The organism is Oscillospiraceae bacterium (genome assembly GCA_015068525.1).
GTDB lineage: Bacteria > Bacillota > Clostridia > UMGS1840 > HGM11507 > SIG450.
In genome coordinates this window covers 57,672-115,342 of record SVKJ01000002.1, presented here as the reverse complement: position 1 = coordinate 115,342, position 57,671 = coordinate 57,672, and the positions used below count along the sequence as shown (strand labels likewise).

41 protein-coding genes and 1 tRNA gene (2 of these 42 cut by a window edge) are annotated in these 57,671 nt (G+C 32.9%); 26 read left to right on the top strand and 16 right to left on the bottom strand.

What is annotated here, in order from left to right; translation table 11 throughout:
- Together E7419_01125 and E7419_01120 are read right to left on the bottom strand one after the other, a co-directional pair.
- On the bottom strand, positions 1-2,750 hold the 5' portion of the coding sequence (locus tag E7419_01125; GenBank protein MBE7013790.1) for a phosphoribosylformylglycinamidine synthase. 970 nt of this gene lie to the left of the window's left edge; the window shows 2,750 of its 3,720 coding nt (coding positions 1-2,750); its start codon is at positions 2,748-2,750; the stop codon falls past the left edge of the window.
- A 75-nt stretch (positions 2,751-2,825) separates the two neighbouring features.
- Entirely contained in the window at positions 2,826-3,485 is a 660-nt protein-coding gene (locus E7419_01120) for a tetratricopeptide repeat protein (GenBank protein MBE7013789.1), read from the bottom strand.
- 254 nt (positions 3,486-3,739) lie between these two features.
- Here E7419_01120 and E7419_01115 point away from each other — a divergent pair, with 254 nt between their 5' ends.
- The 3 genes from E7419_01115 to E7419_01105 are packed head-to-tail and all read left to right on the top strand — an operon-like array spanning position 3,740 to position 6,578.
- Positions 3,740-4,312, top strand: coding sequence for a dephospho-CoA kinase (locus E7419_01115; GenBank protein MBE7013788.1), 573 nt, complete (start codon positions 3,740-3,742; stop codon positions 4,310-4,312).
- Positions 4,300-5,685, top strand: a complete 1,386-nt coding sequence (locus E7419_01110; protein MBE7013787.1) for an aminopeptidase — start codon at positions 4,300-4,302, stop codon at positions 5,683-5,685. The genes E7419_01115 and E7419_01110 overlap by 13 nt, the downstream gene beginning before the upstream one ends.
- Before the next feature lie 14 nt (positions 5,686-5,699).
- A complete protein-coding gene (locus tag E7419_01105) occupies positions 5,700-6,578 on the top strand; it encodes a GTPase Era (GenBank protein MBE7013786.1) in 879 nt (292 codons plus the stop codon).
- 252 nt (positions 6,579-6,830) lie between these two features.
- Here the strand turns inward: E7419_01105 and E7419_01100 are convergent, their stop codons facing one another.
- On the bottom strand, positions 6,831-7,862 hold the full coding sequence (locus E7419_01100) for a DUF4325 domain-containing protein (GenBank protein ID MBE7013785.1): 1,032 nt from the start codon (positions 7,860-7,862) through the stop codon (positions 6,831-6,833).
- A gap of 429 nt (positions 7,863-8,291) precedes the next feature.
- Positions 8,292-10,919 carry a pyruvate, phosphate dikinase gene (locus E7419_01095; GenBank protein ID MBE7013784.1) on the bottom strand — a complete coding sequence of 876 codons (2,628 nt, stop codon included), beginning with the start codon at positions 10,917-10,919 and terminating at the stop codon, positions 8,292-8,294.
- 262 nt (positions 10,920-11,181) lie between these two features.
- On the opposite strand from E7419_01095, the gene trpB reads away from it, so the two are divergent.
- Complete coding sequence (gene trpB / locus E7419_01090) at positions 11,182-12,423, top strand: tryptophan synthase subunit beta (protein MBE7013783.1); 1,242 nt, start codon at positions 11,182-11,184, stop codon at positions 12,421-12,423.
- A 229-nt stretch (positions 12,424-12,652) separates the two neighbouring features.
- The gene (locus E7419_01085; GenBank protein ID MBE7013782.1) at positions 12,653-13,852 is read left to right on the top strand and encodes a F420-0--gamma-glutamyl ligase; all 1,200 of its coding nucleotides are present in this window, start codon (positions 12,653-12,655) and stop codon (positions 13,850-13,852) included.
- A 337-nt stretch (positions 13,853-14,189) separates the two neighbouring features.
- Here E7419_01085 and E7419_01080 read toward each other — a convergent pair whose 3' ends face one another.
- Positions 14,190-15,467, bottom strand: coding sequence for a hypothetical protein (locus tag E7419_01080; protein ID MBE7013781.1), 1,278 nt, complete (start codon positions 15,465-15,467; stop codon positions 14,190-14,192).
- A 164-nt stretch (positions 15,468-15,631) separates the two neighbouring features.
- Here E7419_01080 and E7419_01075 point away from each other — a divergent pair, with 164 nt between their 5' ends.
- Positions 15,632-16,996 (top strand): MATE family efflux transporter, encoded by a 1,365-nt coding sequence (locus E7419_01075; protein MBE7013780.1) that lies wholly within the window; start codon positions 15,632-15,634, stop codon positions 16,994-16,996.
- A gap of 46 nt (positions 16,997-17,042) precedes the next feature.
- Positions 17,043-17,687 (top strand): fructose-6-phosphate aldolase, encoded by a 645-nt coding sequence (gene fsa / locus E7419_01070; protein MBE7013779.1) that lies wholly within the window; start codon positions 17,043-17,045, stop codon positions 17,685-17,687.
- A gap of 149 nt (positions 17,688-17,836) precedes the next feature.
- Here the strand turns inward: fsa and rny are convergent, their stop codons facing one another.
- Positions 17,837-19,393 (bottom strand): ribonuclease Y, encoded by a 1,557-nt coding sequence (gene rny, locus E7419_01065; GenBank protein ID MBE7013778.1) that lies wholly within the window; start codon positions 19,391-19,393, stop codon positions 17,837-17,839.
- Positions 19,394-19,704: 311 nt separating this feature from the next.
- Here rny and E7419_01060 point away from each other — a divergent pair, with 311 nt between their 5' ends.
- On the top strand, positions 19,705-22,269 hold the full coding sequence (locus E7419_01060) for an S-layer homology domain-containing protein (GenBank protein MBE7013777.1): 2,565 nt from the start codon (positions 19,705-19,707) through the stop codon (positions 22,267-22,269).
- 105 nt (positions 22,270-22,374) lie between these two features.
- Here E7419_01060 and E7419_01055 read toward each other — a convergent pair whose 3' ends face one another.
- A complete protein-coding gene (locus E7419_01055; GenBank protein ID MBE7013776.1) occupies positions 22,375-23,427 on the bottom strand; it encodes a hydroxyacid dehydrogenase in 1,053 nt (350 codons plus the stop codon).
- A 496-nt stretch (positions 23,428-23,923) separates the two neighbouring features.
- On the opposite strand from E7419_01055, the gene E7419_01050 reads away from it, so the two are divergent.
- The 5 genes from E7419_01050 to E7419_01030 all read left to right on the top strand — a co-directional run bounded on the left by E7419_01050 (position 23,924) and on the right by E7419_01030 (position 30,957).
- Complete coding sequence (locus tag E7419_01050; GenBank protein ID MBE7013775.1) at positions 23,924-24,364, top strand: hypothetical protein; 441 nt, start codon at positions 23,924-23,926, stop codon at positions 24,362-24,364.
- The gene (locus tag E7419_01045) at positions 24,364-25,779 is read left to right on the top strand and encodes a hypothetical protein (protein ID MBE7013774.1); all 1,416 of its coding nucleotides are present in this window, start codon (positions 24,364-24,366) and stop codon (positions 25,777-25,779) included. The genes E7419_01050 and E7419_01045 overlap by 1 nt, the downstream gene beginning before the upstream one ends.
- On the top strand, positions 25,776-26,639 hold the full coding sequence (locus E7419_01040; GenBank protein MBE7013773.1) for a hypothetical protein: 864 nt from the start codon (positions 25,776-25,778) through the stop codon (positions 26,637-26,639). The genes E7419_01045 and E7419_01040 overlap by 4 nt, the downstream gene beginning before the upstream one ends.
- A 715-nt stretch (positions 26,640-27,354) precedes the next feature.
- Positions 27,355-29,079 (top strand): ABC transporter ATP-binding protein, encoded by a 1,725-nt coding sequence (locus tag E7419_01035; protein ID MBE7013772.1) that lies wholly within the window; start codon positions 27,355-27,357, stop codon positions 29,077-29,079.
- Between the two features lie 60 nt (positions 29,080-29,139).
- Positions 29,140-30,957: an ABC transporter ATP-binding protein gene (locus tag E7419_01030; GenBank protein ID MBE7013771.1), complete on the top strand. Its 1,818-nt coding sequence runs from the start codon at positions 29,140-29,142 to the stop codon at positions 30,955-30,957.
- A 153-nt stretch (positions 30,958-31,110) separates the two neighbouring features.
- Here the strand turns inward: E7419_01030 and E7419_01025 are convergent, their stop codons facing one another.
- From E7419_01025 to E7419_01015, 3 genes are read right to left on the bottom strand one after another with little or no spacing between them, the layout of a single operon-like run.
- Positions 31,111-32,142: a hypothetical protein gene (locus E7419_01025; protein ID MBE7013770.1), complete on the bottom strand. Its 1,032-nt coding sequence runs from the start codon at positions 32,140-32,142 to the stop codon at positions 31,111-31,113.
- Positions 32,105-34,066: a trypsin-like serine protease gene (locus tag E7419_01020; protein ID MBE7013769.1), complete on the bottom strand. Its 1,962-nt coding sequence runs from the start codon at positions 34,064-34,066 to the stop codon at positions 32,105-32,107. The genes E7419_01025 and E7419_01020 overlap by 38 nt, the downstream gene beginning before the upstream one ends.
- Before the next feature lie 24 nt (positions 34,067-34,090).
- Entirely contained in the window at positions 34,091-34,273 is a 183-nt protein-coding gene (locus E7419_01015) for a hypothetical protein (protein ID MBE7013768.1), read from the bottom strand.
- Positions 34,274-34,490: 217 nt separating this feature from the next.
- On the opposite strand from E7419_01015, the gene E7419_01010 reads away from it, so the two are divergent.
- A tRNA-Leu gene (locus E7419_01010) sits at positions 34,491-34,573 on the top strand.
- Positions 34,574-34,761: 188 nt separating this feature from the next.
- Here E7419_01010 and E7419_01005 read toward each other — a convergent pair.
- Entirely contained in the window at positions 34,762-36,027 is a 1,266-nt protein-coding gene (locus E7419_01005; GenBank protein ID MBE7013767.1) for a Gfo/Idh/MocA family oxidoreductase, read from the bottom strand.
- A gap of 205 nt (positions 36,028-36,232) precedes the next feature.
- On the opposite strand from E7419_01005, the gene E7419_01000 reads away from it, so the two are divergent.
- Positions 36,233-37,144 (top strand): helix-turn-helix domain-containing protein, encoded by a 912-nt coding sequence (locus E7419_01000; GenBank protein MBE7013766.1) that lies wholly within the window; start codon positions 36,233-36,235, stop codon positions 37,142-37,144.
- A 176-nt stretch (positions 37,145-37,320) separates the two neighbouring features.
- On the opposite strand, the gene E7419_00995 is transcribed toward E7419_01000, so the two are convergent.
- From E7419_00995 to recJ, 5 genes are all read right to left on the bottom strand, one after another.
- The gene (locus tag E7419_00995) at positions 37,321-37,596 is read right to left on the bottom strand and encodes a type II toxin-antitoxin system YafQ family toxin (GenBank protein ID MBE7013765.1); all 276 of its coding nucleotides are present in this window, start codon (positions 37,594-37,596) and stop codon (positions 37,321-37,323) included.
- Entirely contained in the window at positions 37,593-37,868 is a 276-nt protein-coding gene (locus E7419_00990; GenBank protein ID MBE7013764.1) for a type II toxin-antitoxin system RelB/DinJ family antitoxin, read from the bottom strand. Before E7419_00990 ends, E7419_00995 begins: the two co-directional genes overlap by 4 nt.
- Before the next feature lie 372 nt (positions 37,869-38,240).
- Entirely contained in the window at positions 38,241-38,693 is a 453-nt protein-coding gene (locus tag E7419_00985; GenBank protein ID MBE7013763.1) for a D-tyrosyl-tRNA(Tyr) deacylase, read from the bottom strand.
- Positions 38,690-40,861, bottom strand: a complete 2,172-nt coding sequence (locus E7419_00980; GenBank protein MBE7013762.1) for a bifunctional (p)ppGpp synthetase/guanosine-3',5'-bis(diphosphate) 3'-pyrophosphohydrolase — start codon at positions 40,859-40,861, stop codon at positions 38,690-38,692. Before E7419_00980 ends, E7419_00985 begins: the two co-directional genes overlap by 4 nt.
- 24 nt (positions 40,862-40,885) lie before the next feature.
- Positions 40,886-42,565 carry a single-stranded-DNA-specific exonuclease RecJ gene (recJ, locus tag E7419_00975; GenBank protein ID MBE7013761.1) on the bottom strand — a complete coding sequence of 560 codons (1,680 nt, stop codon included), beginning with the start codon at positions 42,563-42,565 and terminating at the stop codon, positions 40,886-40,888.
- A gap of 779 nt (positions 42,566-43,344) precedes the next feature.
- On the opposite strand from recJ, the gene E7419_00970 reads away from it, so the two are divergent.
- The 11 genes from E7419_00970 to E7419_00920 all read left to right on the top strand — a co-directional run.
- Entirely contained in the window at positions 43,345-44,109 is a 765-nt protein-coding gene (locus E7419_00970; protein MBE7013760.1) for a ParA family protein, read from the top strand.
- A 111-nt stretch (positions 44,110-44,220) separates the two neighbouring features.
- Positions 44,221-45,069, top strand: coding sequence for a ParB/RepB/Spo0J family partition protein (locus E7419_00965; protein MBE7013759.1), 849 nt, complete (start codon positions 44,221-44,223; stop codon positions 45,067-45,069).
- A 142-nt stretch (positions 45,070-45,211) separates the two neighbouring features.
- Positions 45,212-46,489: a serine--tRNA ligase gene (serS, locus tag E7419_00960; protein ID MBE7013758.1), complete on the top strand. Its 1,278-nt coding sequence runs from the start codon at positions 45,212-45,214 to the stop codon at positions 46,487-46,489.
- A gap of 483 nt (positions 46,490-46,972) precedes the next feature.
- The gene (gene dnaA / locus E7419_00955) at positions 46,973-48,325 is read left to right on the top strand and encodes a chromosomal replication initiator protein DnaA (GenBank protein MBE7013757.1); all 1,353 of its coding nucleotides are present in this window, start codon (positions 46,973-46,975) and stop codon (positions 48,323-48,325) included.
- Positions 48,326-48,636: 311 nt separating this feature from the next.
- Positions 48,637-49,764, top strand: coding sequence for a DNA polymerase III subunit beta (dnaN, locus tag E7419_00950; protein MBE7013756.1), 1,128 nt, complete (start codon positions 48,637-48,639; stop codon positions 49,762-49,764).
- On the top strand, positions 49,764-50,873 hold the full coding sequence (gene recF, locus E7419_00945) for a DNA replication/repair protein RecF (protein ID MBE7013755.1): 1,110 nt from the start codon (positions 49,764-49,766) through the stop codon (positions 50,871-50,873). The genes dnaN and recF overlap by 1 nt, the downstream gene beginning before the upstream one ends.
- A gap of 1 nt (position 50,874) precedes the next feature.
- Positions 50,875-51,132: a DUF370 domain-containing protein gene (locus E7419_00940; protein ID MBE7013754.1), complete on the top strand. Its 258-nt coding sequence runs from the start codon at positions 50,875-50,877 to the stop codon at positions 51,130-51,132.
- 4 nt (positions 51,133-51,136) lie between these two features.
- On the top strand, positions 51,137-53,080 hold the full coding sequence (gene gyrB / locus E7419_00935; GenBank protein MBE7013753.1) for a DNA topoisomerase (ATP-hydrolyzing) subunit B: 1,944 nt from the start codon (positions 51,137-51,139) through the stop codon (positions 53,078-53,080).
- 98 nt (positions 53,081-53,178) lie between these two features.
- Positions 53,179-55,692, top strand: coding sequence for a DNA gyrase subunit A (gene gyrA / locus E7419_00930; GenBank protein MBE7013752.1), 2,514 nt, complete (start codon positions 53,179-53,181; stop codon positions 55,690-55,692).
- Positions 55,693-55,898: 206 nt separating this feature from the next.
- Positions 55,899-56,627 (top strand): NAD(+) synthase, encoded by a 729-nt coding sequence (nadE, locus tag E7419_00925; GenBank protein ID MBE7013751.1) that lies wholly within the window; start codon positions 55,899-55,901, stop codon positions 56,625-56,627.
- 10 nt (positions 56,628-56,637) lie between these two features.
- A protein-coding gene (locus E7419_00920; GenBank protein MBE7013750.1) for a glutamine synthetase type III crosses the window boundary here: on the top strand, positions 56,638-57,671 show its start. Its footprint extends 1,054 nt past the window's final position; only the first 1,034 of its 2,088 coding nucleotides appear in the window; its start codon is at positions 56,638-56,640; its stop codon lies off the right edge, out of view.

The window sequence follows — 57,671 nt, the reverse complement described above, 5'->3', positions numbered from 1 at the left end:
GAAGTGGTATAACCAAGTAAAATTCCGCCAACTTCAGTATCTTTGGAAACTTCGATAATATATGAGCCGTAATCTGCTTTGAATAAATCGGTATCATTCTTAAATTCAAAGCCGATTTTATTACCAAAGCACATTTTAAGCACTGCTTCTGCAACACCGCCCATAGGAACAGCATAAGCAGAATATACTTTTTTAGCCTTTATAAGTTTGTAAACTTTTTTACTTATATCTGTAAAGTTTTCAAAATCAGGTAAAAATCCGTCCTTCTTATTTTCAATTAAGATAACTTTTGAGTCGGTTTTCTTAAATTCAGGAGAGATTATTTCATCAGTAGAAGCAGGGGAAATCGCAAAAGATACGAGTGTAGGAACAACATCCATATCGTTAAACGAACCACTCATTGAGTCTTTTCCTCCGATTGCCGCAATCTTCAAACTTTCCTGAGCATAAAAAGCACCAAGAAGCGCCTGCATTGGCTCTCCCCATCTTTCCTTATCATTCCCCAGTTTCTTAAAGTATTCCTGAAGTGTCAGATAAACTTTTGAAATATCACAACCTGTTGCTACAACTCTTGCGATTGAATGGATAATAGCATAGATACCGCTGTAGAACGGACTCTTTTTAGCCATCTTATTATCAAACCCGTAAGACATAACGGTTGCAGTTTTAGTTTCTCCCGAAATAAGTGGAATTTTTGCAGCCATTGATTCTGTAGGTGTTAACTCATATTTTCCGCCAAACGGCATTAAAACTGTTCCTGCGCCGATTGTTGAGTCAAACATTTCTCCTAAACCTTTTTGCATACATACATTAAGGTCGGATAAAAGTGAAACGAATTTTTCTTCGTAGGTTTTTTCGTTTTCAAATTTAAATGAGTCAAATATGTCATTACTTGTGTTTTCTTTAATCAGAACATCTGTTTCACGTCTTCCGCCGTTGGAATTTAAAAATTCTCTTGAAATATCAACGATTTTAACGTCCTGCCAGTAAAGTTTTAATCTCTTTTCTTCGGTAACGGTAGCAACAACTGTTGCTTCGATATTTTCTTTGCCGGCTTCTTCTATCATTTTTTCTTTATCACATTCTCTTACAACAACTGCCATTCTTTCCTGAGATTCGGAAATCGCAAGTTCAGTTCCGTCAAGACCTGCATATTTTTTAGGCACTTTATCAAGATTTATGTGTAAACCGTCAGCAAGTTCTCCGATTGCAACAGATACACCGCCTGCACCAAAGTCATTACATCTTCTTATAAGTCTTGTAACTTCAGGGTTTCTGAACAGTCTTTGAAGTTTTCTTTCTTCAGGCGGATTACCTTTTTGAACTTCTGCTCCGCAGTTTTCTAAAGATTTATCAGTGTGCGCTTTTGATGAGCCTGTTGCACCTCCGCAACCATCTCTTCCTGTTCTTCCGCCAAGTAAAATTACAACATCACCCGGCTCAGGCACTTCTCTTATAACATTGCTCTTTGGCGCTGCACCTACAACTGCACCGATTTCTAATCTTTTTGCTTTATATGATTCATCATAAATTTCCCTTACCAGACCTGTTGCAAGACCAATCTGGTTACCGTATGACGAATAACCTGCTGCTGCAGTTTTTGAAATTTTTCTTTGAGGAAGTTTGCCCGGAAGTGTTTGGCTAATCGGAACTCTCGGGTCACCGCTTCCTGTGACTCTCATTGCCTGATATACATAAGAACGTCCTGACAATGGATCCCTTATTGCTCCGCCCAGACAGGTTGCAGCACCGCCGAATGGCTCAATTTCAGTAGGGTGATTGTGAGTTTCGTTTTTGAACATAACAAGCCACTCTTCGATTTTGCCGTCAACATCAACAGGCACTTCAATTGAACATGCGTTTATTTCTTCCGACTCGTCAAGGTTTTTTAATACTCCTTTTTTCTTTAAGTCTTTAGTTGCAATAGTTGCAATATCCATAAAGCACATATCTTTGGCTTTTTTATCTTTATATACTTCTTCTCTTACGCTTAAGTATTTATCAAAGGCTGATTTAACAACTTTATCATAAATTTCAACATTTTTAAGTTCGGTTGCGAATGTTGTGTGCCTGCAGTGGTCGGACCAGTATGTATCTATCATTTTAAGTTCGGTAACTGTAGGATTTCTCTTTTCTTCATTCTTAAAGTAATTCTGGCAGAATTTAATATCTGACAAGTCAAATGCAAAACCATTTTCATCAAGGAATTTTTTAAGACTTATTTCATCAAGTTCTATAAACCCTTCAACTGTTATAACAGGCTCAGGTTCAGGAAGTTCCATATCAAGAGTTTCAGGAATGTCAAGTGACGCTTCTCTTGATTCGATAGGGTTTATAATATATTTTTTAATTCTTTTGATATCTTCATCTGATACTTCTTTGTTTATAGCATAAACTTTTGCCGCTCTTACCTGTGGCTTTTCACCTGCTGTTAAAATCTGAATACACTGTGCAGCTGAATCGGCTCTCTGGTCAAACTGACCCGGTAAAAGTTCAGTCGCAAAAACATTATAACCTGATAAGTCAACACTGTCATAAACATTGTCAACCTGAGGTTCGGATAAAATAGTAGTCTTTGCCTTTTTTAATGTTTCCGAACTTAAGGATGATATATCATATCTTACCAGTATTCTTAACTCCAAAAGGCTGTCAATTGATAAATTTTCCTTAATGTCTTTAAAAAGTGATGATGCTTCAACATCAAATCCCTTTTTCTTTTCTGAATAAACTCTTGAAATGCTCATGTAAATTCCCCTTTATATTTGGTCTTGTATCCTGTAATATCTTAAACTTTACTCACCAGGCAATGCCGAAAAATCTCTTTTTTAAATATTACAAGATGCCAGTTTAGTTTCTATTTCTTCTTTTGTAACAGTTGTTAAATTGTGAAAAGGCTTTGTAAGTGCTTCTTCAAACATTGTTTTCGCCCTGACCTTGTCCCCTTCTTCTAAAAGCACAAGTCCAAAATTGTAATATGCTTCGGGAAACTTAGGATCTTTTTCCATTACCTCTTCGTAAATTTCTTTCGCTTTTTTGTTTTCTTTAAGTAAATAATAAGCCTGGCCTAAATTGTCTAAAATAACTGCATGGTCCTTATTATATTCATACGCTTCTTTATTAAACTTAACTGCGTTTTCAGGAGTTTCCAAAATGTTGAATAAATAACCGAGTGTGCAGTACATATTGGTATTTTTATAGTTCTCATATACCGAAAGCATTGTTTCTTTCGCGTCTTCAAGTTCTCCCTCTTTAAAAAGAATTATTGCAAATACTGCTTTTGCCTCGTATCTTGTCGCGTTTGGAATTTTTTCTGAAAGTATTCTTAAAATCGTTCTTTTTGCTTTTTTAATATCTCCGAATTTAAGTTCCAAAAATGCGTATCTTATCTTTGTCATATAATCGACTTTATTACTTTCTATACCCTTTTCAAAAAGCAAAAGCCCTTCTTTAACTTTGCCTTCTGAAATAAGGTTTGTCCCCTTCATCACATAAAGATATTTGTACTTGGGAATAATATTGAAAATAATATAAAAAAATATAAAAACCAGTATAAATTTAATAATAATTTTCCACTCCTTAACAATTTACATTATATCATATTGATTATACTACAAAACAAAGTCAATTTCAATATATTTTAATATAAAAAACTGTAAATAATATTTGAAATTATAAGGAATATATTGTATAATATTGTATAATAAATTCAAACTGATAATTTTAATAACCGGAGGTTATTATGATAGTAGGACTTATGGGGTATTCGGGAAGTGGAAAATCTACATTTGCTCTGATGCTTAAAGACTTGGGAGCATATATAATCGATGCAGATGAAATCGGAAAAAATCTTTTGAAAAAAGGAAGCAGTGCACTTAAGAAAGTTGTCAAAGTGTTCGGGGAAGAATATCTTCTTTCTGACGGAAGTCTTAACAGGAAAAAACTCGGAGATACGGTTTTTAAATCTGAAGAAAGTCTTAATCTTTTAAACAGTATAACTTTTTTGGAAATTGAAAAGAAAATTAAAAATGAAATAAAAAAATCAGATAAAAAAGTTACGGTTATTGACTGTGCGCTTTTATGCGATATGGAAATAATAAACCTGTGCGATGAAGTAATATTTTTTGACACACCTTATAAAACACTTCTTAAACGTATACTTAAAAGGGATAATATATCAGAAGATACTGCAAAAGGAAGACTTAAAAGGCAGGAAAAAGATTATAAGAAATACGCAACTTGTATTATAGAATCAAAAGACATTGAGGCTCTTAAAAAAGATGCCGAAAGTCTTATGAAAGGATGGTTAAAATGAACGAAAATCTTCTTTTAAAAAGGGAAAAAGGGTACGATAAACCCATAAAAACCGAAAAGAAAAAAGTATTTGATTTTTGCGAAGGGTACAAAGAATTTATAAAAGGTGCAAAAACTGAAAGAGTTTTTGTAAAAGACGCTGTAAAACTTTTAGAACAAAACGGCTTTAAAAAATTTGAAAGAGGAATGGATTTAAAAGAAAATGACAAAATCTATTTTGAAAACAGGGGAAAAGCCTTAATTGCCGTTAAAATGGGTAAAAAACCTTTAAGTGAGGGCTTAAGTTTAGTGGGTGCGCATATTGACTCTCCAAGACTTGACTTAAAACCAATCCCTCTTTTTGAAAGTGACGGGCAGTTATTTATTAAAACCCATTATTACGGTGGAATTAAAAAATACCAGTGGCCGATTATTCCGTTATCCCTTTTTGGAACAGTCGTTCTAAAAAGTGGAAAATGCGTTGATGTGGTTATAGGGGAGGACGAGAAAGACCCTGTTTTTGTTATATCTGATATACTTCCTCATTTGGGTGCATCTCAGGCTAAGAAAACGGGAAGTGAAATAATTCATCCTGAGCAGTTAAATGCAATTGGTGCGACTATTCCATATGAAGATGAAGAAAAAAAAGAAAGAATTAAACTTAACTTTTTAAATATATTAAATAAAAAGTATGGTATTACCGAAGAAGACTTAATATGTGCAGAACTTACTTTAGTTCCGCAGTTTGCTCCAAAGGACGCGGCTCTTGACGGAAGTCTTGTTGCCGCTTACGGTCAGGACGACAGGGTTTGTGCTTATGCAGGTCTTATTGCTTTATTTGACGCAAAACCTTATGAAAAAACTCAGATGCTTCTTTTATCTGACAAGGAAGAAATCGGCTCAATGGGTAATACGGGTATGCAGTCTAACTTTTTTGAATTTACATTAGAAGAACTTTGCGAATCACAAAATGTAAAACTAAGAGATGCGCTTACAAATACTGCATGTTTGTCTGCCGATGTATGCGCAGCTTACGACCCTAATTTTGCCGAAGTTTTTGAGAAGAATAATTCCGTTTTCTTAAACGGAGGGGTTGCTGTTATGAAATATACAGGGGCAAGAGGTAAATCAGGCTCATCTGATGCAAGCGCCGAATTTTTAGGGAAGATAAGATCAGTTTTTGACAAAGCAAATGTTAAATGGCAAATAGGTGAACTTGGCAAAACAGACGAGGGCGGGGGAGGAACAATCGCTCAGTTTGTTGCAAATTTAGGCTGTGATGTTATTGACTGCGGAGTTCCGCTCCTTTCAATGCATTCGCCTTATGAGGTTGCGGCAAAGTATGACATATATATGGCATATAAAGGCTACAAAGCATTTTTTGAAAAAATATAATTTCGGGGGTTTATATGAAAAGCGGTTTTGTGAGTGTTGTAGGAAGAACTAATGCGGGAAAATCCACTCTTGTTAATTCATTAATCGGAGAAAAAATTGCAATTATATCAAACAAGCCTCAGACAACAAGATACAGAATTATGGGCATAAAAAATGAAGAGGATATTCAGATTGTCTTTACCGATACACCGGGAATTCATAATCCCAAAACAAGACTGGGAGATTTTATGATTAACGAGGCAAAAGATTCTCTTAATGATACCGATGTTGCACTGCTTGTTGTTGAGCCTGTAGACAATGTCGGAAAAAGCGAAGAAAAAATTATTGAAAGTTTAAAAAATTTAAAAATTCCTGCAATTTTAGTTATAAATAAAATTGATACAATTAGAAAAGACAGGCTTTTTTCTATAATTGAAAAGTACAAAGACGCTTATGACTTTAGTGCAATAATTCCTGTAAGTGCAAAAACTAAAGATGGTCTTTCAATTCTTACAGATGAAATCAAAAAATTTTTGCAGGAAGGGCCTATGTTCTTTCCCGAAGATATGATAACCGACTCTCCCATAAAGCAAAGACTTTCAGAAATTGTAAGAGAAAAACTTTTATGGGCGCTTGAAAAAGAGATACCTCACGGAATTGCAATTGAAGTAAGCAATATGGAGGAAATGCAAAATAAGGTAAATCTCGATATTACAATATATTGTGAAAAGCAGTCCCACAAGGGAATTATAATCGGAAAAGGCGGAGAACTTTTAAAAAATATCGGCATCAAATCAAGATACGATATGGAAAAACTATTAGGTAAAAAAGTCTTCTTAAACCTTTGGGTAAAAGTAAAAGAAGGCTGGAGAGATAACTTAGTTTTACTTAAAAACTTCGGGTTTACCGAGTAGTGCAGCGACACTTAAGGTCGTTTTCTACAATGAATAATAAATAATTTTGGTATATAAACCTATCAAAATGGACGCAAAAGGGACAGACCCCATTGCGTCCATTTTTTGGACGTTTTAGGGTCTGTCCCTTTTGCGTCCATTTTGTTTTGTAATTAAAAACGCAAGGCATTTATACCTTAATAAAAAAAGAGGATGCTTTCGCATCCCCACATAATATTTACTTTGCACGTTCCAGACTATTTTTACGCTTTCTTAAGTGTTGCCTGCCTCGGTATTTATAACATGATAGTACATTTTGGTTACATCTTCATTCATATTAACCGGAATAATTTGTATTTGTGGCTGTTGATTTTTAAATACTACAAAAATCTGATGTGCAAATCCCTGACCAATCCATTCAATCATATCAAAATCAAGTACAATTTCTTTAAACTTATCAAGACTGCTTAAAATTCTTCTTGCCTGAGAACGTGATACAGGCGAAGCATCAAAAACATTTTTTAATGGTATGATTGTTTTTGTAAAACCTCCGTCTACATCTGAGTATTTATCAAAAACTTCTTTGCTTTTTTTATGTGAATAATTGGAAAGTTTCATCATAACAACGGTAGCAGCAGAATCTTTTTCATTTGGAAAACTGATTATATTACTGCTGTGAAATTTATCGGTAGTAAAAATTTTATCATCAGAAAATATTGCAAAATTATCCATTAGTTTTGAACTGAAAAAAATTCCTTCGCCCGAATGGTTAGCCTTATCTGTTGTAAGTTTCCCTTTGAAAAGTTCACATATTGCATCATCCAATGTCGGCAATTCGAAATAATTTTTGATTTTTTCAAAAATTCCAATGCCATTGTCGGCTATGAATACACGTGTATTTAAAAAATTCTTTTTTATAATTATAATCATATTTTTTGCTTCCGAATGGTCAATAACATTGTTTACCATTTCACTGAAAGCATATTCCCATATTTCCTGTATGTTGGAAGAAAACTCTTCAATATGCTGTTTAAGAGTTAAGTTATATATGTGAGTTTCGTTTTTTATTTCTTCCTTGCTCCTTGAAAAAGAATATTCATAAGTAGTTTCAATCAATTCATATATACCGCGTTTCACTCTTTTTATAACATTCTCAGAAACCAACTGATTAATATAAGTATGAACAGTATTTCTATTGATATTAAACGCCTCAGATACTATTTGCGAAGGGTTTACTTCTTTTTGTTCAATTTTTTCAAGAAGGTATAAGATAATACTTTTCTTTTTTTCATCATTAAATTTCACATTACCACCCTTTCTTAATTTATATTATATGTATATTTTACATTAAAATTCATTATAAGTCAATAGTTATTCGTTTTAAACAAAAAGTTATTCGTTTTAATTAAATTTAAAACGAATAACTATCATTTTTATAAGTGTACCTTCATTTCTAATTCCTAATTAAAAAAGAATGCTTTCGCATCCTTTTTTACGCTTTCTTTTTGACGGACGATGGGCTTTATGCCCTCGAGCGTCAAACGAAAGCAGGAAAAATTGTTTGGATTGGACGAATTTAATCCGAAGGCGTATTAAGATACGTCGAGAGGTTAAATTTGTTCAAAGTGCAAAGTGTTTAATTCAATAAATTTTGCAAGGAATTTATACCTTATAAAAAAAGGGGATGCTTTCGCATCCCCACATAATATTTACTTTGCACGTTCCAGACTATTTTTACGCTTTCTTAAGTGCTGCCTGTGCTGCTGCAAGTCTTGCTATCGGCACTCTGTATGGTGAGCAGGAAACATAAGTTAACCCAATCTTATGACAATATTCAACTGTTTGAGGGTCACCGCCGTGTTCTCCGCATATACCGATATGAAGTTCAGGACGAACTTCTTTACCCATTTTAATTGCCATTTCCATAAGTCTTCCTACACCTGTCTGGTCAAGTTTAGCAAACGGGTCATTTTCAAATATTTTTGTATCATAGTATGCATCTAAGAATTTACCTGCATCATCTCTTGAGAAACCAAATGTCATCTGAGTTAAGTCGTTTGTACCAAAGCAGAAGAATTCAGCTTCTTTAGCGATTTTGTCAGCAGTTAAACATGCTCTTGGTATTTCAATCATTGTACCAACTTCATATTTAAGGTCTGAACCTTCAGAAGCGATTACTTCATTTGCAACAGAAACAACAACATCTTTAACATATTTTAATTCTTTTTCTTCGCCAACAAGAGGAATCATAATTTCAGGAACGATGTTCCATTCAGGGTGTTTCCTTGAAACACTGATTGCCGCTTTGATAACTGCTTTTGTCTGCATAGCAGCGATTTCAGGATAAGTTACTGCAAGACGGCATCCTCTGTGACCCATCATTGGGTTAAATTCGTGAAGTGAAGAAATAATATCTTTAATATCAGAAACTGATTTGCCCTGTGCTTTTGCAAGTGCTTCAATATCTGCTTCTTCAGTTGGAACAAATTCGTGTAAAGGTGGGTCTAAAAATCTTATTGTAACAGGGTTTCCTTCCAAAGCTTCGTATAATGCTTCAAAGTCTGCCTGCTGGATTGGTAAGATTTTATCAAGAGCCGCTTCTCTTTCTTCTTTTGTATCTGAACAAATCATTTCCCTGAATGCTGCAATTCTGTCAGCTTCAAAGAACATATGCTCTGTACGGCATAAACCGATACCTTCTGCGCCAAGTTCTCTTGCTTTTTTAGCATCAGCAGGTGTATCTGCGTTAGTTCTTACTTTTAATACTCTGTACTTATCAGCCCAAGCCATAATTCTGCCGAACTCGCCTGCTATAACAGCATCAACTGTAGGAATAATACCGTCATAGATATTACCTGTTGAACCATCAATAGAGATAGAGTCGCCTTCGTGATATACTTTTCCTGCAAGTTCGAATTTTTTATTTTCTTCATCCATCTTGATTGCATCGCAACCTGATACACAGCATGTACCCATACCACGTGCAACAACTGCAGCGTGAGATGTCATACCTCCTCTTACTGTTAAGATACCCTGAGCGGCTTTCATACCTGTAATGTCTTCAGGAGATGTTTCAAGACGAACAAGAACAACTTTTTCGCCTTTTTCTTTCCAGATAACTGCATCTTCAGCAGTAAATACTACTTTACCGCAAGCAGCGCCCGGAGATGCACCAAGACCTTTTCCGATTGGAGTTGCAGCCTTTAGGGCTTTAGCATCAAACTGAGGATGTAAAAGTGTGTCTAAGTTTCTCGGATCTATCATTAAAACTGCTTCCTGTTCGGAAATCATACCTTCATCAACAAGGTCGCAGGCAATTTTTAATGCTGCCTGAGCAGTTCTCTTACCGTTTCTTGTCTGAAGCATATAAAGTTTCTTATCTTCGATAGTAAACTCCATATCCTGCATATCACGGTAGTGGTTTTCCAAAGTATTGCAAATTCCAACGAACTGTTCGTAAACTTCAGGCATAACTTCTTTTAACTGGTCAATTTTCTGAGGTGTTCTGACACCTGCAACAACGTCTTCCCCCTGAGCATTCATTAAGAATTCACCCATAAGTTTCTTTTCGCCTGTAGCAGGGTCACGGGTAAATGCAACACCTGTACCTGATGTATCACCCATATTACCAAAAGCCATCATTTGTACGTTAACGGCTGTACCCCATGAATAAGGAATATCATTATCTCTTCTGTAAACGTTTGCACGAGGGTTGTCCCATGAACGGAATACCGCTTTAATTGCGCCCATAAGCTGTTCTTTAGGATCGTCAGGGAAATCTGCACCGATTTTTAATTTATATTCTTCTTTAAACTGAGAAGCAAGTGATTTTAAATCGTCAGCAGTAAGTTCAACGTCCTGAGTAACACCTTTTTCTTCTTTCATTTTGTCGATAAGCTGTTCAAAGTATTTCTTACCAACTTCCATAACAACATCAGAATACATCTGAATAAATCTTCTGTAACAGTCCCAAGCCCAACGAGGATTGCCTGATTTTTTTGCAATTGTATTAACAACTTCTTCATTAAGCCCTAAGTTTAAAATAGTATCCATCATACCAGGCATAGATGCTCTTGCCCCTGAACGAACGGATACTAATAAAGGATTTTCCAAATCCCCGAATTTTTTGCCGACAATTTCTTCCATTTTAGAAATATTTTCAAAAATTTCTTTCTGGATATCGTCGCTAATTACTTTGCCATCTTCATAGTATTTTGTACATGCTTCGGTAGAAACAGTAAAACCTTGTGGAACAGGCATACCAAGTTTGGTCATTTCTGCAAGGTTAGCACCTTTTCCGCCAAGCAGTTCTCTCATTGAGCCATCGCCTTCTGAGAATAGATAAACATACTTTTTAGACATCTTTTATAATCCTCCTAAATAAATTACAATTTAATTTTATAATTCTTGGCATATTTTAACATAAAACTTGCATATTGTAAAGAAAAATAACCAAAAAAAGATTTATTTTACTAAATTTTGTAACATTTGTCCAAATATCTTCAGATATACATTATTTTTCTATATATTTTGTCACAAAAAAATAACATTTATACACTTTACAAAAAAAATTTTTTGTTGTATAGTATATTCGAGGACTTTTATGTGTAAGGAGAAGTACATAATGAATAAGTATAGAGATTTTGACAATTATCTTAAAAACTATCCTGATGAAAACGGATATTTCGGAGAATACGGCGGGGCATACCTTCCAAAAGAATTAGAACCTGCTTTCAAAGAAGCGGACGAAGCGTATGAATCAATTTGTCATTCCGCGCAATTTATAAATGAACTAAGAAGAATAAGAAAAGAATTTCAGGGAAGACCTACCCCTGTTTATCATTGTGAAAGGCTTTCCAAAATCTTTTCAAACTGTCAGATATATTTAAAAAGGGAAGATTTAAATCATACAGGTGCTCATAAACTAAATCACTGTATGGGCGAAGGGCTTCTTGCAAAATTTATGGGCAAGAAAAAACTTATCGCAGAAACAGGCGCAGGTCAGCATGGTGTTGCTATTGCTACCGCAGCGGCATACTTTGGTTTAAAATGCGATGTTTATATGGGCGAAGTGGATATTAAAAAGCAGTATCCTAACGTTATCAGAATGAAAATGCTTGGTGCAAACGTTATTCCTGTTACACATGGTCTTAAAACATTAAAAGAAGCAGTTGACGCTGCTTTTGATGCATATCTAAAAGAATATAAAGATGCTATCTACTGTATCGGCTCGGTTTTAGGTCCTCATCCGTTTCCTAAAATGGTAAGGGATTTTCAGTCGGTAATAGGAATTGAAGCAAGAGAACAGTTTATAGAAATGACAGGAATTATGCCTGATGCAGTTTGTGCATCGGTTGGAGGAGGTTCAAATTCTATCGGTATGTTTGTTCCGTTCCTTTCCGACCCTGTTGAAATATATGGTGTAGAGCCTCTTGGAAAAGGTTCAGGCATCGGTGACCATGCTGCTACAATGCAATTTGGTACAAAGGGAAGACTGCACGGGTTTGACAGTTATCTTCTTCAGGATGAAAACGGTGAACCTTTACCTGTTTATTCAATTGCCAGTGGTCTTGACTATCCAGGTGTAGGTCCTGAACACGCACTTTTACGAGATTTAGGAAGAATACATTACGAAGCAGTATCAGACGAAGAAGCAATGGAAGCATTTTTCTTACTTTCAAGATATGAAGGAATTATTCCTGCTATAGAATCAGCACACGCTGTTGCATTCGCACTTAAATATGCAAAAGAACATAAAACAGGCTCTATCCTTGCTTGTCTTTCAGGAAGAGGGGATAAGGATATTGACTATGTTTATGAAAATTACGGATGCGGGGAAAAATTCAAACTTGACTATGATATATAAAGGCAAAATGCAAAACGACTGTATTTTGTCATTCTGAGGCTTGCCGAAGAATCTCTTAATCCAATCAGGAATGAATGAAGGCGAAATAATGCTATTTCGCCTTTTTTTATTTAAAATAGCATTTTTTTATTGAAATTATATAAAAATAGTGATATAATATTTTAGTTAAAAGAAAGATAAATCATTTTAGTATAATAATTCAAATTTATATAAGAGAGAAGTGATTAAAGTGAAATCATTCGAAAGAAGAGTTGGAACAGTATCAAGAGGTATCAGATGCCCTATAATAAGAGAGGGCGACAATCTGGCAGAAATTGTTGCAACAAGTGTTTTGGAAGCTGCAGAATATGAAGGCTTTTCCATTAATGACAGAGATGTTATCTCCGTTACCGAATCTATAGTTGCACGTTCTCAGGGCAATTATGCAACTATTGACCACATTGCAAAAGATGTTAAAAACAAACTGGGTGGAGAAACTGTGGGAGTTATTTTCCCTATACTTTCAAGAAACCGTTTTGCAATTTGCCTAAGAGGTATTGCAAGAGGTGCTAAAAAAGTAGTATTAATGTTAAGTTATCCGTCAGACGAAGTAGGAAATCAGCTTGTAAGTCTTGATAAAGTTGATGATGCAGGTATAAATCCTTATTCTGATGTTTTATCTTTAGAAAAATACAGAGAATTATTCGGCGAAAACAAGCATGAATTTACCGGTATGGACTATGTTGCTTATTATAAAGGAATAATTGAAGAAGAAGGCGCAGAGGCAGAAATTATTTTTGCAAATCAAGCAAAAACAATTTTAAATTATACAGATTGTATTTTAAATTGTGATATTCATACAAGAAAACGTACAAAGAGAATATTAAAAGAAAATGGTGCAAAAGTTGTATGCGGACTTGACGATATCTTAAATGCTCCTGTTGACGGAAGCGGATATAATGAAAAATACGGTCTTTTAGGTTCAAACAAATCAACTGAGGACAAGATTAAATTATTCCCTAAAGAATGTAAAGATTTAGTTTTAGATATCCAGAAGATAATTTCAGATAAAACAGGCAAACATGTTGAAGTTATGGTTTATGGTGACGGTGCATTCAAAGACCCTCAGGGAAAAATTTGGGAACTTGCAGACCCTGTTGTTTCTCCAGCGTTTACAGACGGGCTTATCGGTACACCTAATGAACTTAAACTTAAATATCTTGCAGATAATGACTTTAAAGATTTATCAGGGGAAGAACTTAAAAAAGCAATTTCTGAAAGTATCCGTAAAAAAGATAACGACCTTGTCGGAAATATGGCATCTCAGGGAACAACTCCCCGTCAGCTTACCGACTTAATCGGCTCTCTTTGTGACTTGACTTCAGGCTCAGGCGATAAAGGTACTCCTGTTGTTTTAGTTCAGGGATATTTTGATAATTATACAAACTGATATAAACTTCGTTTAATGAGGAATTAGAAATTAGGAGTTAGGAATGAAGGAAGGCAAAACATGCCATACGGCGTTTTGCCCTCTTTTTTACATATATGAACTATAGCAGAGAATGGATTTATCCATTCCGATGAAATCGAAGATTTCCCATTAATTCCAAAAATTCCGTAAGGAATTTTTACCACAATTATTCATTATTCATTATTCTTCATTCATTAGCGGAACGACACTCAGGTCGTTCCCTACAATTTCGCATTTCGAATTTTAAAAAGATTCTTCGCTACGCTCAGAATGACATATAAAGGAAATTTTGCCTTTTGCATTTTGAATTTTGCACTTACATCTGCTCTTCGCTCAACATACTGTTAATCATATTATTAATTTCAGTATCGGTTACATACTGCTCCGAACTGTTATTTTTAAGGCATTCTTCATATTTTTCCATGCCTTTATTATAAATCAGACTGTTTTCAATTTGTGTATATACATCTTCTGAAATTTCAGGAAGTTTTTCCCTTTTTATAATATGGTATCCGTATGGGGTTTCAACAATACCGCTTATTTCTCCCTCTTTAAGAGAAAAGGCTGTTTCTTCAAATTCTTTAACCATTTCGCCTTTTGTGAATACATATCCCAAAGGATTGTAACTGACACCGGGATCTTCGTTGTATTTTTCAATAAGAGTATCAAAATCTTCCCCTGATTTTATTTTTGCAATTACGGTATCAGCAACTTTTTTTGCTGTATTTTTTTTAGATGTTAAAAATTCTTCGCCTGTTTTAGAATCTGTAGTCGGAATAAGAATATGTTTTGCACATATATAGGAAGAAGTATATTCTTTTGTAATCTCTTCTTTGGGTATATCAACCATAGTAAAAGTATCTAAATATTCACTTGCCATAACAGAATCTTCAATAAGTTCTATCAAAGGAGCAATAAGCGAAATTGCATACACTTCGTCTTTTATGGAGATAAGTTCCTGATATGTCTGTTTCACAGTATCGTTATTTTTAAACACATAACCGTTTTTTACTGCTTCTTCTTTTATTTTCCCGATTTCAGTAAGCATAAGAGTTATGTACTCTACATTATATCCGTAAAGAGCCATCATACCTATGTAATGCTCTAATGTGTATTCACTACTTCCTGCTTTTAAAAGCGGCTTTTCATCGGTAATTAAAATCTGATTGCTTGAAGCAATCCATTTTACTTTTTTGCCAAGTGTTTCAGATATAAATCTTACGGGAACTAAGGTTCTTCCGTCCTTTTCTATTGCAGGAACATCTAAAGAAACCTCTTCATTGTTGACATACGCAATATTGCTTCCTATAACAAGTTTAATATTAAGAGCATCTCCGGATATGGTAACAGTTTTTGTTAAATTGTCCCAACCGACATTTAGCCCTAAATTTTCAGAAACTATTCTTACGGGAACAAGTGTTCTTCCGTTTTCGGTAAATGGCGCAACTTCAACCGTTTTCTTTTCAATAGTTCCATCATTTACGTAAATATCATTACTTTCTAAAGTTAATTCAATGCTTTTAGCAAAAGATACCGAAGGTGCCAAAAGCAATGAAAAAGCACACACTGCGGCAATAAAATTTTTAAATTTCATTTTTTAGTTCTGCCTTTCTTTTTTATATAATTAATTGATTTTATCAAATTAAACTCAGTATATCATAAAAAGTAAAAAAAGTAAATTAAAATGTGCATATCTATTGACTTTAGGTTAAAAAAAGGTAAAATTAAAATAGATAGAAATTTTTTGGAGATGTTAAAATGAGCGATACAGCCGTCAGAAAAAGTAAGGATATGGATATGACAAGCGGACCGCTATGGAATAAGATTCTGCTATTTGCAATTCCGCTTGCACTGACAACTCTTATGCAGCAGTTGTTTCACTCGATGGATATGGCTGTTATAGGAAGATTTGAAGGGCAGAATGAACTTGCTGCTGTAGGGAGCAATAATGCCATAATAAACTTTTTAGTTAATATGTTTATGGGATTTTCTGCAGGTTCAAATGTTGTAATTGCTCAGCTTTTAGGAGGCTCTAAGATAAAACTTGCCAAAAAAGCAATTTGCACAAGTCTTGGAATAGCCGTGATTTCAGGGGTTTGTGTTATGATTTTAGGAGTTATTTTTTCTCCGTTTTTATTAAAACTTATATCAACACCTTACGAAATTATAAATTTATCTATCTTATATCTTAGAATTTATTTTATAGGTATTCCGTTTTTAATGATATATAACTTTGCAGCAGCAATTCTAAGAAGCAGAGGAGAGACTACAAAACCTTTTTTCTGCCTTGTTGCAGGCGGAATAGTTAATATTATACTTAACCTCGTTTTTGTTGCAGTATTTAAATTAAGTGTTGCAGGGGTTGCTATTGCAACATCTGTCGCAAACCTGATAAGTTGTACTTTAATACTTATGGTTTTAGTTAAGGATAAAGGGCCTTTAGGTATCAGTTTGAAAGAAATCTCCATTGATAAATTTATCTTGTCAAAAATATTTAAAATAGGTCTTCCTATGAGTATTCAGTCCTGCCTGTTTCCTATTTCCAATATGGTGGTTCAGTCTTCCGTAAATTCACTGGGGGCAACAGTTGTTGCGGGAAACGCTGCTGCTTCGACAATAGAATCATATAGTTATTCTATTATGGGCGGATTTTCTCAGGCAACAGTCTCTTTTGTAAGTCAGAATTTTGGAGCAAAAAATATAAAAAGATGCCGTAAATCGTATAGGGAATGTGTGCTTTTAGGCATCCTTGTAATCGGTATTTTTAATCTTTTAATGTATCTTGGTATGGATACAGTTGTGTCACTTTTTACTGACGAACACCTGGTTGCTTCAGTAACAAAAGAAAGGCTTTCCTTTATGTACATTATATTTCTTACCGCATTTATAATGGATACGGCAACTTACGCTTTAAGAGGTATGGGTTATTCTGTTATTCCTACCATCACATCGGTTGTCGGTGTATGTGCTTTCAGGATTTTATGGCTCACTACTGTTTTTAAAATGTTAAAAACATATAAGTCTATCCTTATCGTATATCCGATAAGTTGGTGTCTGGTGGCAATAGTACTTATAATATGTTATATTGTGATAATAAAACGCTTGTCGAAAACATTTTCTTGAAATTCTTAAAATTATGTGGTAGTATAAAGAAAAAGGGGTAAAAATTATGAAACTCTTTATCGACACTGCAAATACCGAAGAAATCAGAATGGCAAATGAACTTGGTGTAATTTCAGGAGTTACCACTAATCCGTCTTTAATCGCAAAAGAGGGGAAAGACTTTAAAAGTGTTATTGACGAGATAACCTCGATTGTTGACGGACCAATTTCAGCAGAAGTAATCAGTCTTACTGCGGATAAAATGGTTGAGGAAGCAATTCCTTTATCTAAAATCAGTAAAAACATTGTTATTAAAATACCAATGTGTGCCGAAGGGTTAAAAGCAGTTAAAAAGTTATCCGAAATGGGTATTAAAACTAATGTTACTCTGATATTTTCAGCAGGTCAGGCACTTCTTGCCGCAAGGGCAGGGGCAACCTATGTAAGCCCGTTTTTAGGAAGGCTTGACGATATTGACTGCGATGGTCTTTCTCTTATTTCGGATATATCCGATATTTTCTCTATTTCAAATATTAAAACTGAAATAATTGCGGCAAGTATAAGAAACCCTCTTCATGTTACCGAATCGGCAAAACTTGGAGCGGATATTGCAACCGTACCTTATAAAATTATTATGCAACTTATAAAACATCCTCTTACCGATATAGGAATTGAAAAATTCTTAAAAGACTGGGAAGGGCAGAGTAAATAATAAATTAGAAATGCAAAATGCAAAATTAAATGTGAAATGAATAATTCATTCACTATAATAAATATAATATAAAAAAAGAGGGCAAAACCGCCGTATGGCATGGTTTTGCCTTCATTCATTTTGCATTTTGCACTTTGCATTCTGCATTTTTATTTCGCGTATTCAACCGCTCTTGTTTCTCTTACCACATTAACTTTAATCTGGCCCGGATATTCAAGTTCGCTTTCGATTTTTTCTGCAATTTCTCTTGCAACAACAATCATAGTCTGGTCGTTAATATCTTCAGGTTTAACCATAATTCTGATTTCTCTGCCTGCCTGGATTGCAAATGTTTTTTCAACGCCTTTAAATGAAGATGAAATTTCTTCAAGTTTTTCAAGACGTTTAACATAAGTTTCAATGTTTTCACGTCTTGCACCAGGTCTTGCTGCTGAAATAGCGTCTGCAGCCTGAACGATACATGCAATAGTTGTTTCGGGTTCAACATCACCATGATGGGATAAAATTGAGTTTAAAACAACCTGATCTTCATTATATTTTTTAGCAATATCAGCACCGTTATTAACATGGGAGCCTTCAACTTCGTGAGTAACTGCTTTTCCGATATCATGAAGAAGTCCGGCTCTTTTAGCAAGGACAACGTCAACTCCAAGTTCGGCAGCAATAATTCCTGAAATATGAGCAACTTCTATAGAATGTTTTAAAACGTTCTGACCGTAACTTGTTCTGTACTTAAGTCTTCCGAGAAGTTTAACAAGTTCAGGATGAAGTCCGTGAACACCAACTTCAAATGTAGCAGATTCTCCTGCTTTTTTAATGGCTGTTTCAACTTCTTTTTGCGCTTTTTCAACCATTTCTTCAATTCTTGCCGGGTGAATACGCCCGTCAGAAATAAGTTTTTCAAGTGAAAGTCTTGCAACTTCACGTCTTACAGGGTCAAAAGATGAAAGAATAACTGCTTCGGGAGTATCGTCAATAATAACGTCAACCCCTGTGGCTGTTTCTAAAGTTCTTATATTTCTTCCTTCTCTTCCGATAATTCTTCCTTTCATTTCATCACTTGGAAGTGTAACGGTTGAAACTGTAACCTCTGCGACATGGTCTGCAGCACATCTTTGAATGGCAGATGTAATAATACTTCTTGCCTTTTCGTCAGCAATCTCTTTGGTTTCGTCCTCAATTTCCTTAATTCTTACCGCAGCAGCAACTCTGACTTTATCTTCAATATTTTTTAGTAGGTAACTTTTTGCTTCTTCGGCTGTAAGCCCTGAAATTTTTTCAAGAAGTTCCAATTGTCTTCTCTGAATTTCAGCAACATATTCTTCTTTTTCTTCTAACTTAATTGTTTTGTCTTTTAAATTTTCTTCTCTTTGTTCTAAATTTTCAATTTTTTTATCGAGATTTTCTTCTTTTTGTAAAATTCTTTTTTCCTGCTTCTGAATTTCACTGCGCCTTTCCTTGATTTCTTTATCAAGTTCTGCTCTGCTCTTATGTATCTCGTCTTTAACTTCAAGAAGTTTTTCTTTCTTCATATTTTCAACGGTTTTATAAGAGTCATTAACTATTCTTTTTGCTTCTTCTTCTGCACTTTTTATAGAACTTTCAGCAATTTTTTTTCTATATGAAATGCCCAATGGGAAAGCAACGATAGCAGCAACTAAAAATGCACCGGCGCAAATTCCGACAGCAAGTCCAATGCTTATCATTAAATAAAGCACCCCCCCTGTATTATTTTAAATAAGAAAAATATCAATAAAGGAAGTATGGTATTTATACGCTATACTGTATAAAAACACCACTATCCCATAATATAATTAACCTACTATATCTATTCTAATATTTTTTTATAAAACTGTCAAGGAATATTTCAATATAATACAATAATTATTTTTAAAATGCGGGATATTTTCTATATGAAAAAATTGGATGCAACTAATTTTAAAAATATAAATCTAAAAAAATATGCAAACGTGGTTTTGCAAAAAATATTCATAAAAAAACAAGGAGGATTTCTTATATGAGAAAAATTAAAAGAATAGTTTCTTTAATGCTTATGGTATTAATGGCGTTTTCGGTTATGCCTGCAAACGCATTTAACGTTTCAGAAGATGTTAAAGGAACAGCATATGAGGAAAGCGCACAGGTTCTTGGCGCTTTGGAAATTATGGTCGGTGACGCAGGAAGCGGAAACTTCAGACCAAATGACAGTATCACAAGAGCAGAATTCGCAAGAGTTGCTGTATCGCTTATGGGACTTAATGATGTTGCAAGCGCATCGGCTGGGTTTTCAAAATATCCGGACGTATCCAAAGACCACTGGGCAAATGGTTATATAAATACCGCTTCAAGTCAGAAACTGGTTATCGGACGTGATGACGGAAACTTTGACCCTGAAAGCAAAATCACATATCAGGAAGCAGTTACAATTTTAGTAAGAGCGTTAGGCCGTGAGCCTGCAGCAAATGCAAAAGGCGGATATCCGTCAGGGTTCTTAGCAGTTGCAGTTGAATCAGGACTTACCAAAAACGCAAACTCTTCGTACGAAAATCCTGTTGCAAGAGGTATTGTTGCAAACCTTGCAAACAATGCTTTAACAATTGAAATGATGGAACAAACAGGCTTTGGTTCAAATGTAAGTTACGAAATAGTTGACAAAACAATTTTAAAAGACAAACTTAACGTTGAAAAAGGCGAAGGACAAATTACTGCAAACGGTTTTTCAACTCTTAATTCAGATTCAGGCCTTGAAAAAGACCAGGTTGTAATAGGTAACGAAAGATTTGATATAGGCACTTCAAATGCCGACACTTTACTTGGTTACTATGTAGATTACTACGCAAAAATTGAAGATGACAACTCTAAAACAATTATTCTTGCAAGAGAAGATAAAGGAAGAAACAAAACTGTAACAGTTGACGGTGAAAACATTGACAGCGTTGCAAACGGTGATTTTAAATACTGGGAAGATAAAGATAAAGATTCTAAGCCTCAGACTGTAAAACTTTCAGACAAACTTTCTATGATTTATAACGGTGTTGGTATGAATGTTGACTTATCGCTTCTTACTAACAAACTTTCAGGAACTGTTAAACTTGTTGAAACAACAGGGGACCAGAAATATGATGTGATTTTTGTTGACGAAGTTTCAAATATAGTTGTTGAAGATACAATACTTTCAAGTTATAAAATTATAGATAAATACGGCAACCCTACCCTTACAGTTGACCCGACTGATGATAACTACCACTTTACGATGGTTGACGATAAATTAAACACAGTAGATATAAAAGACTTAAAAGAATGGGATGTATTATCATACACCATATCAAAAGATAAAAAACTTATAAGAATTTCAGTATCAAGAAATTCTGTAACAGGAAAAATTACCGAAGTATCAGAAGATAAATTTATGATTGACGGTAAAGAATACGCAGTTGCAGGAAACTTTAAAACACCTTTAAAACTTCAGGACGAAGGTATATTCTATCTTGATGCTTACGGAAAAATTGCAGCAGTAGAAAAACAGGCATCACAGGATAAAAACTACGCATATTTAATAAGTGCAGGTACAACAGGCTCAGTTGATGTAATATCCAACTTTAAAGTTTTAACAACTGACGGAAAAATCTCTACTTTAACAGCAGAAGAAAAAATTAAATTTAACGGACAAAACGGAACTTATTCAAAAGACGTTATGGACCACGTTAAATCAAATGACGTAACAACAAAACAACTTATTACTTTTAAATTAAACGGTTCAGGAAAAATTTCCGAAATTGAACTTATGAATGATAAATCTTCAGGTTCTTTAGTAATTGATGAGTACGATTTTATGCTAAACTTTAAAGGAAATGACGTTGTATTCAAATCAAGTTCCAATAAATTAGGACAGTTTAATATAACAGATGATACAATCGTATTTGACATTCCCGAAAAAGCACAAGATCCTGACGATTATGCAGTAAGAGGCAAGGATATGTTTGAAGACGAAGGCAAATACAACATCTTAGTATTTGATGTAACCGAAGATATGACTGCCAAAGTTGTAATTGTAACAAATTCAGACGGTAAAACAAATGAAGAGTCACCTCTTGCAGTTGTTTCTAAAATCACAACTTCAAGAAACGAAGACGGTGACGAAATCCAGAAATTATACGCAGCGTATAACGGAGAAATGAAAACATTCTTAACTGACAGCGCCAACATGCTTGTAAAAGGAGATAAGGCTCTTGAAGCAGGTGACGTTATAAGATTAAGACTTAACGCTGAAGGCAATATTGAAAAATTTGATTTAGTATTTGATATATCAGGGAAAGATACTGAATTTACAAAATCAAGTGACAAAACTGAACTTATCTACGGTAAAGTTACCAAGAAATTTGCAAATTCAATAAATGTATCTGTAAACGACGGTGTAAGTCACAACTACTCTTTAAACGGTGCAACAGTTTACAACTATGAAAACGGAAGAGTTAAAGTAGTAACAACTGCAGACCTTCAAAGATATGACAGTGAAAATCCTTCAAAAGTATTTATAAGACTATACGACGGAATAGTTAAAGAAATAATCATTATAAAATAAGAACCTCACGAAAATCTAAAAGCCAAAGGCTTAAGGCATAAGGGGTTTTGGCTCCCGAGTGCCTATCCTAAAAAGCACCAAAGGAATATTCCTTTGGTGCATTTTTTAGGATATTGTCATTGCTAATCCTTTTTCTTTTTTAATTTCGCTCTTTAATGGTTTTCCTTCAGTCAGATAACCGTAAACTTCGTCCATAATATCATTTGCAATCCATGGATATCTGTCAGGAGTAGGACCACCCTGATGAGGGAAAATAATAACATTATCAAGGTCATACAGTCCGCCTTCTTCATAAGGATGCGGTTCTTTCCAGAACACGTCAAGCACTGCTTTAAATCTGCCTGTTTTAAGTTCTTCAATCATAGCAGGTTCGTCAATAACTTTTCCTCTTGCAGTGTTAACCAAAAGCGCATCTTTCTTTATCATCTTAAGAAGATCTTTTGAAATCATATTTTCAGTATGTTTGTTCCATGCTGTATGTATGGAAATAATATCACAGGTTGAGAAAATTTCTTCTAACGATGCTCTTTCCATATTATATTGTTTAAGTTTTTCATCAGATATTGATCTTGAATATACTTTTATTTTAACGTGGAAAGGTTGAAGCATTTTAACTAAATGTTCTGCAATAGCACCAAAGGAAACTATACCGATAGTTCTGTCCATAATACCTCTTAGAGGACGGTCAACTTTAGCAGCACTCCAGCCTTCTTCCTTCATTTCTTTAACGGTTTTTGTAACATAACCCATCTGTCTTAAACTCATAAGCATATAAGCAAAAGCGCCTTCTGCTACCGATTCGGAAAAGTGAGTATCATTTGCACCTATTACTTTAACACCTTTATCATATAATTCTTCGGAAACAATCGGTGCAACTGAGCCTGCCATGTGAGCAACTATTTTTAAATTTTTTGCATGATCTACAATTTCTTTTGTAAGTTTATTACTTCCCCAGCAGGTAATAACAGCATCAACATCTTTGATTTTTTCAATCAGTTCTTCATCTGTAAACTTTCTGCCTGTTTCATTCCATATTACTTCATCGAATAAACTTTCTATTTTTTCAACATTTTTTGGCGGAAAGAAAACAAATTCAGGATTTGTAAATCCACGGGTATTAACCATTGATTCTTTTGTGGAACATACTAAAACTTTCATTATAAATACCTCCGTTTTTTGTTCTTTTGTAATTATATACCATAAAAATTAAAAAGTCTATAGATTTTTAAAGTTTTTGGTAATATAATTTGTCTGTTCTCATTTTCGGACAGTTATCAAAAAACAAAAGACAGGAAAAATTGTTCGTATTGGACGAAAAAAAGGGACAAACTATTTTTAAGTTTGTCCCCGTAAGCCCGAAGGCGTACTAAGTACGTCGAGTGGTTTTTTTTGTTCAAAGTGCAAATAATAAATTCCATAAATCGCTCTTAGCGATTTATACCTATCACAGCAGGAGCAAGCCCTGCCCTACAATTTACATTGTAATATTTATTCCTCATTTGCACGGTCCGGACTATTTTTACGTCTTTTGTGTAATTTAAGGTTTTTTTAAAGTTATTGTAACATCGTTGTAACATTCATATAGTATAATAGTCATACAAAACAGGTATAAGGGGTTTAACTCCCGAGTGCCTATAGATTGGAGGCGTGTCACATGAAAAAGAGAATAGTATCACTTGTTTTATTACTACTGATTTTTTCTACAGTATGTGTGTTTGCAGCGCCTGCAACCTTGCTTCCGAAAGATGCCGTAAGCAATGCTACGGGGATACTTACCGTTACCAATCCAGCATCATCGAGTATATCATCTTATGACAGGTCTCATAAAATTTCAGGTTATGCGGCAACAGGTGCGGAAATATCCATATATTCTTTAAACAACGGAATGTATAATATTTTATATAAAGACGAAAGCCCTGTTTCCTTTATATCAGGTGCTTCGGGAATGTTTATAAGTCCTGTTACTTTGGGATACGGCAAGAATGATATTTTAGTCCGTGCAGAGATTAACGGGCAGGTTCAATATGCTGCAAAAACTATTACGGTTCTCAGTCCGAACTTATTTAATTTATTTAGAGGATTTAAATTATTCTAATGAAAGTTAAAGAAACGTTTAAAACAATTATATTAACAGGGTTGGTTATATCAACTCTTGTTTTGTCGTCTGAAATATGGTTATCGGAAGAATTATGGCCTGAAGGTTATAATTCTTTTTTGTCTGGGGTTTTTTCCATCTTTAAAGGCAATAATGCCGATTCTTTAGACTTGTCCCAGATTTATTATCCTAAACAAATTCTGGTTTCCAAAAACGAACGTTCTAAAATTGTTACAACCAATGACGAAAGATATGAAGAACTTAACAATCTTTTAAAAGGGCATATAAAAACATCCCTTTTAAGCGGAGAGGCAGCAACTGCGTCTTCGGAAGAATTTAAAAATGCGTGTAAGGAAAATTCTTTATTTATAGGGTTATACAGTTTCATTTCCTTTGAGATGCTGGCAGATTATTACGGAGCGAATGTTACCAGTACGGTTTCGGATATAAACCATGTAAAAAATATACTTTTCTGTCCCTTAGAAGATTCTTCGGGATTTATTATGTATGTTAAAAATAATGAAAGCGGTAAAATATTTAAAATTTCCGTTTCGGAAAATATCGAAAAACTTCAGGATATGATTGATAAGATTTTATCAAGAGTAAATGAGGGAACTGTTTCTGCATCTTTTGCTTTTGAAAATAACTTTGATAAAAAAGCAGAAGGGGAAGAGGCTAAAATTTTACTTGACTCATATATGTTAATAAATTTAAGCGAATCTTCAGTGCCGGGAATTGAGGCTTCAAATCTTCTTGATTTATCCGGTGGCTCTTATGAGCAGATTTCAAGATATTTTGGAGTTAATACCAATACAGCAAGGCGTTTTACCGACACTTTCGGAACAGTTAACTTTGTTGAAAATTTCGGAACTTTAAAATTTTATCAGGACGGACTTTTAGAATATACTTCAATAGACAGCGGAATTGACCTTAATGCAAATATTTCTTCTGACTACGATGCAGTTAAACTGGCAGGGGAATTTACCGAAGGGGTAAACAATCTGTTTACACTTCCTGAAAATAACAGTTATGTTTTTGCTGGAGTAAAAGAAGATGAAAACACAGTTTATACAGTTAGTTTTGACATTCTCTATAAAGGTGTGCCTGTAGTATTGGAAAGAGAACTTTCAAATAAAGAAACACTTACCCACCCAATTGAGATTAAAATAAAAAATAACCGAATTATATCTTACAGGCAACTGTTCTGCGGGTTTAAAAATTCGGGAGATAAACTGACGGTACCAAATATGATTTCGGTACTTGATAAGTTTTATCTTACCTTTGATGTTAAAAACAATCCTGATATAATAATTGATGATATATATAATATCTATCATTATAATATCAAAGAGAATATTACCGACTCAGGAAACGGAGTTTTATTGTCAAACGGGAAGGTTGTGATGGTTAAGTGAACTTTGGAAGAGCAAAAACAATACTGATTATAATATTCATATTTGTTAATATCTTCTTACTTACAATTCACAACTTGTTCTACCAGAATGAAACAGCAGTAGGTAAGGAAAAAACAATTGAAATTCTTTCAAATAACGGAATAAAGGTAAAAAACGATATTAAAAATTTTCCTGATAAACTTTCAGGTGTTGAAATTGAAAATTCTGCAGCAAATGAGGAAAAATTAGTTTCTTTATTTTTAGGGAAAAATTACACTGTAAAAAAACCTCATACTTACGAAAGCGAGAAAGAATCTTTAAACATTTCGGACCTTTCAATTGAATATAAAGTTTCAAAGCCTGAAGACAAAGGTTATAAAGACATAAGTATTCTTAACGCAGGAAATAAAATATTAAAGACTTTAAATAAAAAAGGTCTTGATAAATCGGTTATGGAAGCAACAAATATATCAGAGGCAAGCGGGGAAAGTTTTTTTGTTACTCTTTCTTACAGTTATAAAGGGGTTCCGGTATTTAATAACAATCTTTATGCAACTGCCTCAAAAGAAGGGCTTAAAACGGTTAAAGGAACAGTTATATCCTTTAAGGAACTTAAAAATACCGAGTATAATATACTCCCTGTAACTAATATTTTACTTGAATTACCTTTAAACAGTGATTTGAAAAGCGAATTTAAAAATCCTGAAATTACCGATATAAGACTTGGATATTATCTGCCTATGGGCAAAACCGAAGCATCAATTTATGCAATTCCCGCGTTTGAAATAGAAATAAACGATAAAAAAATTTATTATTATGACGCAAGAGTGGATATAAATTCTGACGCAATACTCTTGGGAAGCAGAAACATTATAAAATAAGAACCTCACGAAAAACTTACAAACTAAAAGTTCGAGTTTTTCGGAGAACCTTGTTGTGTTAATTCACAATAAGAACCTCACGAAAAACTTACGAACTAAAAGTTCGAGTTTTTCGGAGAACCTTGTTGTGTTAATTCACAATAAAGAATATAAAGCAGCAGGAGTGGATAATAGCATCCACCCCTGCTGTTTTATATTTTTGCACATTGAAAGAGTCTTAACATAAACCCTTTCTACCATTACTTTGCCTTTTTTATAAATCGTCTGCATCCTGCACGGGTTTTTCATATTTATCCTGTGCTTTGCCCGTATAACTTCCGTCAGGATCGGTTGACATGATATCTTTGGAGAGATAGGCTTTTATAACAGCCTGAGCTTTATTTGTTACATCATTTTTTTTAGTCGATTTATCATATCCATTAAGCATTTCTTAGTTGTCCTTTTTTTCCTGAGAGTTTTTCTTATCATTTTTTTTGTTTGATTTTTTGTCATTTAACATTTCTTTCACTCCTTTCAAAATTATTATAGGCTTTTTTAAATTTTTAATTCATATTGACATTAAAAAAAATATAATGTAAAATTTTCATAGTGTATGTAAAAAATCTTAAAACCGATTGCAGGGAACGACCTATGTGTCGTTCCTATAAAAACAGCACATTATAAATAATATAAAATATTATGTGGAAGCAAGGTAAAGTTTTTTTGGTGATTAAATATGAAACAAATTTTAGAATGTGTAAAAAAATACAAAAAGATAATATTTTTTGCCGTAATGTTTATGGGGCTTGATGTTGTAAGCGTAATGCTTGAGCCATATCTTATGAGCAAGATTATAGAAAACGGAATAGAAGGAAAAAACACTCCCTATATTGTTATAACAGGGATACTTATGATATTAGTCGCAATTATGGGTGCATTTTCGGGTATTATGAACGCAAGATTTTCGGCACGTGCAGGTGTTTCGTTTGCTGCTGATTTAAGAGAGAAAATATTTTCAAAAGTTCAGGAATTTTCATTTGAAAATATAGATAAATTTTCTACCGAATCACTTGTTACAAGGATGACAAATGATGTTCATCAGATGCAGCATACTGTTACAATGGGAATGAGAATAGTAGTAAGAGCACCTCTTATGTTTATTTTTGCAATTTGTATGGCACTTACTCTAAATGCAAAAATATCTTTGATATTTGCATTTATAATTCCTATACTTTCAACAGCCTTACTGCTTATAATTTTTAAATCAACACCGCTTTTTTCAAAAATGCAAAAAGCGATTGACAGACTTAACGGAACAATCAGAGAAAATCTTATGAATGTAAGAGTTGTTAAATCGTTTGTAAGGCAGGAGGACGAAAAGGAAAAGTTTAAAAGTGCAAACAGGCATCTTAACGAAACTTCGCTAAAAGCAATGTACCTTGTTATTTTAAATATGCCCGTAATGTCACTTCTTATGAATATTACAACAGTTTTAGTTGTATGGTTTTCAGGAAATCAGATAATAAATTTTAAAATGACTGTTGCAGAACTTTCAGCATATCTTAACTATATCAATCATATTTTATTTTCTCTTATGATGTTCTCTATGATGTTTATAAATATAACAAGAGCGAGTGCATCATTTAAAAGAGTTGCAGAAATTTTTGATACTAAGTCAACTCTTCAAAATCCTAAGAATCCTTATAAAAATGTGAAATTAAACGGAAATGTTGAATTTAAAAATGTTTCTTTTAAATATTTTTTAAATCAAAAAGAATATGTATTAAAAGATATATCTTTTTTTGTTAAAAAAGGAGATGTTGTTGCTATAGTCGGAGGAACGGGCAGCGGCAAAACTTCTCTTGTTCAGCTTATCCCAAGACTTTACGATGTGACAAAAGGAGAAATTCTTATTGACGGGATAAATGTAAAAGACTATGAAATAGAAAGTTTGAGAAATAATATCGGTGTCGTTCTTCAGAAGAACACTCTCTTTAGCGGAACAATTTCGGATAACTTAAAATGGGGTAACCCTGAAGCAACGAAAGAGGATATAGAATTTTTTGCAAAAACTGCACAGGCTCACGAATTTATAATGTCTTTTCCCGATGGATACAACACATTTGTAGAACAGGGCGGAGTGAATTTATCGGGAGGGCAGAAGCAAAGGCTTTGTATTGCAAGAGCAATGCTTAAAAAACCTGCAATTCTCATTTTAGACGATTCTACAAGTGCTGTTGACACTGCGACTGAAAGAAATATCAGGGAAGCATTCGGCACAGTTTTAAAAGATACTACAACCTTTATTATTGCCCAGAGAATAAGTTCTGTAAAAGATGCAGATAAAATAATCGTTTTGTCTGACGGTACAATTGAGGCGATAGGTACGCATGATGAACTGATTGAAAAAAATGAAACTTACAGAGAAATTTATATATCGCAGCAGGGAAGAGGTGAGTAAGTTATGGCAGGTCCAATGGGTTTAAAGCGTTCGGGAGGAGGTCCGGGACGAGGTCCTAATATGGTTATAAATAAGCCCAAAGATTTTAAAAGAGCAGTTAAATTTTTGTGGAAATATTTAAAGAAAAATAAATTCTTAATGATTTTTGCGTTTATACTTGTTTTTGTAAATATAATTGCTACTTTAAATGCAACCTCATATTTACAGCCTATTATAGATAATTTTCTTGATATGGAACTTTCTTTAACGGTACAGGAAAGATTATCAGGGCTTTTTAGTGGTGTTTGTACTCTTCTTCTTATATACCTTGTGTCTGTTTTTGCACAGTATTTTCAAAGTAGAATTATGATTAAAGTTTCTCAAAGCACAATAAGAGATTTAAGAGAAGATTTATTTAACCATTTGCAGACACTTAGTGTTCGGTATTACGATACTCATACAAACGGGGAAATTATGAGCCGTTTTACCAATGACGTTGATACATTAAATGATGCACTCAATAATTCTCTTACTTCGCTTTTTTCAAGTGCAATAACCCTTATCGGAATTATTATTATGATGCTTTCAAAAAATGCACTTTTAACTCTGGTTACTCTGCTTATTGCACCTGTTCTTATGTTTACTTCAAGAACGATAATGAAAAAGGGTTCAAAATATTTTAAAATGCAGCAAAAACATCTGGGGGAAGTTAACGGATACATTGAGGAAACAATTACTGGTCAGAAAGTCGTTAAAGTTTTCTGCTATGAGAATAACGCAAAGGAAGAATTTAAAATATTAAATGATAAATTAAGAAATTCTGCCATATCTGCACAATCTTATGCAGGCTCAATGATGCCTATAATGTCAAACCTTAATAATATAAATTATTCTTTGATAGCAATGATAGGCGGACTTTTTGCAGTGGCAGGATACTTAAGCATAGGTGCGTTTGTTGTGTTTTTGCAACTTGCAAGGCAGTTTGGCAAACCGATAAATGAAGCATCCAGTCAGTTTAATGCGATTATAACTGCAGTTGCAGGTACTGAAAGAATTTGCGATGTTTTTGACGAGGCGGAAGAAATTACGGATTGCGACGATGCGTACTCACTATCTAAGGAAGACGATAAGTTTTTCTGGGTATCGCAAAATGATAAAAAAGAGGTAAAAGGAAATGTTTCTTTTATTGATGTCAACTTTTCTTATGTTTTAGAAAAACAGGTGTTAAAAAATGTAAGTCTTGAGGCAAAAAGCGGTCAGAAGATTGCTTTTGTCGGCTCGACAGGGGCAGGTAAAACTACTGTTACAAACCTTATAACAAGATTTTATGATATTACTGAAGGTAAAATTCTGATTGATGGAATAGATATTAAAAAAATTAAGAAAGATGAATTAAGAAAAGCAATTGCAATAGTTCTTCAGGATACTCATCTTTTTACAGGAACGGTCAGAGAAAATATAAGATACGGACGTCTTGATGCAACTGACGAAGAAGTTTATAATGCTGCGCGTCTTGCAAGTGCACACAGTTTTATAACCAAACTTCCAAACGGATATGACACAGTAATTGAGGGTGACGGAGCAAATCTTTCTCAGGGGCAAAGGCAACTTTTAAATATTGCAAGAGCCGCCATTTCAAATGCGCCGATTTTAATTTTTGATGAGGCAACAAGTTCGGTTGACACTATGACCGAAAGCCTTATTGATAAAGGACTTTTAAAACTTATGAAAGGCAAAACCACCTTTGTTATAGCCCACAGACTTTCAACAGTAAGGAATTCTGATGTTATAATGGTTATGGAAAAAGGGGAAATCATAGAAAAAGGAACTCATGAAGAATTAATTAAACTTAACGGCAGATATAAGATGTTATATGACGGAGTTTTAGAGTTAGACTAAGGCCCAAACCTTAGTCTGACGGTTATATTGTCCGTACGGACTAAAGGCGAGTGATATTGGCTTCGCCAGTGGTATTGCTTACGCAGTTTTTAACAAATAATATAAAAAAGCAAAATCACCGTATGGTATGATTTTGCTTTCTTTCATTCTTAGTTAAATATAATTTATAATTTCTTCATAACCTAACTCTTCAGAGTTTGTTTTATCATACATAAACCTAAGGTTATAAGGGGAATATTCCAGTTGTTTTGATATTAAAACTGTATTTTTATTAAAATCATTTTTATTTTCTAAAAAGGTAAGGGTATCAAAAAACACATTGAGTAGAACGAGTGTTATAATAAACTTTCCTTTTTCTATAATTTCAGGGTTTTTACTATCTTTAAGTAAGTATCTGAAAGTATAATAATATAAAAGTTTTTCGTATCTTTTTTTATTTAAGTCAATTATTTTTTTCGTATTTTCCGAAATTTCTTTATGATTTTTTATAACCTTATTAATAGCATTTATCCATAAATCATTTATCGGTTCAGTTTCTCTTATTATCTCTAAAAAACTTTTAATATCTCTTTTTTTAAATTTATTCTTTGAAAAAGTAAAATTATCTAAAAAGGAAGAAATGCTTTTATCCCCGTTAAAAAATAAATAGTCTTCCGCCTCGCATATTAAATCAAGATAATTTGCACATTTCTCTCTTAAATCAAGGCTAACATCTTTTATAATTTCAAAAAGTTTATCTCTTAATTTAAAATAACCGTTATCACTTTCTGATACTTCTAAAGAAACATCATTTTTAAATAAAAGCCTTACTGCCTCTTCACAACAAAGACCGTATCCAAATTCAATATGAGTATCAAACTCATTAAAAAACTTCGGATGGTTCTTACAAATATAGGATATATTTTCATACCCGTAATTTATTATAATATCGCAAAGGTTATCTTTATTTAAAAACGGACATCTTCCGTCTTTTCTCATTTTAACTTTTGAATTTTTAAAATCTATGTTTTGCTTAAGCGGGGAGGGGAAAAAAGAATAAAAATCCAAAGTTTTCTTATCAAGTTCCACATCCCAGCCTATACAGCAATTATCACTGCACTTATCTGCCGTGCAGGAAAAATTATTAAAACAGGTTAAAGTATATTTTTTAAGCATATTTAATATAAACCGAAACATTTTCTTCATTAACAATTAATCGTACAATATATATACTGTTATTAAAAAGAAATTCTATCGTTCCATCCTCTTTTTCGTTTGGAATAAATTCAAAACCTTCGCCTATAAGCATTGTGCCGTACATAGCAATAATTTTCATAATATCTTCATAAGAATAATAATTGCTCCATTTGTATATATACGGCACATTTTCCCCTATATAATAAGGCCCGCTCTTTAAAGGAATACCGCTATACCATCCAAAATCAATAACAAGGGATGCCATATCATAATATTCGGGTATCTTCATAGCCGATACAGTTATACTGCCTTTTTCATAATCAAAATCAATCTGCACACTTTCTTCGTATGAGTTGTATTTTATTTTATTTTCATTATTAGTTACTTCATACATTCCGTTGACTTCTAATGCTTTGGTATAATAATAGAATGTATTTGAAAAATTATCCTCTGCTTTATAAGGGCCGGCGTCATAAAAATCTTCTAAACTGTATACTTCGATATGTGATATATCAGTACCAAAATAGTCAATAAGAGTCATCCCCGAAAAATGTTCAAAATCAAGCACTCTGTTAAATCCCGAATAATACTCTTCGTCCCATACTACATAATCTTCTTCGGATGTCATATCTAAATTTTCTATAAAATGCACAGGGACTGCAAAATTCAAATCGCCTCCTGTGTCAAGCCCTGAAGTCGTTACACCTATGACATCTCCGTACTCATTAATAAGGGCACCACCACTGCTTCCGTGATTTATAGGTACCGAAATCTGTATACAATCTATACCATTAACTTTTCTTACAGGGTTTGATATAATGCCTTGTGACAAAGTGTTGGATAACCCTTCAGGACTTCCGATAGCATAAACCGTCTGCCCCTGTTTTACATTAAAATTACTGTCCCAGTCAAGATAATTAAAATTTCTGCCCTCAACTTTTATAAGTGCAAGGTCATTTTCGCGGTCATAGTCGATAATTTTAATATCGTTATAAACCTTTCCGTCAGTAGTCATAATTTCCAGATAACTACTGTTTGCAACAACATGAAAATTAGTTACGGCAAGCCCGTCTTCTGAGATAAAAAATCCACTTCCACTACTTGTAGGTCTTCCGTTAAATCCATATATTTCTACATAGAAAACCGAAGAGGAACACATATTTGAAATTTCTTCTGCCGTAAGTTTTTTCTTAAATGAATTATCGCCGGACATTACTTCAAGATTTACTTTTCTTCTTAAAGTTATATCTATCATTCTTGCGAGTATGGTTGAAACTTCACATCTTTGAATTGTGCTTTGCGGTGCAAATGTACCATAATTATCATTACCTGTAAGTATTCCTGCATTATAAAGTTTATATATATCATAAGCAAATTCAGTGTATCTTGGAACATCGGGAAGTGAGCCTAAAGATATATTATTAATCTTATTAAATTCAGAGTCGGGGAGTGCTTTACTAAGTATTGATGCAAACTCTGCCCTTGTTAACTTAGCATCATAATTACTGTATTCGTTTGCAATTATATTGCTATCAAGTGCATACCCTACATAAGAACGGTACCACGGTGATGAATATGCAAAATCAGATCTTGCATTATGATATATGCTGTGAATTCTTGATGCTAATGCAATCGTTTCGGCAACTGTAATCTCTCCGTAAGGGTTAAAAGCACCTGCCCCTGTTCCTTTTACCAAATCATATTCATAAGCATAAGTAACATACGGATAAAACCAGTCATCCTTTTTTACATCATAAAACTGACCGTTTATACGACTTGTATTCACCTTTTTGAAATTAAATAGTCCTGCACTGCTTGCAAGGGCAACAAAGGAAATATTACCCAGTATAATAGCAATAACAAGCAGTAAACTTACTGTTCTTTTATTTTTCATATTTTCATCCGTTCCTTTCTTGTTACCGGAACGACACATAGGTCGTTCCCTACTTTGTGACGGTTAATTCTGCCGTCTTACTATTTCATATTCGTCATTACTCTGAAAATACGGACATGAGTCAAAAGAGCCTGACATAAATTTATACATTTCGTCCTCGTCTAAATTCACATCGCAGGTGTAACAATCATAGTAATCGTCATATATGTAATTATTACAACATTCGCAATTGGTAATTTTTTTCATAAAATACACCTCTTTTTTATTGTAACATATACTTTAATATTTGTAAATGAGATAATTAATTGTAAGTTTTTTTAAAAAAAAGTATTTGTATCAAAAGCATTGTTACTTGTCAAATAAATAGTCATAATAAAATTTTATAAAAACTCTTGACTTTTTTAAAATATATAGTATAATAGTAAGAGTCAGTTGACAATTAATTTTGTATTTTTATAAGTATGCAGGCGTGGCGGAACTGGCAGACGCGCTGGATTTAGGTTCCAGTGGGAAACCGTGCAGGTTCAATTCCTGTCGCCTGTACCAAAATCGGCAAAAGTATTAAAACTTTTGCCGATTTTTCTTTTTACTTATTCACTCTTCCCTGAAAATTTTCGTTTCTATGAGGTTATTATATGGTTGCAAAGTGCTGCTTCATATAAGATACTGTTTGGATGAAATGCTTCTTTAGTGGAAATGTATCCGTTATTTAAACCAATTGGGTACTTACTAAGCTATATAGTTTTTAAAAATTCATCTACATTTACAACAATATTTTCTTTTCTTGATTTTTCTGCTGCAAAAACTGTTAAATGATTAGTTGCAGATTCTCTGATTTCAGGAATCGAAACGCCTTTATATGTACCAACGAGATAATCGTAAAGGTCAACTATGATTCCCTGGTCGCCACCGCCATGCCCACCGGCAATTCCATCTGTGCCTTCCTGCGGAATCAGTGTTGTTTCTTTTGTTTCAAAATTGTATATTTGAATAGGATCATTATCTGCAATTGCTGCTCTTATTTCACCTTTTGTTCCCATAATATGAATAAATCTTCCGCCTTTTGTGAATGCACTCATAGTAAAAGTAACTGTGATATCATCTTCAAAAAGCATATTTACTGTTTGGTGATCAACAACATTATTATCACATTTATAAACACATTTTCCATACTGCGTTGTTGAAATAGCTTTTTTAACCATTTCATCATCGGGGTTTGCTTCTCTTGTGGAAGCTGTTCTAAACCATGAATTTTCTTTATCGTCAAGATACAATTTTACAGCATTATAAGGACAACTATCGCCCACAGGGCAACCTTCTATACAGTATTCCGGACTATTTTCAGGTGCATTTTCACGTACAAAATAAGAACATGAACCAAACGACTGCACACTTTTACACTTTTTGCCTATAAGCCACTGCAAAAGGTCTATATCATGGCAAGACTTTTGAAGAAGCATACATGAACTTCTATCTTCATTACCCCAGTTACCCCTTACAAAGCTATGGCTCTGGTGAACATTTCCGACACATTCCTCGTGATTTACAGACATAATTTTGCCGATTGCGCCACTGTCAATAATACTTTTTAATTTTCCAAACAAGGTGGTATATCTTAAAACGGTGCAAATTACAACCTTAACGCCTTTTTTTTCAGCGACATCAGCAATCATTTTGCACTCTTTAGGATTTGGCGTAATGGGTTTTTCCAAAAGCAAGTCATACCCCTGAGAAATAGCCTCCATTACAGGCCCAAAATGATCTTTATCCATGGTTGCTATTACTGCAAGACCAGCCTTTTTCTCTTTCGCTAAAAGCTCACGCCAATCAGCACAACACATTTCGTCAGGAATATTGTGTTTGCTTTTTATATATTCCCTACGACTTTCGATTGGCTCTGCCACACCTACAACATTATATTTTTCAGGCATATCCGCCATAATATCGGTGTATATAGTACCACGACATCCTGCCCCAATCAAAATTACATCAATTGTCATTTAATCATCTCCTTATTTGTTACCTAATTTTATGTTTATTACATAATACCATATATCAAATTCACAAACAATGCAACATAATGGAAAAAACTTATGAAATTGTCCACAAAACAAATATTGTTCTTTTATTATTTGTTGTATATTTATAATTTACAAACAAACAACAATATGATACAATTAATTACACTGCAAAGGAGGTTACAGGATGTACAAAAATGTTTATGTTCCACAAAAACAATTCAATGTAAGTTCCATTAATACAGCGTTTATTCGAGACATAGATGAGCAATTTGACTTTCCGGGTGAAATGCACGATTTTTGGGAAATGGTTTATGTGATAAGCGGAAGTGCCACTATAACCGAAAATAGTAAGGTTTACTTTTTATCCGGCGGTAATGTAATATTTCATAAACCAATGGAATTCCATAAACTGTATATTCAAAATGAGATGTCTAAAATTTTGATAATATCTTTTAAATACGATGGCAATATTATAGACAATCTTGGTGACGGGTTATTTAAATTCACGCAAGCTCAACACGAAATGCTGATGGACACGTATAATCAAATATATAGTACTTTTTCAGTAAGTCAAGGTGATATTTCTCCAAAAGAGAGTAATGACACTACAGAAAGGGAACTAAATGAACTGATTTTATTTGCTAAATTCAACCACTTTTTATTAACCATGGCAAAGGAACTATCTCCAATAAAATCAAAAGATTCACATACGAAGTTATCATCAGGAATAGAAAGCTATAAACAAATCGTGAAACTCCTTAATGAACATATATATGAAAACCTAACTGTAGAAGATATAGCTCTGATGAGTCATATGGGCAGAAGCAATATTCAAAAACTATTTCATACATACTGCGGATGCGGTGTTATGCAACAATTCAACAGAATGAAAATCACAAAATCTATATCAATGATGAAAGATGGACTCAACCTGAATGAAATCAGTGAAAAACTTTCTTTTTCAAGCCCTAATTATTTTTCGGCAGTATTTAAAAGGGAAACCGGAACAATGCCATCAACCTACAAACTACAAATTCATAAATTTGCAAGTCAATTTGATGCACGTGGTGGATATATTATAGATGAGAATAAGTGATACTCTTACTAAAGTTCAAAGCGATATGGGATATGCCGATGCAAAAGGTGAAACAAACCAAGCATCAAATTAGGATAAAATTTTGTCCCTTACATATCAAACTTTATGATTTTGTCAAGTTAGGGACAAAAAATTTAATAAAACCGATGTAGATTTATACTACATCGGTTTTATCGTTAAAACAAATCACTATGAGTTCCTGTTCGAGTTAAACCCAAAACAAGCAAATCCTTCTCTATTCTATAAATCAAAAGCCAGTCAGGTTCAATATGGCACTCTCTTGAACCCCTATAATCTCCTGAGAGTGGATGATCAAGATATTTTTGGGGAAGTTGCTCCCCATTAGCCAAAATATCAATAACTTCTTTTAACAAGTTCATATTATAACCTCGCTTTTGAGCCAGTTTATAATCTTTTTTGAACCGGGTTGACATTTCTATTTGATACTTCATGATTCCAAATCCTCAAAAAGTTCTTTTATGTTAGAATATCGTTTAGCCGGTATCTTTCCACTTAACATATCATCCATTTCTTTAATTGCTGCTATCGTTTCTGCATTTGGGATATCTGTCGCGATTTCAAAAGGTATTCTACCCTGTCTGACAACTTGCCTTAGAAACATATTCATAGCTGTTGTCATATTAAGTCCCATATCGGAAAGCATCGCATCTGCTTGTTTTTTTAATTCGGCATCCATGCGAATACTCATATTTACAGTTGCCATAATTTATTACCTCCCTATTATAGTATATACATTGTACCACAAAATATGTGCATTGTCAATGCAAGTATCGGAATATTTAACATATTTTCTGCATATTTCACATTATTCTCCCTATATAATGATTTCATCAAAGATGAAATCAACTAAGTTTGCCTTGACAGGCAAGTGAAGTTATCTTTGATAGTGAAGTTTACTTCGTAAGTGAAGTTTCGCCTAGCCGTCGGAGTGGCAAACTTAACTTCACTTTTGAGTATCAAAAACTTCACTGCGTAAGCAACTTCACTTTGAACATTAGTTCAAAACTTCACAAAAAAAGTTGCATCTAAAATATGCAACCTCTCTTTTTTTGATTATATATAATTTTAACATCCCTTAAGCCAATTCTTTCGAGTCCAATATTATTGTAACAGGTCCGTCATTTAAGATACTTACTTTCATATCGGCGCCAAATTCGCCCGTTTCAACTTTTAAGCCTGTTACTTCTTTAATATATTTTATAAATTTCTCATATATTTTTTTAGCATAATCAGGAAGTGCCGCACCTGTAAAAGACGGGCGCCTTCCTTTTCTAATATCGGCATATAAAGTAAACTGGGAAATAACAAGTATATCCCCTTTAACATCAAGTAAAGATAAGTTCATTTTTCCTGCATCATCTTCAAATATTCTTAAATTGACACATTTGTCAACCGATTTTTTAATATCGGAAAAATCATCATCAGGGGCAACGCCCAAAAGAATATTTAATCCTTTTCCAATCTTTCCTTTTACAACCCCGTCTATTTTAACTTCCGATTCTTTAACTCGTTGTATTACTAATTTCATTTATTCGTCCTCGAAACTCCTATTACTTCTTTTATACCTTTAATTCTTGTTATTGCTTTTGAAAGTTTTTCATAAGAATCAATCTCTAAAGTGATATTTATTAAACATAACATATTCTTTGTTGTTTTAGCATTTAATGCTCTTAAAGGAATTTTAAGTTCATTAAGTGCAAGTGTGATATCAACAAGTAATCCTGTTCTGTCATTTGCGGTAATAAGAAGTTCTGCGTTATAATTTCCTTTATTTGTTTCTGCCCAGCTAACCTCTATAAGTCTGCTTCTATCACCATCAGTTTTTTCAATATTAAATATACTTGAACAGTCGCATCTGTGGATAGACACTCCACGCCCTCTTGTTATATAACCTATAATCTCATCGCCGGGAACAGGACTGCAGCATTTTGCAAATTTAATAAGACAGTTGTCAATTCCTTTTACAATAATTCCCGAATTGTTTTTATTTTTACTCTTCTGAGGTTTTGAAACAATATTTTCAATATCAAACTCAACATTTTTCTTCCCGTAATAGTCTTTTACCCTGTTCATAACCTTTTCTACGGAAATTCTTCCAAAACCAAGAGTTGCATAAAAATCGTCAATATGGTTAAAAGAGAATTTTTTAAGAACAAAGCCCTGCAGTTCGGGATTTGAAAATTCACTGACATCAAGATTTACTTTCTTGAATTCTTTTTCTAAAAGGTCTTTTCCTTTCCCTACATTTTCTTCCCTGTTTTCCTTTTTAAACCAGGCATTTATCTTATTTCTTGCCTGACTTGTTTTGGCAATCTTAAGCCAGTCGTTGCTTGGCCCCATAGTATGACTTGATGTTATTATGTCAACCACATCACCGTTTTTTAATGGCGTTTCAAGTTGTATGATTTTTCCGTTTACTTTTGCTCCTACCATCTTCCAGCCAATCTGGGAGTGGATAGCAAATGCAAAGTCAATTGCCGTAGAGCCTGAAGGCAGAGAAACAACATCTCCCTTAGGTGTGAAAACAAAAACTTCATCAGAAAATAAATCTATTTTTAAGTTGCTTATAAACTCTTTTGGGTTATCATTATCTTTTTCTATCTCTAAAAGCTGCCTAACCCATGTCAGTTTATTATCAAGATCACTTGCCGATTCTTTTCCCTCTTTATACTTCCAGTGGGCAGCAACCCCGTATTCTGCTGTTTTATGCATATCATAAGTTCTTATCTGAATTTCAAAAGGCGTTCCGTTAGAACTTATAAGTGTAGAATGTAAGGACTGATACATATTCTTTTTAGGCATGGAAATATAGTCCTTAAACCTTCCGGGCATTGGCTTATAAAGTTCATGCGCAACACCTAAAACACTGTAACAGTCAGGGATCTGGTCAACTATAACACGAATTGCAAACAGGTCGTATATAGAATCCATTGTTATATTTTTAGAGTACATTTTTCTGTAAATACTGTAAAAATGTTTAACACGTCCGTCAATAGTTGCTTTTATTCCGAGTTCTTCTATTTTTTCTTTTATATTTTGTTTTATTTCATCGAGTGCAACTAAACGTTCTTCTCTTTTTTGTGCAATCTGGGAAGAAATTTCCTTATATGCAACAGGATCAAGATACATTAAAGAAATATCTTCTATTTCCCATTTTATACTGTAAATACCAAGACGGTGGGCAAGGGGAGCATAAATCTCCATAGTTTCAAGTGCCTTTTCGCGCCTTTTTTCATCGGGCATACTTTTCATAGTTCTTAAATTATGAAGACGGTCTGCAAGTTTTATAATAATAACCCTTATATCCTTTGCCATAGCAAGAAACATTTTTCTTAAATTCTCGATTTGCTGTTCCTCTTTGGAAGAATAAGGAATTTTACCAAGTTTTGTTACACCTTCAACAAGTTCCACAACCTCTTTGCCAAACTTTTTCTCCATTTCTTCGTGAGTAACTTCGGTATCCTCCAAAACATCATGCAAAAGGGCAGAGGCAACCGTAACATCGTCCATACCTAAATCAACTAAAATCATAGCAACTGATACAGGATGCTCATAATAAGGCTCTCCCGAAACCCTGAACTGACCTTCGTGAGATTCTTTGGCAAAAAAGAATGCTTTTTTAATAAACTCCTTGTTTACCTTTTTATTTACTTTTTCCATTTTTTCAATAAGTTTTAAAAATAAAATATCTTCCATAATTTACACACTCTGTTTTTACTTTTAATTAGAAATTCTTATATCTTTAATTTTCGCCTGGATTTTTTTATTTCCCATAAATTCATTTATATCAATAAAACACAGAATATGAATTTTCATACCCTTGTTTAAAGAATTTGCATAACTACCCATACCAAACCCTACAGCCTCTATGGCTATATTCTCTTTTAAAATATCAAGACGCATATGCTTACCCATAGAAAACGAGTAGGAATCTTTTACTATGGCATCTTTTATTAAAAATAAAGGTTGCGGATTTCCCATACCGAAAGGCTCTAATTTTTTCAAATCTTCAATATATTTAAAATTAATATTATGTTCTTTAAGATCAGCATCTATTTTAATATAAGGGGATATATCGTTTTTTTCAAAAATATCTTTTGCATTTTCGTTTATTCTTTCCCTTAAAATATCAATATTTTCTTCCTTTATGCTAAGCCCTGCCGCAAGAGAATGCCCTCCGAATTTAATTAAAAGGTCGGAAACTTGAAAAAGTCCCTCATATATATTATACCCCTTAACGCTTCTTGATGAACCTTTTGCCTCATTTTCATTAAGAGAAATCATAATACAGGGTTTATAATATTCTTCGGTAATCCTTGATGCAACAATACCTAAAACGCCTTCATGCCATCCTTTGCCTGCTACAACCATAATATTATTTTCATATTCCCTGCTTTTTTCTATTTTCTCTTTTGCTTCATTTAATATTTTTTTCTCACATTCCTGCCTTTTTAAGTTAAGATTATCAAGATATAAAGAAAGTTCTTTTATCCTTTTTACATCTTCCGATATAAAAAACTCAACAGCCTCTTTTGCAGTAGCCATTCTGCCTGCTGCATTTATTCTCGGTGCAATAGTAAAACCTACCATAGTTGAAGAAATGTTTTTATGTGAACTGCCTAAAATTTCACAAAGAATATTTATGTTTTCGAGTATCCCATGCCTTAAATATTTAATACCAAAATGAGTTATAATTCGGTTTTCCGAAACAAGAGGTACTATATCTGAAATGGTTCCTATTGCACATATTGCAATTATTTTTTCTGTCAAGAGATTAAGAGCAGTACATAATTTTAAAGAAACACCTGCACCGCAAAGTTCCGAAAAAGGATAGGTGGAATCCTTTCTTTTGGGATTAATAACTGCAACTGCATAAGGAAGAGTTTCTGGGCAGGTATGATGATCGGTAATAATCATATCTATTCCAAGTTCTTTCGCGTACTCCGCCTCAGAATGTGAAGATATTCCACAATCAACTGTAATAATAAGATTTCCGTTGTTTTTATAAATTTTATCTATCGCTTTATTATTAAGCCCGTATCCCTCATTTTCTCTCTCAGGAATATATATATGCACATCTTTATATATACTCTTTAAAGATATATATATAATAGACGATGCGGTAACTCCGTCAACATCATAATCTCCGTATATATATATTTTTTCCTCGTTCTTTATTGCAGTATTAATCCTTTCTACTGCTTTATCCATATCATTCAGTAAAAAAGGATCATAAAGATTATCGAGGGAAGGATTTAAAAAATCTTCTATTAAAAAAGGACTGTCAATCCCTCTTTGTACGAGTATCCTTATTATACTTTCATCAATATTTAATTTTTCAGTAAGTTCTTTTATTTTTTCAGTATTGCTGTTATCAGATACCCATTTTTTTCTTATCATTATAAACCTCAATTAATATACTTTATTTAATTATAAAGGTTTTAAAGCCTTTTGTAAAGAAAAACATATTTATTATTTGTATATTTTTATAATAATAGTTGACAAAATATATTTTACTGTTTATAATGAATATAGAAAAAGGCAAGACTTCAAACGGTTATGCCAGAAGATTCAGATTAAGAAATAACCCTGACTTTTAGCGGAGTGGGGGTTATTTTTTTATGGAAATTACCAAAAGTAATAGAATAATCATATATGATATTATGTATTCACTATCCATAGCAATCACCTCCTTTAAAAGAGATGATGGCATAACCGCCCAGTTTTTACACTGTTTTCAGCCTTACCTGTATTTATTATATAACATATTATAATCTATATCAATATTTTTTTAATTAAAAAGTATAATATTTTTTTACTTTGACAATAATATAAATGACCTCACAAATACATCAACTTAAAGAGAAAGATAAAACCCCCAGACCGATTTAGTAGGGAACGACCTATGTGTCGTTCCGATAAAAAATCACATTTCTGAAGTTTTTATATTTTTCTCTTGAAAAACCCAGGAAAAAAGTATCATTTTGTCGTTTTTTAAAGACGGCTTGATGGTGCTTTTTTCTTAAGTTTTTCATCACTTTAAAAGTTTTATGTTTCACGTGAAACATTTTAGTATACAAACCAGCTTAAGATATAAAAAAATAAAAATAATGCTTTATTTTTAAAAGAATATGTGTTAAAATAAATGTATATATATTTTGTAGAAAAGTGGTGAAAAAATGGGTAAAATTATATCAATCGCCAACCAGAAAGGCGGGGTAGGAAAAACTACAACTACCGTCAATTTAGGCGCTTGTTTAGGAAGTCTTAATAAAAAAGTTCTTATAATAGATGCTGACCCTCAGGGTAATTCCACAAGTGGTTTTGGTATTGATAAAAATAAATGTGATTTAACTTTATACAGTGTTCTTATTGAAAAAGTCAGTATAGAAGAATGTATTATAAAAACTGATTATAAAAACGTAAGTTTATGCCCTTGTAATATGGATTTACTTGGTGCTGAACTTCTTATAGATAAAGAGGAAAACAAAGAGTTTATTTTAAAAGAGGCATTAAAGGAAGTTAAGGATAAATATGATTTTATTTTAATTGACTGTCCTCCGTCACTTAATTATATAACTCTTAATGCGTTTTGTGCAACTGACAGTGTTTTAATTCCTATTCAGTGTGAATACTTTGCATTGGAAGGGGTTGCTGATTTAACCTCAAATATTAAAGTAATTAAAGAATCGGTTAATCCTTACATAGAAATCGAAGGAATATTACTTACAATGTTTGACCAAAGAACAAATCTTTCAATACTTGTTGCAGATGATGTTAAAAACTGTTTTCCTAAAAAAGTATTTAAAACTGCAATCCCAAGAAACACAAGACTTGGCGAAGCACCGAGTTATGGTCAGCCTATAATATATTATGATAAATACTGCAAGGGTTCCGAAAGTTATACGAATTTAGCAAAGGAAGTAATTAAAAACAATAAATAAAAGGGATGTTAAAAATCTTAAGACCGCACGTAGGGAACGACCTGTGTGTCGTTCCGATAAAACAACATATTATAAACATTATATTACAGATAGAAAGGGATGATTATATATATGGCAGAAAGAAGAGGTCTTGCTAAAGGCTTATCCACTATGATTTCCCAGACTCCGTCAAAAGTAGATGAAAATGTTGTTTTTCATCTTAATATAATAGATGTTGAGCCTAACAAGGAACAACCGAGAAAAGCCTTTGATAAAGAAAAGTTAGACGCACTTACAAGTTCAATTTCTGAGATTGGCGTTATTCTTCCTATAATTGTTACTAAAAAAGAATCGGGAAGATATATGATAATTGCAGGGGAAAGAAGATGGAGAGCAGCAAAAGCGGCAGGTCTTAAAAAAATTCCCGCAATAATTAAAAACTATGAAGAAAAGGAAGCAGCAGAAGTTGCTTTGATTGAAAACTTACAAAGAGAGGATTTAAACCCTATTGAAGAAGCAAAAGGTTATAAATCTTTAATTGACGGATTTTCAATGACTCAGGAAGAAATATCAAAAAGGGTAGGAAAAAGTCGTTCTGCAATCACTAACAGTTTAAGAATATTAAATCTTCCTGATGAAATAATAAAATATGTTATTTCAGGAGAAATTTCACAAGGTCACGCAAGAGCGTTATTATCAATAGACAGTGATAAATTAAAAATAGAAACTGCAAAAAGAATTATAAAAGAAGGTTTAAATGTAAGACAGGTTGAAAGTTTAGTTAAAAATTTAAATAATGAAAAAGCAAAGAAAAAGAAAACTAATTCTCAAATTGATGTTGAAATAAAATCAATTGCAGAAAGTTTATCAAAATCATTTTCAACCAAAGTTACTATTAAACACGGGCAAAAAAAAGGTGAAATTAAAATAGAATATTATGGAAATGACGATTTAGACAGAATTTTGAAAATTTTGAAATAATTGGAAAAAAATTTTACCTTTAAAATTAAATTCTGCTTAATTTATTTTAAAATTTTGATAAAAGATATTAAAAACATTAAAAACTTAATAAAACTAAATTTTGGGCGTTTTAGAGATATATGATTTTTTTGGAGGAAATTTTATGTTAGATTTAAGACTTATAAGAGAAGATAAAGATAAAGTTATAAAGTTAGTAGCAAAAAAAGGTAATGATGTTACAAATGAAGTAAATAAGATTTATGAACTTGATTTAAAAAGAAGAGATATTACTTTTTTAGTTGAAGGACTTAAAAATAAACAAAATGTTGTTTCAAAAGAAATTCCTAAACTTAAAAAAGAAGGAAAAGATGTTTCTTCTATTTTAAATGAAATGAAAGAACTTTCTGAAAAAATTAAAGAAATGGATTCTTCCCTTAATGAAATAGATGAAGAATTAAAATTTAATTTACTTAGAATTCCAAACATTCCTAATGAAACTGCGCCTGTATCTTTAAATGAAGAAGATAACAAGGAAGTTAGAAAATGGGGAGAGATAAGAGAATTTAATTTTGAACCTAAAGCACACTGGGATATCGGTAAAGATTTAAATATATTAGATCCTGAAAGAGCAGCAAAAGTTACAGGTTCAAGATTTACATTTTATAAAGGATTAGGATCCCGTTTAGAAAGAGCAGTTATAAACTTTTATTTAGACACTCATTCTGATAACGGATATACTGAAATATTCCCTCCTTATATGGTAAACCGTGCATCACTTACAGGAACAGGTCAGTTACCTAAATTTGAAGAAGATGTATTTAAAATTTCAAATGATGATTATTTCTTAATTCCTACAGCTGAAGTTCCTGTTACAAATTTATACAGAGATGAAATTTTAGATGGAAATATGCTTCCTATTAAACATGCAGCATATTCAGCATGTTTCAGATCAGAAGCAGGAAGTGCAGGAAGAGATACAAGAGGACTTATAAGACAACATCAGTTTAATAAAGTTGAACTTGTTAAATTTACAAAACCTGAAGATTCTTATTATGAACTTGAAAAATTAACTAAAGACGCTGAATATGTTCTTCAACTTTTAAAATTGCCTTACAGAGTTGTTGATATTGTTACAGGCGATTTAGGATTTACAGCTGCTAAAAAATACGATATAGAAGTATATATGCCTTCATACAATAAGTATGTTGAAATTTCTTCATGTTCAAACTTTGAAGATTTCCAGGCAAGAAGAGCAAACATTAAATTTAAAGATGAACTTAATAAAAAAGCAAGATATTGCCATACCTTAAACGGCTCAGGGGTTGCAGTAGGAAGAACTGTTGCCGCAATTTTGGAAAACTATCAGAATGAAGATGGTTCTGTTACAATTCCTGATGTTTTGGTTCCTTATATGGGCGGAATAACAAAAATAACTCTTTAAAAAAGGAATAGGAAATTTATCATAATAGATAAACTTAAATAATATTTAATAATACTAAACTATGTATAAATGGCTTTATATTAACCTTTTTAAAACTATTAAAAGTTTCGTTTAAAATAATATTATGTAAACTTTAAAATTGTTATAAAACCTTGATATATAAGGCTTTGACTTTTCAACTGATTTTTTATGAGTTTTGAACAATTTTTGTTGAAAACTCATAAAAATACACTAAAATCAACTGTTTAAATTATTTTAAAAACTGATTTACATAATACCCAAAATAATAAATTATTTTGTAAAAAAATGTAATTTAATTAATAATGATTACTGATAAATTGAATAGTTACTACTGTTAAAAGATTTAAGTTTTAAACATATTTTTTTAAAGTTTTAAACAATTTCTGTTGAAAAGTAGTAAAAACCCTATAAAATAAAGGTTTTTTAGTGTTTAAAAATATCACGGAAGGAAAAATATATAAAATGAATAATATAATAGACTTTTGGGATAATCTTTTAGATATGATAGAAGAGGAAGGAAGGCAGATATCTCCTCTTGGTTTTAACACATGGGTAAGAACAATCAAACCATATAAAATTATTAACAATAAACTTATTTTATCAGTTCCTATGGATGTTAATAAGGAAATGATAGAAAAAAGGTATCTTACTTTAATAAAATCAGCAGCAATCATACTTAATCCTGAAATTGAAGAAGTAATAGTTGAAATAAGTGATAATTTAATTGAATATGAGGAAGAAAAAGAAGATGAAGAATCAGTACAGATAGATGATTCTTTTTACAAAAAATCAAATCTTCTTAAAAAATTCACTTTTGAAAATTTTGTTATAGGTGAAAATAACAGATTTGCCTGTGCTGCTGCTCAGTCGGTTGCAAAAGATCCGGGAAAAGCATATAATCCTTTATTCTTATATGGAGATGTAGGTCTTGGAAAAACCCATCTTATGCAGGCAGTAGGTAATGATATAATAAAAAGAGATAAAAACTCAAAAATTTTATATATATCCTCTGAACAGTTTGTTAACGATATGGTTGACAGTATAAGAGATAATACTATAAATGAATTCAGGGATAAATACAGAACTTTGGATGTTCTTATGATAGATGATATTCAGTTTATAGGGGGAAAAGAAAGATGTCAGGAAGAATTTTTCCATACATTTAATCATTTAACCCAGTATGAAAAGCAGATTATAATTACATCTGACCGCCCACCTAAAGATATTTCAAAACTTGATGACAGGCTTCGTTCAAGATTTGAAGGAGGTCTTACCTGGGATATTAAAAAACCTGACTATGAAACAAGAATTGCAATTTTAAAGAAAAAGGTACAAAATGAAAATTTAAATATTGAAGATGAGTACATAGAACTTATTGCAAAGAAAGTAAAAGATAATATCAGGGAAATTGAAGGAGTATTAAATAAAATTATTGCTTATTCAACTCTATCTAATGAAGAAATCAACAAAGATCTTTTAAATAAAATAATATCAGATATAGAAGAAGAAAAACCTAATAAAGTTTTAAACATTGATACTATAATTTATGAAGTATGTAAATTTTATGATGTAGATCCTAAAATTATAAAAGCAAATTCAAGAAAAGCAGAGGTAATTTTGATACGTCAGGTTGCAATGTATGTTATAAAAAATGTTCTTGATATATCACTTTCGAAAATAGGAAGTAAATTCGGAGGAAAAAATCATTCAACAGTTTTAAATTCTATTAATAAAATAGAGGAAAAAATGAATTCTGACGAAAAATTTAAGGTTGAAATAGAAGAAATCATTACTAACTTAAAAAACCTCATTTAAACTAAAAAATTTGCCTTAAAATTACAAAATTTACTTTATTTTTAATGTTATTTATGCTATAATAATTATATACATAATTTTAAACATTTGAACAGTTTAAAACTAAAACTTATATGTTTAAAAATATTATTTTGAACATATAAAAAAATAAAAAATAAAGTTTTAAAAAACTTTTTAAACATTAAAAATTACTATAAATAAAGGGTTATACTTACTTTTAAACAAATAAACACATTATACTACTAATAATAGTTATAGTATTATTTAATTATTTATTTTATATTATTTAAAGTATATTATTTATTTTATATATGGAAGGATTGATAAAAATGAAATTTACTTGTAATAAGATTACTCTTTTAGAAAATTTAAGTACGGTTTTAAAAGCAGTATCAAGTAAGTCAGCTGCTCCTATTTTAGAAGGTGTATATATTAAAGCAACAAGTGACGGAAATATTAAACTTCTTGGTAATGATTTAAAAATTGCTATTGAAGCAAATATTTTGGGAGAAGTTTCAGATGAAGGATCTGTTGTTTTAAATGCTAAGATTTTTTATGATATAGTATCTAAATTACCAGATGGAGAAGTATCAATTTCTACTGATGACAGTTTTAAAACAAATATTGAATTAGGATTTTCGAAATATGAAATTTACGGACTTAATCCTCAGGATTTTCCATCTGTAGAATATAAAGATTCAGATATTAAAATTTCTGTTGATAAAGTGAAGATGAAAAATATTATAAGACAGGTTATTTTCTCAATAGGAACAGATGATAAAAAAATAACTTTAACAGGTGCATTATTTGATATTAAAGATAATATTTTAAAAGTTGTATCTTTAGACGGTTACAGACTGTCTTTCAGAAAAGTTAATATAGAAAGTACTTTAATTTCCGAATCATATATAATTCCGGGTAAAACTTTAAATGACTTATCTAAAATTATAGATGATGAAGAAGGAAATATTGAACTTTGCTTTACTAAAAACAGAGTTAATATAAAATTAGGAAATGTTATAATGTATTCTAATTTAATTGACGGTGACTTCTTTAACTATGAACATATTATTCCTACATCAAGCGATATAACAGTTACTGCTGATACAAAAGATGTAATAGATTCAATTATAAGAAGTTCATTAATTATAACTCCTGATGTTAAGAGTCCTTTAAAATTTGATATATCTGAAAATCAGATTTATATGTCTTCAATTACTAAAAACGGTAAAGCGGAAGATACTGTTTCATGTGAAACAAAAGGCGGGGATTTAACAATAGGATTTAATCATAAGTACTTACTTGATGCATTAAGAGCATGTGATTCAAAGAAAATTAAAATGGAATTTACATCATCACTTAACCCTCTTGTTATAAAAGGTGTTGACACTGACGAGTTTATTTATTTAATCTTACCTTTAAGACTTAGAAATGAATAATGATACTAAAAAATTTAAAATTAAAAAATTTCAGAAATTATGATAAATTAAATATTGATTTTTATGAAGGTATAAATATATTTTACGGAGAAAATGCACAGGGTAAAACCAATATTTTAGAAAGTGTATATATATTTTCTTCTTCAAAATCCCATCGCGGAGTAAAAGATAAGGAACTTATAAAGTTTGAAAAAGAAGAAAGTGAAATCAAAATAGAATTTATATCTCAAAAAAGGGAGCAGTCTGCAAATTTTTATTTATATAAAGATAAAAATAAAAAATTAGAGATAAACGGAATATTTAATCCTTCAAAAAAAGCATTATTCGGAATATTCGGTACCGTTATTTTTTCTCCTGAGGATTTAAACCTTATAAAAGGTTCTCCGGAAGAAAGAAGAAGGTTTATGGATACTGATATATCCCAGATAAAACCCGAATATTTTAAATTATTAAAAGATTACAAAAAGGTACTTAATCTTAAAAATAATTTATTAAAGCAAAAAGAAGTAAATACTTCTTTACTTGACGTTTATGATGAAAAATTATCGTACTTAGCATCTAAAATTACTGTTTACAGGCTTCGTTTTATTGAAAGAATAAATGAACTTGCAACAAAAGCACTTTTTTATATTTCCGATAAAAAAGAGAATATAGAAATAAAATATAAACCCGGGTTTAGCAGTAAATTTAATGTAAACATAAAAGAAATAGAGAAAAAATATTTAGAAGAATTTAAAAAGTTAAGAGAAGAAGAAATTTTAAGAGGAATTACTTTAATTGGTCCTCAAAGAGATGATTTAGAATTTTACTTAAATGGGAAAGATTCAAAAGTTTACTGTTCTCAAGGGCAGCAAAGGTCGATAATTTTATCTTTAAAACTCGCAGAATTTGAATTTATGAAAGAAGTTTTAGGTGAAACTCCTATACTTCTTTTAGATGATATTTTATCAGAACTTGATATAAAAAGGCAGAATAAACTTCTTAATTTTATAAGAGATAATCAGACTATTATTACCTGCACCGATAAGGATTTATATAAGAAAATAAAATATCCTTACAAGTCTTATTTAGTAGCCGAAGGAAGGCTAGTTGAAGGAAAGGTTAATTAAAGTGTTTATACATTTGGGAAAAGATTATACGGTTAATTCTAAAAATATAGTTGCCATATTCGATATTGAAAATACTTCTACATCAAAAATAACGAGAGAATTTTTAGTCGATATGAGTAAAAAAAATAAGGTAATATATGTAAATGAAGATTTACCAAAATCATTTGTTTTGGTAAAAGAAAAAGAGGAAAACTTTATTTATGTATCTTCCTTATCGAGTTCTACACTTAAAAAAAGGTCTGAAGAAAGGATAGGTTAATTAAATGTCAGAGGAAATCAAAGGATATAATACCAAAGTTGAAGAAACTTATGACGAGTCTCAGATTCAGGTTTTAGAAGGCTTAGAAGCAGTAAGAAAAAGACCGGGGATGTACATAGGCTCGACATCTATAAGAGGTCTTCATCATTTGGTTTATGAAATTGTTGACAATGCTATTGACGAAGCGTTGGCAGGATATTGTAAAAATATTACTGTTGATTTAAATAAAGACGGTACTGTTACAGTAACTGATGACGGTAGAGGTATTCCTACAGGAATACATCCTAAAATGGGTATATCCACATTAGAAGTTATTTTTACAAAACTTCATGCCGGCGGTAAATTCGGAGGTTCGGGATATAAAGTTTCAGGGGGGCTTCACGGTGTTGGTGCCTCTGTTGTTAATGCTCTTTCAACCTATCTTGAAGTTAAGGTTCATGACGGGGAAAATATCCACTATTTAAGATTTGAACAGGGAAAAGCAGTAAAACCTGCCGAAATAATAGGAAAAACTGATAAAAAAGGTACTGAGGTTACATTCCTTGCCGATCCTGAAATTTTTGAAGAAACATATTATGATTTTGATGTTTTATTAAAAAGATTAAGAGAACAAGCCTTTTTAAATAAAGGAATAAATATAACATTCTCCGATTTAAGACTTGAAGAGCCAAAGAAAAAAGTCCTTCATTATGAAGGGGGAATTATGTCCTTTGTTGAGTATAACAATCGTGGCAAAACTCCTATCCATGACGGTGTTATATATGTTGAATGTCAAAAAGGCGATACCTATGCGGAAGTTGCTATGCAATATACCGATTCTTACTCAGAATCTTTGGTAAGTTTTGCAAATAATATCAATACAACTGAAGGCGGTACTCACGAAACAGGCTTTAAAGCAGCACTTACCCGTTCTATAAACGACTATGCCAAGAAAATGAACATAATGAAAAAGGATGATAATGAACTTTCAGGGGAAGACGTGAGGGAAGGTTTAACTGCAGTTATAAGTGTTAAAGTTACCGAAGCGCAGTTTGAAGGTCAGACTAAAACCAAACTTGGAAACAGCGAAGTAAGAGGTATAGTTGCATCTTTAATATCCGAAAAGTTTACCGACTTTTTAAACGAAAATCCGCAGATAGCAAAAATTATTATAGAAAAAGCAATGACAGCATCCCGTGCAAGAGAAGCGGCAAGAAAAGCAAGAGAAGCAACAAGAAAAACTCCTCTTGGCACAAATTCACTTCCGGGAAAACTTACCGACTGTATTGTTAAAGACCCTACCAAGACTGAAATATATATAGTCGAAGGGGATTCTGCGGGCGGAAGTGCTAAAAACGGGCGTGACAGTAAATATCAGGCAATTCTTCCTTTATGGGGTAAAATGTTAAACGTTGAAAAATCAAGAGCCGATAAAGTTTACGGAAACGATAAATTAAAACCTGTTATTCAGGCTTTGGGAACAGGAATAGGCGAAGAATTCAATATAGAAAAATTAAGATATGATAAAATAATAATTATGGCCGATGCCGATGTCGACGGTGCTCATATCCAGACACTTCTTTTAACATTCTTCTTCAGATTTATGAGAACTTTAATTGAAACAGGTCATATATATCTTGCAAAACCTCCTCTATATAAATTATCAAGAGGTAAAAAATCTTTTGTTGCATTTTCAGATGAGGAAAGGGACAGATTAAGTGAAGAATTAAAAGACGGGGACTTAAATGCAAAAGTAGATATCTCCCGTTACAAAGGTCTTGGGGAAATGAACCCTGAGGAACTTTGGGAAACTACAATGGACCCTAAAAACAGAATTTTACTTAAAGTAACTTTGGAAGATGCACAAAGAGCAGACCAGATTTTCTCAATACTTATGGGCGACGAGGTTGAACCAAGGCGTGAATTTATTGAAGAAAATGCTCAATATGTAACAAATCTTGATGTATAAGAGGGGAACGTATTTTTGCGTTTAAAAAAGTTTAAATTAACAAATTTAAGGTATATGAGCACAGACTCCTGAGTGCCTTAAGAAAGAGGATACTGAAAATGGCTAAGAATAAAAAATACGAAGATTCTCATTTTGAAGAATATTTCGATACTCAAACCATTGTAGATATAGATATTGAAAAAAGAATGAAAGAAGCGTTTATTGACTATGCGATGAGTGTTATAGTAGCAAGAGCGCTTCCCGATGTACGTGACGGTTTAAAACCTGTTCACAGAAGAATTCTTTATTCAATGCATGAAGAACATTTAACTTACGATAAACCGTTCTTTAAATCTGCAACTACCGTTGGTAATGTTATAGGTAGATACCATCCGCATGGTGATGCGTCTGTTTATGATGCTATGGTAAGACTTGCTCAGGATTTCTCTATGAGATATCCTTTAGTTGACGGGCATGGTAACTTCGGGTCGGTTGACGGTGACCCTCCTGCTGCATACCGTTATACTGAAGCAAGAATGAGTAAGTTATCTAACTTAATGCTCGAGAATATAGAAAAAAATACAGTTGATTTTGCTCCTAACTTTGACGAAAAGAGAGAGGAACCATTAGTTTTACCAACAAGAATTCCTACACTTTTAATTAACGGAAGTTCAGGGATTGCCGTTGGTATGGCTACAAATATTCCTCCTCATAATTTAACCGAAGTTTTAGATGGGGTTATTGCCCAGATGGACAACCCTGATATTACGGTTGAAGAGTTAATGGAATATATAAAAGGTCCTGACTTTCCGACAAGTGCGTCAATTATGGGAAGAAGCGGAATAAGAAGCGCTTACGAAACAGGTAAGGGCAAAGTTATTGTGCGCGCAAAATGCGAAATAAAAGAAAATAAAGACGGCTCATTCTCTATAATCGTAACCGAACTTCCTTACCAGGTTAATAAGAAAATGCTGGTTGAATCTATTGCTAATCTTGTAAAAGAGAAAAAAATAGACGGTTTATCAGATATTGACGACCACTCTTCAGACAGAGTAGGTATAAGGCTTGAAATTTTCTTAAAGAAAGACGCTAATCCGCAGGTTGTTTTAAATCAGCTTTATAAATATTCAAGACTGCAGGACAGTTTCTCTATAAATATGCTTGCAATCTGTAACGGCAAACCTAAAATTTTATGTTTAAAAGAAGTTCTTTCCCACTTTATAAATTTCCAGGAAGAAATTGTAACAAGAAGAACTAAATTTGAACTTGAAAAAGCAGAAGCAAGAATGCACATTTTAGAGGGCTTAAGAATAGCACTTGCCAATATTGACGAAGTTATCCATGTAATAAGAAACGCTTATGACGATGCTAAGGAACAACTGATGGAAAAATTCGGTTTTTCTGCTATTCAGGCACAAAGTGTTTTAGATATGAAACTTGGCCAACTGCAAAGACTAAACGGCGAAAAGATTGACGAAGAATTTAACGAACTTTCACTTAAAGTAGAAGAATATAAGGGACTTTTATCAGATAAAGGCTTACTTTATGAACAAATTAAGAAAGAACTTATAGAAATAAAAGAAAAATACGGCGATGAAAGAAAAACTGAAATAACATTTGACTATTCTCAGATAGACGATGAAGATTTAATCGAAGTTGAAGATATCGTTGTTACAATGTCCCACTCAGGTTATATCAAAAGGCTTAAAACCGATACATACAGAAGCCAGAGACGTGGCGGAAGAGGTATATCGGGAATGTCCACCAAAGAGGAAGACTTTGTTGAAAACATCTTTACAACTTCTACCCATCACTTTATTTTATGCTTTACAAATAAGGGAAGAATGTTCAAAATGAAGGGTTATCAGATTCCTGAAGCATCAAGAACTGCAAAGGGTATGCCTATTGTAAACTTACTTAGCCTTGACGCAGGGGAAAAAGTAACTGCAACCATTCCTATAAAAGAATTTGACGAAGACAGTTTCTTAACAATGGTAACCAAAAAAGGTACTATTAAGAAAACCAAACTTTCCGAATATAATTCCAACCGTTCGGGCGGTCTTAACGCTATCGGCTTAAATGAAGATGATGAACTTATCAAAGTTTCAGTAACCAATGGCGAAAACGATATAATCTTAGGCACACACTTAGGAAATGCAATAAGATTTAATGAAAAAGATGTTCGTCCTATGGGAAGAACTGCACACGGGGTAAGAGGTATCAGATTAAAAGATGGCGACTTTGTTGTAGGTGCCTGTCTGGTTAATGATGATTCAAAACTTCTTGTTATCTCGGAAAACGGTATGGGTAAACGTACAGAACTTTCCGAATACAAAGTCCAGTCAAGAGGCGGTAAAGGTATAAGAACATACAAAATATCCCAGAAATCAGGAAACGTATGCGGAATAAATACCGTTACCGATAATGACGATATTATGCTTATAACCTCAGAAGGTGTAATTATAAGAACAGGGGTAGAAGATATTTCAACTCTTGGCCGTGATACATCAGGGGTTAAAATAATGAAATTAAAAGATGATGTAAAAGTTGTTTCTTTCGCTGTTGTTGAGAAAGAAGAAGAGGAAGAAGAAACAACAGAAACAAATGAAGAAACGGTAACAAACGAAAACTAACTTGAAATTTCTTTCAATTAGGAATTAGGAGTTAGGAATTAGGAATAAAGGAAATGCAAATATGCCATACGGCATTTGCATAAGAAATTTTCAGGTGAAAAATGAGAGACTATAAAGAAGAAAAAGGGACTGAACCTTTTAAAATGACCGGTTTGAGGTCATTTTGGGTCTGTCACTTTTTCGGCACAAAAACCTAAGGAGCAAGAATGAGAGACTATAAAGAAGAAACTATAAAAAGAGTTGAATTTATTAAAACAGTTTTAAAAAATGCAGGGGCAAAAGGCATTATATACGGTAACAGCGGAGGAAAGGACTGTACACTGGTCGGAATACTTTGTAAAATGGCAACCGATAACGTGCTTGGAGTTATGATGCCCTGCCAGTCTAAAAGAAATTATACCGAAGATGTTGAGGACGCTCTTAATGCCGCAAAGAAGTATAATATTGAAACTGTAACAGTTGATTTAACTGAAGCAAAACTTACCTTAAAGTCCGCAGTGGAAAAAGTATATAAAGTAAACGGTCTTGCCGATGCCAATATGAATCCAAGACTTCGTATGATAACTCTTTATTCTTTAGCACAGGAGAAAAATTATCTTGTTGCGGGAACAGGGAACAGAAGCGAAAGGCATATGGGCTACTTTACGAAATGGGGAGACGGTGCTTGTGATTTTAACCCAATCGCAGACCTTACGGTTACAGAGGTTTATGAATTCTTAAGATATTTGGATGCCCCTCAAAATATAATCAAAAAAGCACCTTCTGCCGCTTTATATGAAGGGCAGACGGATGAAGATGAAATGGGAATTTCCTATGAAAAAATTGATAACTATATATTAAACGGCATCGCCGACAAAGAAGATAAAGAACTTATTGACAGGGCATATAAAAGGTCAGAACATAAAAGAACTATGCCTAAAGTATATAAAGAGTAGAGGTTTACGTATGACAAAAATTCCTGAATTATACGCAAGTATGTGCTTTAACGAGCAAGTAATGAAAGAAAGACTTCCCGAAGATGTCTATAAATCTTTAAAAAGAACAATGGAACAGGGTAAGTCGATTGACAAAGAAATAGCAAATACCGTTGCAAATGCTATGAAAGACTGGGCGATTGAAAAAGGTGCAACCCACTTTACCCATTGGTTCCAGCCTATGACAGGGGTTACTGCAGAAAAGCATGATTCCTTTATTTCCCCTAAGGGAGACGGAAATATCATAATGGAATTTTCCGGAAAGGAACTTATAAAAGGGGAACCTGACGCGTCATCATTCCCGTCAGGAGGACTTCGTGCAACCTTTGAAGCAAGAGGATATACTGCGTGGGATCCTACATCTTATGCCTTTATTAAAGACGATTCTTTATGTATTCCTACAGCATTCTGTTCATATACAGGCGAAGCGCTTGATAAGAAAACTCCGCTCCTTCGTTCAATGGAAACTATAAATAAAGAGGCGCAAAGAATACTTAAACTCTTTGGCAAAGTTGAAAAAAGAGTGCTTCCTACAGTTGGTGCAGAACAGGAATATTTCCTTATTGATAAAAAATATTTTGATTTAAGAAAAGACCTTATATATGCAGGAAGAACACTTTTTGGAACAAAACCTCCGAAAGGTCAGGAAATGGATGACCATTACTACGGTATTATAAAACCAAGAGTTTCCGAATATATGAAGGAACTGGACTTAGAGTTATGGAAACTTGGAATTTTAGCAAAAACCAAGCATAACGAAGCCGCACCTGCTCAGCATGAACTTGCGCCGATTTTTACAACTTCAAATATTTCAACCGACCAGAACCAGCTTACAATGGAGGTTATGAAAAAAATTGCTGAAAAGCATGACCTTGTGTGCTTACTTCACGAAAAACCATTTGCAGGAGTAAACGGAAGCGGTAAGCATAATAACTGGGCGCTTTCTACATCAAGCGGTGTTAATTTATTGGAACCGGGCGACTCTCCTCAGGATAATGCACAGTT

What these genes read in the sequence shown, in the direction of transcription:
- dnaA (MBE7013757.1), top strand. Translation starts at nt 46,973, where the DNA reads ATGAATAATATAATAGACTTTTGGGATAATCTTTTAGATATGATAGAA.
- dnaN (MBE7013756.1), top strand. Translation starts at nt 48,637, where the DNA reads ATGGAAGGATTGATAAAAATGAAATTTACTTGTAATAAGATTACTCTT.
- E7419_01075 (MBE7013780.1), top strand. Translation starts at nt 15,632, where the DNA reads ATGAGCGATACAGCCGTCAGAAAAAGTAAGGATATGGATATGACAAGC.
- E7419_01115 (MBE7013788.1), top strand. Translation starts at nt 3,740, where the DNA reads ATGATAGTAGGACTTATGGGGTATTCGGGAAGTGGAAAATCTACATTT.
- gyrA (MBE7013752.1), top strand. Translation starts at nt 53,179, where the DNA reads ATGGCTAAGAATAAAAAATACGAAGATTCTCATTTTGAAGAATATTTC.
- E7419_00970 (MBE7013760.1), top strand. Translation starts at nt 43,345, where the DNA reads ATGGGTAAAATTATATCAATCGCCAACCAGAAAGGCGGGGTAGGAAAA.
- E7419_00965 (MBE7013759.1), top strand. Translation starts at nt 44,221, where the DNA reads ATGGCAGAAAGAAGAGGTCTTGCTAAAGGCTTATCCACTATGATTTCC.
- E7419_00990 (MBE7013764.1), bottom strand. Translation starts at nt 37,868, where the DNA reads ATGGCAACTGTAAATATGAGTATTCGCATGGATGCCGAATTAAAAAAA.
- E7419_01050 (MBE7013775.1), top strand. Translation starts at nt 23,924, where the DNA reads ATGAAAAAGAGAATAGTATCACTTGTTTTATTACTACTGATTTTTTCT.
- fsa (MBE7013779.1), top strand. Translation starts at nt 17,043, where the DNA reads ATGAAACTCTTTATCGACACTGCAAATACCGAAGAAATCAGAATGGCA.
- E7419_01015 (MBE7013768.1), bottom strand. Translation starts at nt 34,273, where the DNA reads ATGAAAAAAATTACCAATTGCGAATGTTGTAATAATTACATATATGAC.
- trpB (MBE7013783.1), top strand. Translation starts at nt 11,182, where the DNA reads ATGAATAAGTATAGAGATTTTGACAATTATCTTAAAAACTATCCTGAT.
- E7419_01060 (MBE7013777.1), top strand. Translation starts at nt 19,705, where the DNA reads ATGAGAAAAATTAAAAGAATAGTTTCTTTAATGCTTATGGTATTAATG.
- E7419_01105 (MBE7013786.1), top strand. Translation starts at nt 5,700, where the DNA reads ATGAAAAGCGGTTTTGTGAGTGTTGTAGGAAGAACTAATGCGGGAAAA.
- E7419_01005 (MBE7013767.1), bottom strand. Translation starts at nt 36,027, where the DNA reads ATGACAATTGATGTAATTTTGATTGGGGCAGGATGTCGTGGTACTATA.
- recF (MBE7013755.1), top strand. Translation starts at nt 49,764, where the DNA reads ATGATACTAAAAAATTTAAAATTAAAAAATTTCAGAAATTATGATAAA.
- E7419_01080 (MBE7013781.1), bottom strand. Translation starts at nt 15,467, where the DNA reads ATGAAATTTAAAAATTTTATTGCCGCAGTGTGTGCTTTTTCATTGCTT.
- recJ (MBE7013761.1), bottom strand. Translation starts at nt 42,565, where the DNA reads ATGATAAGAAAAAAATGGGTATCTGATAACAGCAATACTGAAAAAATA.
- E7419_00980 (MBE7013762.1), bottom strand. Translation starts at nt 40,861, where the DNA reads ATGGAAGATATTTTATTTTTAAAACTTATTGAAAAAATGGAAAAAGTA.
- E7419_01000 (MBE7013766.1), top strand. Translation starts at nt 36,233, where the DNA reads ATGTACAAAAATGTTTATGTTCCACAAAAACAATTCAATGTAAGTTCC.
- E7419_01020 (MBE7013769.1), bottom strand. Translation starts at nt 34,066, where the DNA reads ATGTGTCGTTCCGGTAACAAGAAAGGAACGGATGAAAATATGAAAAAT.
- E7419_01030 (MBE7013771.1), top strand. Translation starts at nt 29,140, where the DNA reads ATGGTTATAAATAAGCCCAAAGATTTTAAAAGAGCAGTTAAATTTTTG.
- E7419_01025 (MBE7013770.1), bottom strand. Translation starts at nt 32,142, where the DNA reads ATGAAGAAAATGTTTCGGTTTATATTAAATATGCTTAAAAAATATACT.
- E7419_00995 (MBE7013765.1), bottom strand. Translation starts at nt 37,596, where the DNA reads ATGAAGTATCAAATAGAAATGTCAACCCGGTTCAAAAAAGATTATAAA.
- E7419_00985 (MBE7013763.1), bottom strand. Translation starts at nt 38,693, where the DNA reads ATGAAATTAGTAATACAACGAGTTAAAGAATCGGAAGTTAAAATAGAC.
- E7419_01055 (MBE7013776.1), bottom strand. Translation starts at nt 23,427, where the DNA reads ATGAAAGTTTTAGTATGTTCCACAAAAGAATCAATGGTTAATACCCGT.
- E7419_01095 (MBE7013784.1), bottom strand. Translation starts at nt 10,919, where the DNA reads ATGTCTAAAAAGTATGTTTATCTATTCTCAGAAGGCGATGGCTCAATG.
- E7419_01035 (MBE7013772.1), top strand. Translation starts at nt 27,355, where the DNA reads ATGAAACAAATTTTAGAATGTGTAAAAAAATACAAAAAGATAATATTT.
- gyrB (MBE7013753.1), top strand. Translation starts at nt 51,137, where the DNA reads ATGTCAGAGGAAATCAAAGGATATAATACCAAAGTTGAAGAAACTTAT.
- E7419_01045 (MBE7013774.1), top strand. Translation starts at nt 24,364, where the DNA reads ATGAAAGTTAAAGAAACGTTTAAAACAATTATATTAACAGGGTTGGTT.
- nadE (MBE7013751.1), top strand. Translation starts at nt 55,899, where the DNA reads ATGAGAGACTATAAAGAAGAAACTATAAAAAGAGTTGAATTTATTAAA.
- rny (MBE7013778.1), bottom strand. Translation starts at nt 19,393, where the DNA reads ATGATAAGCATTGGACTTGCTGTCGGAATTTGCGCCGGTGCATTTTTA.
- E7419_01110 (MBE7013787.1), top strand. Translation starts at nt 4,300, where the DNA reads ATGGTTAAAATGAACGAAAATCTTCTTTTAAAAAGGGAAAAAGGGTAC.
- E7419_01120 (MBE7013789.1), bottom strand. Translation starts at nt 3,485, where the DNA reads ATGAAGGGGACAAACCTTATTTCAGAAGGCAAAGTTAAAGAAGGGCTT.
- serS (MBE7013758.1), top strand. Translation starts at nt 45,212, where the DNA reads ATGTTAGATTTAAGACTTATAAGAGAAGATAAAGATAAAGTTATAAAG.